We start from the raw sequence: 42,904 nt of genomic DNA on the forward strand, positions 1-42,904 counted from the left end.
TGTGTGTACTTATGAAGTATGTCTTAAGTACATTTTGATACCTTTTGAAGTAGTTTACGCTGCAAAGAATATACTATATCTAAAGCTGTACCTTTCGAAACACTTCACAGACGTATAAAGAATTCTTTTATCTTTATAAGTATGAAAATAAAAACTATTCGAAAAAGTTATACTTTATCAATACTAGTTTTTTTCATCTTATATTAAAATGAAAATACCCTTTCAAAGTATCGTAACTCCTTTCGTAAATCATGGAAGGAGTTTTTTTATTCATAAAGGTATAATAAAAAGAAAATATTTAAAATAAACCCACATATTTTCACATGACATGAAAATACTAATACTTGTTTTAGTACTTTAATTCCAAAGTATTAAAACAGGATTACTAACTGCGATACTAGGAGGATGTTACTATGAATATTCGTGAAGGATTAATTCCAACTACATTAGGTACAGCAGTTACAGCTGCGGGTTATGCTTTGAAGCAAACTCGTGGATCTAATAAGATGATTGCAAATACCGTATTTGGATTTGGCTTAGCTCACGTTGTTTTAGGTGTAATTGATCTTGTAGAACATCGTCGTTAGAAGAAAAGGCAAGCACATTTTGATGCTTGCCTTTTTAATATCGTCAGTGTGTATTATTTTTGTTTATAGATTTCTCGAGCTCTTTATTTATAGTGTTTTGAAAGTAAACTTTTGTTGTTAATCTTGCTGAAAATAGCTAAAGTCCGATAAGGTTAATGAAATTAATGTTTTGAAAGTAAACTTTTGGATAAAAGTTTACATTGGAGTTTTGAATCATTTATAGCTAATTTCCCAATAAATTTCTCAATATAGATATATATGTTATTTATGGTTTTATATAGAAGGTTAATGAAAAATATATTATTATAAAAATTAAGCTGCTGTCATTTGTTTTTCCCTTACGCTAAAGATAAGATCATACTCTCCGATCTTATCTTTTTCATTTGTAGATTCGTAATAGGGGTCACCATATCAAAAAAAGAAAATTGTACGTTTAGACACAATTTGGACACAAATTAACCGATTCCCTGTACGTTAAGGAATCGGTTATTCAATTTATCATTTTTTTATAGAGTTTTTCTCTCGTAATGGTCTTAGGTTATTGAAGCTTGCTTTTTGGTTTAAATTCCAAACATAATCACCTGTCAACGTAATATGTTCCCATCCAAGTGGAGATATATGTTGTAAATATTCTTCTGGAATGTCCATGCCTTTTGCACGTAATGCATCTACTGCACGTGATATATATACCGTATTCCATAATACGATTGCTAAAATAAGAAGTTGCAAGCCACTTGCTCTATGTAATTGATCCTCATAAGAACGATCACGAATTTCACCTAATCGGTTAAAAAATACAGCTCGAGCAAGTGCATGTTTTGCTTCACCTTTATTTAAGCCAACCTGTACACGTCTTCTAAGCTCAGGACTCTGCAACCATTCTAATGTATATAATGTTCTTTCAATCCTTCCTATCTCACGCAAAGTTACAGACAAGCTATTCTGTCTTGGATGGGCTGCAAGCTTTTTAAGAATAAGAGAAGCTGTGACTGTTCCATTACGAACAGAACTAGTTAATCGTAATAAATCATCCCAATTTTCTCTTATTTTCTTTGTATGAATTGTTCCACCGATCATAAATTCTAGATGCGGTCGATTTAAGGGCTTTTCAAACGTATAAATTTTATTTTTACTAAACGTTTTAATTCTAGGAGCAAATCGAAATCCTAACATATGACACATGGCAAAGACATGATTTACAAAGCCCGCAGCATCTGTATAATGTTCTTCAATTTCCAAATCTGTTTCATGATATAGTAGGCCATCAATAATATGTGGCGCTTCTTCTGAAGAACTAATAACTTGTACATAAAATGGGGCGTATTGATCTGAGATATGGGTATAAAAACTTAATCCTGGATCCCTACCATGCTTTGCATTTACTTGTGCTAACGGACTAGACTGACCACCAGCTCTAAAGAATTGTCCATCAGAAGATGAAGTCGAACCATCTCCCCAATGAGAAGAGAATGGATATTTATGCTGAAAATCAGTGATTGCTCCAAGTGCTTTGGAGTAATTTTCATCCCTTATATACCAATCCGATATCCAAGCTAATTGTGTATAAGATATATTTGGACATGCATCTGCCATCTTTGAAAGACCAAGATTAATTCCATCAGCCAAAATAGCTGCGAATAATACAGATTTATCCTTTGGCTCAGTTTGGGTATGAAGATGAACAAAATGTTTACTAAAATGGGTCCAGCTATCTACTTCTACCAATAGATCTGTTAATGTAATGCGGGGTAATACACTATAAATAAGTCTAGTTAGATCTTCGACCTCATCCGGAATCATTTTCTTTAAAGATGCAATTTGTATTTTATCTGCATAGATTTCAACATCTGGCAATAATTGATTTTGAATTAAATGATTTACCTTAGTGAGTTGCTCTTCCATTAACTCAAATCGTTCCTGTAAATACTGATCTATGTTGGTTGGGATTGTTAGTGGAACTTGATGTTTCTCCTTTAATTCTTTCCATTTTTCTGGAGGTAAAAGATATTCTTCAAAATCCTTATATTGTCTACTTCCTACAACCCACATGTCCCCAGAACGAAGATGATTACATAATTCCGAAAAGATACCGAACTCATAGTAATGACGATCAATACCATTTTCTTTCATTACATGCTTGAACCATTTCGATTTGAGAAAATCCATTGGAGCTGTTTCAGGGATTTTTCTTTTTCCTGTTTGGTTTATTTCTTTCAACATCTCTAGGGCTTGAAATAAAGTATGGCTCGCTTTAGAGGCTTTAAATACATACGTACTTAATAATCTAGGGGCAAACTTCCGAAAATGCCCATAATGATTGTCTAATAGATCTAAATAGTCAAATTCTGCTGGTCTGGCTAGTTCTTCAGCCTGTTCTACTGATTGTACAAATTGTTCCCATGAAATAATAGATTGTAAAGATTCAAATGGGTCTTGTTCTAATTCTTTTGCTTCAATTAAAGCCTTTCCAACTTTTGCGTATAAACGAACCTTTTCATTAATCGCTTTTCCGTCCTTTTGAAAATGTTCCTTATGTTTCTTTTCTCCACGATTAAACATTCTACCCATTAGTTTTTCAAGCATCTCTATTCCCTGATCTGTTAAAAAAGCATATATATGAATGAGAAAAGCCATAAGAGTTGCATGTCGTTTGAGCTCATGAAACCTAGATAAATGTTGATTAGAATAACGTGATCCTTCACGTGCCATCTGTAGCAATCTATTCTGATGCACTTCTCTGCCGTTCTCTAAAGGTAAATTTAATTTTTGAATAAACTCTATTCGATCCATAATCTTGTGAAAATTTTTTACAGAAACAACACCTGAAGGTTGCCGAAGCCATGATAAATACGAAAACTTGTATCCTTTTCCTACACTTAATAACTTGTCTAGTTGCTTACATTGAGAAGAAGTAAGATTTCTTGTTAATTGTTTAAAAATCTTTCTATGTGCTCGTTCACGTACAGCCCATGCTACATGTTCAATTGCATATATGGCTGGAAGAATGATTTTTCTTTTCCTCATTTCTGTAATAAGAGCCTCTACTAAAAGATGGCCTTGATCTGTTTTCATTGCCATTGGGAGAAGCCAACGTGCTAGCTCTCGATATTCTTTTAAAGTAAATGTCCGAAATCCTAATGTATTTCTGATTTTACTCAAATGTTCTCGCCGCGTTGCATCACGCCCACGTGCATAGTTCTGTATAGCTGAAGGTAAAATTCTTAGTTGTTTAGCAACTGTATGTACAATAAAATCTGGAATTGTTTCATTTGCAGATAATGGTCTCCCAGGAAAGCGTAAGTAAGCAATTTGTATGGCAAAACCTAATCGATTGGCAGCACCGCGTTGTTTATTTATAATTTGCAATTCTTCATCAGATATTGTGTAATATCGTAGAATTTCTCTCTCGTCCATATGCTCAGGAACTTCATAAAAGTATTCCCTTTGTTCTACAGTAAGAAGCTCTCTCGTTTTCAACTTCCCATTTCCCTTCGTACAGTTGTAGTATTTATTGTAGGGGTAGTTAAATATTTCAGAAATTAAAATTATTCATATTTAAGTAGATAAAATATATATAATAGAATGTGCCTAGTTAACAGTTACATATGCAACTGTCATCGCCCTCCTATGCTAAAGGGCTCCTCTTTTCATTGCATTTCTATTTTGTCCTCCTTAACATGTATTGAGGTTTTTTCATGAAATTATATGCAAACAAAAAGAAAAGCGAGCTCTTTTATCTCGCTTTTCTTATATACAAGGGATTTAATGACAGATTATTTATAGTATACAATAAATATGTACAACATATATCCATTTTACTATTTTCTCAATACCGATTTTGATACTATTACATTATATTTATTATTATATATTTACTATATGTTTTTTAGACTAAAAAACATACGGACCGAACTTTTTATGTTAATTAGACTACATGGTTGTAAGAAAGGATTGTTGGTAGAATGGTATTTACAGATTTAGAACGCTCTCTACAACAGGGGTTTCTCACTGATATTCGAGGAATTGTTCGTACGCTTCTTCAGGATATGGACTATGTTGTTGTAGAGGAAGATAGATCTTTTATTACGGATGCGTTTGTCGAGCAAGTAATGGTCTATCTAGAAAAAACACGTTTTTTTCAGAAGTGGATAGAAGTGGATTTTTCTACTGTTGAGCTAACAGAGCTATTGCAACAGATGGAACACTCTATGCGGAGAAGAAAGTCTACCTTAAGACAGCGGAACTATTTTAACAGTTTACTATATGATTTAAGTCTGCGAGAAGGTATTCCAAAGGATTATTTATGTATGAAAAAGAGACTATTGCAATTGGAGCATCTGAAGGAACAGCAGAAAAAGGAAAAACTTCAAAATTCGGTCTCTACGAAGCAAATTAAAGTATGAAAAATTTCTTGTAGGAAAACGTTTGGACGCACATTAGAAATACCAGAGAATATAAAACAGAGTGAAGTAAATGAGTTATTTAGTAAGATACATCGGAAACAATGTAAGATACAAAGAGGAAATAGGGAGAATTTTGAGGAATAATATAGTTATAAGAATATAGATACTTAGATGAAGCCCTTGCATATATAAAACATTGGCGGAACAAATAGATGATATTAGGTTATAAAAAACGTTCATCCAAAAAGGGGAAGAGATTATGCCAAAAGCTTTCTATATGGATATTGAGTATTATGAGAGACCTGCAGATATATTGCGGATACTTGGACATCCTATGCGTTTGATGATTGTTCGAGAATTAATTGCGAAAGGTCCATTAAATGTATCCGAGTTACAGAAGTTACTACGTGTTCCACAATCTACAATGTCACAGCAGTTAATAAAGTTAAAACAGTTTAAGATCGTTTCCTATGAGCGAAAAGGAAATGAGGTTTATTATATAGTGAGTGACGAAAAAGTGATTGAGAGCATGAAGAGAATAGAAGGTTTGCAACAGTGGACGTAAGAAGACCTGGAGAATATTTCTACAGATTGAGATAAACTTTTTATAGTATATATGGTTTTAAAATAATGTAAACAATTACGCGATATGTGGAATATTCTATTTGTAAAAAAAGGAGGGCATGCTTATGAAAGCAACAGGTATTGTAAGAAAAGTAGATAATTTGGGACGAATTGTAATACCAAAAGAAACAAGAAAAACTTTACAGGTGGAAACAAGCGATGCTTTAGAATTTTTTGTAGAAGAAGATGCGATTGTTCTACAAAAATATACACCTCATGGTACTTGTCCTATCACAGGAGAAATATCTTCAAGGAATGTAAAACTAGTAGGCGGAAAGCTGACGTTGAGTCCAGAGGGGCTAAAACAACTGTTAGCTGAACTAGAACAATACAAAGTAACTGTATGAGAAGAATAGGGGGAGAATTCATTGGAAACGAAATTACAATCATTTCAAAAGGATAGAGGTAAGAACATACTATTTTCACAGGAACACTTATTACAAGAAGCGTTTCAAAAGAAGAAGGATATCACGTTAATCCTGTTAAAAGGACTACATATAAAAGGAATAATAAGAGGATATGATACTTTTTCTATTTTAATAGAATATGAGGGGAAACAACAGCTTGTATATAAACATGCAATCTCCACGATTCGATTCTAAAGCCCACGGACAGGACGTTCACACATTTGCCGGTACCTGACCCCTTAGAAAAATAACTAAGGGTATAACTTTTATGTTATAATTCAATACTCAGCTAATATTTATACTATACAACGACGTCTAAACTAGAAGTAGAAAAACCCAACCCTATTCTATATAGATATGGGTTTTTCTACTTCTAGTTTATCATATAAAACCCAACATGAAGCGGAGAGAATGGTACTATGTATCCTAAGTTTTTTGATAAAATGGCCTTTTCAAAGGAGCATAAAGATTTATTAATTCAGTTGTATAATAAAGAAATTACAAGAAATGAGTATAATCGTGTATTAAACAATCTATATGAGACAAAGCATAAGGTAAATGAAAATAAGAACCCAGATAAAGTGCTGGGTTCTGCTGCAAAGTTTTTTTAACAGATAAAAACCTGGTATGATTACAGTTTACTCTTTTTTTCATAAATATTACTCCGATTTGAAATATGAAAGTAAGACTTCTAAAATGTTAGGTCTTAGAAGTCTTAGATTTTCCATATATGGGTCTTGCAATATTATCTTTCTTGTCCTTCTGTTTGATTCGCTTGGAATTCCATTTTCATCGCAATACTATCTCCCTGGAACATATTCTGATCCATATTATTATCTTCGAAGATAAACTTTATCCAGAACCAATCCATCTTACCCGCCTTTAATCCACCCGTCTCTGCCCATTTTGCAAGGAATACTTTATGAGACGTGACTTCCGGATTTTGTGATTTTAATTCTGCAAGAGTTGTTTCGTATACAGGACTTTTAGCTGGATCCCAATCCCAAAGAAATTGTACTTTAATATGTTTACCGAAATCGTCTTCCTGATTATCTCGTTTTAAATCGTTCACGGTATAATCCACTTTCATTAGAACATCTTTAATATCTAACGTACCACTATTTTTTAAATTGAATTTCTTTAAAATTTTATCCCCAGGTTTTAAATTATCTAAATTGAGAGAAGTGGTAGGCTGCATAGCAAGATCTAATGTCCCCGCGGCTAATGTGTTATTCGTCACAACTTGATCACTAAAATACGCATATGTCCCCCCACCAATTAAAGATAAACCAAGAGCGGCTGAAACCACTCCCATACCTAATTTCTTTTTCAAAGACATGTTTTATTCCTCCCTATAGTATTTTTCCCTATTAAATCAAAAACCTTTCCTCATACAGGTGTAACATAAATTTGAATTTTTTTATTGATTATAAGATACACCTATATTGAAAAAATCACAGGAATATTCTTTATGTATTAGGATCGCGTGTCCGTCGACATAAGAAACTTTATTTCCCCAATTATCAAAAAATCTTATTCTTTCTAAATAAGTTAAATAGAAAGAGCGAAGAAGTAACCGATAAAAAAGAGACTAAAAAAATATTTCGTAGTCTCCTTTTTGATTTTACTTATTGAACCATAGCAGATACGATTACAGTAAATTCAGAGGTAGCATTCTTAGGGTTAGCAATATAAAGAGATCTTTTTGATATAACACTTGTCCGATTGCCACTTAATACACCAGAGAAATGAGTAGGATCCGTTGCAGCGGACTTATCTTCCATTACATTAAAGCTAATAAAATCCGGATCTCCGCCACCTATAACCTCCCATTTCAAATATTTTGTTCCTGCAGGAAGATTCTCAGTACTAAAGTTACCACTTGAACGATTTTTCTGTCCTGGTTGTGGCTCTTTACCTGATCTTACTCTTGCAATCTCTACTGTCGCTTTTGTTTCCATATCCATTCCCCATTTCATAATAATTGTATATTTTAGTTAGGTTACTACAGCAACCTAACTAAAATATACAATTTGTAGAAAAAAATGGGTATTGAGAAATATTACGGCGTCTTTACTCATAAATTAAAGCATATATGTTTATGCCAACTAATGATGTAGCATTCCTAACATTATTAATGTACATTTCTTTATTTGGTACCACTTCAGTTCGATTTTCATGTAAAACATCACTAAAAATAAGTTCATCCATGTCCCAAAATTTATCTTCCATTACGTCAAATAGAATATCATCTAAATCGCCACCACCTGCCAATTCCCATTTTAAAAACCTTGTGCCTTCGGGTAAATTTGCAGTGCTAAATAACTGACCTGGATATATAGTTGTTACCAATTGCCTCTTTTTTATCTTCATGTTCATTAGCCCCTTTTCCAATAAGCATCATTTACTAAAATATATATTTTTTAGAGGTATTTAGGTATTGATAAAATCTACAGAATACTTATTATTGGTGAATGCGAAAACATAAAGATAGTCTAAAAAAATTACTTTATTAGGTTGAGATTTTTTAATCGTTTAAAAAGGTATACCTTTACAAACTATAGGACCCTATCTAGGAAACGTTGAAACATCAAGTTTATAAAGGTGATTCAAATCACTTTGTAAACGTTTATTTTTAATGAATACCTTTATAAACAAATATGATATAATTGTGGTAACAAATGTAAGGAGAATACAAAACGTGGCAAATATTTATGGATATATACGTGTAAGTACAAAAGATCAAAATGAACAACGTCAATTACATAAGATGATGGAACGCGGAGTGGAAGCTCGACGCATTTTTGTCGATAAAGCAAGTGGACGACATTTTGATCGCCCTCAATATCAATTATTACGAAAGATATTAAGTACAGGTGATATTGTTTACATAGATGCCTTAGATCGTATGGGCCGCAATTATGATGAGGTAATTTCAGAATGGAAGTATATAACAAGAGAATTACAAGCGGATATCGTAGTTTTAGAAAATGAAACCTTGTTTGATAGTCGGAAATTTCGTGAGATGGGTGATATGGGCCGATTAATGGAAGATCAATTTTTATCTTTGCTTTCCTATGTTGCGGATCAAGAACGTAAAAAGATTCGTCAGCGACAAGCGGAAGGTATTGCTGTAGCTAAATCTCAAGGAAAGCACTTAGGGCGTCCTCAACTTAATCTTTCAACATTAAGCCAAAAGCAACTATTTATAATAGAAGAAACTTATCCAAAATGGAAAAATAGAGAAATTACTGGGGGTGAATTTATGGAGCTATTAGAACTAAAGAAAAATACTTTTTATAAAATAATCAAAGAATATGAACAAAACACATTATAATCTAAAGAAAATAAGCCGAATGTTCCTTAAAGTAGGAAATCCGGCTTATTTTATGTCGAATTTTAATTAGTCTATACTTTCATTAAGATGTAAATGCTTCCTCTAATTCACTCACTTTTTGTGTTTATCATATTTGTTTACTAAATTTGATATTGTATCAACAATAAAGATTATAACAAAGCTTATTAATGAAAATACAATTAAATTTTTTAAAGCATTTATTAAATCCCTATCCTCAAAGAATTTAAATAAAACTGTTGGGAAGATAAATATAAACAGGAATAGGAATTTTTTTCTTAATGGTGATTTACTATTGATGATATATATTCCTCCTTTTTTACTTGTATAGTTAAATAAATAGATTAATCATTTAATTCATTATTCATTTTTAAAGATTTTTTGGCATTTGTTTTATTTATCAAGTAGATTGCTATACCGAAAAATATACTAGTAATTATATTTGAAGTCCATGAAAACGGACTATTTATGACATAACCCGATCCACTAAAAACAATAAAAAAGATTATACTTTGTAAAATTGTATTTTTTAAAAGTTTCTTTTTGTTTTTCTCTAAGTCTGTCTCTGAAGTAATATTAATGAAGTCAATGTTACTTTTAGAAATTCTAATAGTTATATATCCACAAAAAATTATAAATAGTGTTAAGCAGACAATAATATCAGTGGAAATTTCTTTCAAATATATAGTTTTTATAGTTAAGTATAAAAAATTTATTAACATAACTAAAATACCTGCTTCTGCTATATATTTTGTATATGCTTTTTCTTGATACTCATCATTTGATTTTTGACCTAAGATGATTTTTTCTATAATTGTTTTCATTTAATTTCTCCTTCCCAAAATAAATCGTTTAATGTTTTATCTAAGGCTATACAGATAGACATACAGAGTTTTAAAGATGGATTATACTCTTCTTTTTCAATTAATCCAATGGTTTGTCTACTTACATTGACTAAGTCAGCAAGTTGTTTTTGTGTTAAACCTTTTTCAATACGTGTTAATTTCATTTTCATATTCAATATAAGATTCCTCCGATGGAATATATATTTGTCCTTGTGTTATTTATATATTACATCGCTTTTTATATAAATGTCAAATGATTGTTAGTGAACATTATTTTATTGGTCGAATTATATTAAATTTTATTTTCTGTAATATAAGTAAATCCCCCTAATTATTTTTAATTAGGGGGATTTACTTATATTACTTAATCATTTAAATAGCATAATGCAGCGCCTGTTACTCCGCCACCTAGAGCACCCCATGGGCCTCCCATAGAACCAATGATAATTCCACCAGCAGCTTCAGCAGCAGCTTTTTTCCAAGTGCAGCCTCCGCCATTAATGTTTTCTAATTCTTCTTCTGATAGTTGTGTAAGGGTATTATTAATTTCTTTCATTTATATCAGTCCTTTTATTTTTTATTCTCCAAGACAAGTAATTGCGCCAGCAGCAGCTCCGATATGAGCTCCAACAAATGCGCCACCTGCTGTACCTAATCCCATTGTTGCAGCAGCACCAGCAGCACCACCTGCGAAGATACCTTTAACAACGCCTGCTCCAATTTTATTAAGGCAGCTTCCACCTGCTGAGATTTCTAGAAGCTCTTTTTCTGTAAGTTGTTCTGTCATTTCATTGATTTTCATAATGTTATTCCCCTTTGATATATAATTTTAGATTGCTTTATATGATTTAATTATTTTATACATAAATCAAAATATAACAATCGTTATATTTAAAATAACATAAATTACCTGAAAAAGGATGTAATATGCAAAATTGCATATTACATCCTTTTTTTATATATTTATATATAATTAAATTATATATACGAATGTAAAGAGAAGAGGCTGTGATTGTGTTTAAAAAAAAGTTCACTTGTATTAAACAACAGGATTTAAAAGATTGTGGGCCAGCATGTCTTGCAATGATTTCTCGTTATTATGGTTTTACTATGTCTATATCAAAAATTAGAGAAATAGCTGGTACGGATTTAGAAGGAACCAATATAAAAGGCTTAATAGAAGCTGGAGAGAAATTAGGTTTTGGAGTAAAAGGAGTAAAAGCTACAAATTTTGAAGCATTAGAAAAAATCACCTTACCTGCTATTGCACATGTAGTGATGGGAGGAGGGTTACTTCATTATGTAGTAATTTATAAAATTAAAAATAATAAAATTTATATTGCAGATCCTGAGAAAGGATTTGTCACATACTTATTAGAAGAGTTCGGTCAAATATGGACTGGCATTTTAGTTCTTATGACGCCTACTGAGAATTTCCAAAAAGGTAAGGCATTACAAAGTACACTTTCTCGTTTTTTATTTTTACTGAAACAACAAACTAATTTATTAGTACCTTTATTTTTTGCTTCTATTTTCTTTAATTTATTTGGATTATTGGGAGCCTTTTATTTTAAATTTTTAATTGATGATATTGTGACGAATCAGTTATTACAGACGCTTCATATTGTATCAATTGGAATTATTATATTGTATATCTTTAAGGTACTTCTTTCTTATTTTCGTACGCATTTGATCTTATATTTAAGCAGACGAATAGATATTCAATTAATGCTAGGCTATTATCGCCATGTTGTGGGATTACCGATAAACTTTTTTGAAACAAGAAAAATAGGAGAAATTATTTCTAGATTTATGGATGCAAGTAAAATAAGGGATGCGCTATCAACAATAACAGTGACATTAATGATTGATACAGTAATGGTGACATTAGGCGCTATTTTATTATATATACATAGTCCAGTTTTATTTGGCTTTACTTTATTATTAATACCTTTTTATATAGGTATTATTTTTGCCTTTCATAAGCCATATCAATCTATTAATAGAGAAGAAATGGAGAGTAATGCAAAGTTGAATTCTTATTTAGTAGAATCTTTAAATGGGATCGCAACTATAAAGTCTTATAACGCTGAAAAAGAAGTGTTTTTTCAAACTGAAAGTCGTTTTGTTAATTTATTAAAGCATGTATTTAAAAGAGGAATGCTATCTAATTTGCAAGTTTCTATTAAGATTGGACTTGAGTTAATTGGAGGGACAGTTATTCTTTGGATTGGTGCTATGCAAGTATTAAAAGGAAATATGACAATAGGTGAATTAATTACATATAATGCACTCTTAGCTTATTTTTTAAATCCAATTGAAAATTTAATTGGAATTCAACCTACTATGCAATCTGCATTAGTTGCTGGAGAAAGATTAAATGAGATTTTTGATTTAGATCAAGAAAAAAGTCAAAAAGAGGATAATAAGGTATCTCCTAAACAATTATCAGGTAAGATTGAATGCTCAAATGTTACATTCCGTTATGGAACACGCAAGGATGTTTTAAATAATATAAGTTTTTCTATTGAACCAGGTAGTCAAGCAGCTTTTGTAGGGGAAAGTGGTTCTGGAAAAACAACAATTTCAAAATTATTAATGCATTATTATGAATCACAACAAGGGGATATATATTATGATGATTACCACATTAAAGAGATAAATCGTACTGCACTACGAGATCGAATTGCATATGTTTCTCAAGAATCATTTTTCTTTAGTGCTTCTATTTATGAAAACTTATGTTTTGGCTTAGAACAAAAAGTTACTTTGGAAGAAGTTATACAAGTATGTAAGCAAGCTTGTGTACATGAGTTTATTAGTGAATTGCCATTACGATATGAAACTTTTTTAGAAGAAAATGCATCAAATTTATCTGGTGGACAAAGACAACGTTTAGCAATTGCACGGGCATTATTAAAGAAACCAGACATTTTAATATTAGATGAAGCGACAAGTAATTTAGATTCTACAACTGAAAAACATATTACAGATATGTTAAAAGAATTAGGTTCACAAGGAGTAACCGTGATTATGATTGCTCATAGATTGAGTACAATTCAACATGCAAGCCAAATCTTTGTAATGGAAAAAGGGAATATTATAGAGCGTGGCTCTCATGAGGAATTATTATTCTATAAAGGTGAGTATTATCGCCTTTGGAAGAATCAAACGGTTCATGTCGAACATATAGAATCGCAATCATATGTAATGGGAGATAACCAATATGAGTAAAATCTATTCTTTTGATCAATTAACGGATAGTGTGGAATTATTGGAAAGAAAGCCTCCTCGTTTTATTGCTGGATTACTCGTTTTTCTTTTGATGAGTTTATTTACTTTTTTAATCTGGGCTTATGTCAGTAGAGTAGATATTGTAAGTAAGGGAACGGCAATGATACAAGGAAAATCAGACATAAGTGTGTCTCGTACTCAAATTGTAGGTGTGGTAGATACAATCAATGTAAAGTCTGGTAACGAAGTGAAAAAAGGAGATATTTTACTCCAGTTAAAGAATCAGGAATTAACAGATAAACAAAACCAGATCGACCAAATTGTACAACATTTAGAAAAACAAAAGGGAATGTTAGAGCAATTGAAAGAGAGTATCCGGTCTCATAAATCTTCTTTTCCTGATGATGTGGATAAAAAAATAAGAGAAGAATATCAGGCTTATGATCAAAGATATCAATCTATACAAAATGAAAATGACAATGAAATAAAAAAAATAGAGAATAGCAAATTTTCAAACGAACAAGATGAAATTTTACAAGGACTAATTGCAGAAAGAGAAAATATCCAAAGGGAAATAGACACAATTGAAAAACAAAAAACAAAAGAAAATATAGTAGAAGATCAAAAACAAGTAATGAATGATAAAAAAGGGAATTTAGAATCTCAACAAAACAGTGTAGAAAAGCGTATCCAACAACGAAAAGAAGCTTTAGAGCATGAAAGAACAAAAATTGATGTTACTAAAGAAGGGAAACAAGAACAAAAGAAAGATGCTTTAAATCAATATAAAGACGAGTCTATGATTTCAGTGAATCAACGTATTCAATCCCTAGAACAAGAACTATTTATTAAAAGGCAAGAGTTAGATGGACTCCGTCATCAAAATGAAACAGCAATCATAAAGGCACAAAAAGACGGGATTGTACAATTTCCTTCTATCTTGCAACAAGGGGATTTAATTAATCCTGGCCAAGAGATTGTTTCAATTATCCCAAAAGAAGAACAAAAAAAAGTAAGAATCTTATTACCAGCTCAAGAGATAAAAGGAATAAAAAAAGGGGATAAAGTACAATATTCATTTAAGTTACAAAAAACAGATAAACAAATGGGACAAATAACATATGTATCAGCATATCCTACTTTTGATAAAGATACGAAAGGGTATATGTATGAACTAGAAGCCACAATTGATACAAAAGATTTACAAGAACTACATACAGGAATGATTGGTAGAGTATCTGTCATTACAGGAGAAGAACCGGTATGGAAATTTATTTTAAGAAAACTAGATTTTATTTCTAATTAAAAGGGTTAAAAATAGATTCATATAAGGGGACATAATTAATTATGAAAAAGTATTTTTCTATTATAAGCATGTTGATTTTATTAATGGGGGGTTTTCCTTTTTCAATTACATATGCACAAGAAAAAAACATCAATTTAAGCAATATTGAGCAAATGACTAGTACTTTCAATGATAATACTAATCTAGAAGAAAAAATCAGTTATATTAGAAATAGTGATTTGAAAAATTGGTCAGTTAAAGACATAAATCAGGCTTTAGATAAAATAGATAATTTAAATCTGAGTATAATGGAGCGCGCAAGTTTAAAGAGAGAGGTAATACGATCTTCAGGATTTTCTAATTTTGATTTTAAAGGAACAAATTCAGATGTATTAGCATTTAAGGAGTTAAAAATAGAAATTATAGAGACTGATAAGCCACTTACATTATATAGAAGAAGCAAGGCTGGTGAACCAGAATCTAAATATGGCCTTGGCTATTGGTGGGGAGATAAAGAAAGAAATATTGAAGAAACTAGAAATGAGTTAGCCGTATTAGAAGTTTGGGGGAATCCGCTCAATACACAATATACAATTAAGGTACCCAAAGGGACGAGAATACTTAAAGGATTTACAGCTTCTCAAACTCAATATCTTAAAGAAACAAGTGTAATTCAAGAATATAGAGAAGGTGGAGCTATGCAATATTGGATTAATAAGATAGATAACAGTTGGCTGCAATAAAGGAGGATAACGTGACGAAAGATCAAGAATTTATAAATTTAGCTCTAGATTGTGAGTGTATTCTAAAACAAAATATTCCGAGTAATCCTGACGATGCTAAAAGATATCATTTAATGTTAAACGAACTTACAGGATTAAGAATGACCATAAAATCAAACCAATTAAATGAAAAGTTATATTATTTATCAATTACACAGATGCTTGAAAAAGATGATCCAGAAGAAGTATTACAAGCTGTTTTAAAACTAAATACATTTTATTGTAACTACTATCAACATTTATAAAATTAGTAACCCAATAAACTTGAGCATATATTATTTATAAATAACATGGGTTATAGTGAAAGGCACTCGAAAGGGTGCCTTTTCTTTAGAAAAATTAACCTAATAAGAAAGATGGTCTTAACGTAGAGCATACGCCTTAAAATATGTCTAAATTGTGTCTAAACGTACAATTTTCTTTTTTTGATATGGTGACCCCGATTAGCTCATTCAATAAGAGAAGGAACAGTCTCAGCATCCCTTATTATGGGGAAATTAGGTTCTTATTCAAGACAAAACAGCTTAGCTACAGCCTTACGTGAAATGAGGCGAATAGAAAAAACAATCTTTATTCTTAATTACATTTCGGATGAATCTCTAAGAAGAAAAATACAAAGAGGATTGAAGAAAGGAGAAGCCATGAATGGACTGGCAAGAGCTATTATTTTTGGAAAACAAGGAGAACTTAGGGAACGAACCATGCAGCATCAATTGCAAAGAGCCAGTGCTTTAAACATAATTATCAATGCCATCAGTATTTGGAATACCTTACATCTAACAAAAGCAGTTGAATATCAAAAACGGTCAGATAGTTTTAATGAAGGGGTAGCACGCACATTTTAACGTTTTTATACTCTAAGGGATTCTCAAAACTCAATAACACAATCTGAATTGAGATTTTGATTTAAAGATGAGTTTTGAGACACTATTCAAGCTATTTTCAGCATATTTAAAGTTGAAGTTCCTTTGTCTCAAATACCTACGTTTTTGAGATTGACGATATCGCTTAGAGTAGTAAAATCAACGTTTTCTCTTGTCGAATTTTGCTTAGCGTATATTTTCGTTAAAATGTTGGCGGTACGCCAAAAACAAAGGAATAAATTAATTGTAAAATTTCATGTACCAAATTAAATATTAAAAACAATAAACAGCACAACAAGGGGATTCTCTGTGGTGTATCCAACTGATAGGGACACTATCCTCCTCCAATAAGCATAAAATCATTCAACAAACACATCTCAAAAAGTGTGTGTACTTATGAAGTATGTCTTAAGTACATTTTGATACCTTTTGAAGTAGTTTACGCTGCAAAGAATATACTATATCTAAAGCTGTACCTTTTGGGAATATGAAATTTAGGTGGATACTTAATAAAAGTTATTGTACTCGTCTCAATTACCGTTAATTAGTAAAAATGTTATTATATATTTGTAATTATCGAAATAATAAGAGAGAAGGGGTTGTTTTGGAAACCAAGCTTATGCAAACAGAGAAGAAAATTGATTCGAAATCTCTTTTAGCTTTAGGATTATTAATTATTTCTGGAATTTTATATCAATGTATCGCATTTATAGCGGGTAATATACCTGAATTATTGACAAAAATTTTTGAAGTTTCATGGAATCTTGTATTATGTGGAATTATAGGATACTATTTTTTAGGGAAAATATCTTTAGAGCAATTCAAGCATTTTAAATTTAAGACATTACTCTGGGGGGTACCTTTAACAATTATCGTTGGCATGGGTTTAGGCGCAATATATGGCTATATTTTTGAACCTCCAACTACAAATTCTGTTGCTCAAGTAATAAGTATTTCGATGATTTTAATCCGTGTACCATTTATGTTAATGGGTGAAGAATTACTATGTACTAACACAATTATCGCATTACAAAAATTAGGATTAAAATTTGGTACAGCATCGATAATATGTAGTGTTCTGTTTGCTTTGTGGCATATTCCTGCTTATGGTTTTGTACCAATACAATTATTGATAACTATAGTACCTGTTAGGTTATTACTGAATTATATATGGAAAAATTCAAAGAGCGTTTGGGTAAGTTGGATTTGCCACCTTGCTTACGACATTGTTGGATTTTTGCCAATGCTTTTTAAATAAAAAAATAACGGTACTTATTCTTATTCAGAACATGTAGGAATAGCACCACATCGCTATCAAGCTAATAAAATCAAGGATTTGAAAGTGAACAGTTCCTACATATTCATACAGGTCCAGGTAAACAACATGATCGCACTTACGGCTCTCTGTGTGTCCCAACTGTGACAGCAAATGATTTATGTATCCGAGATTTAGGTTATTTTAATTTAAAAGACCTTCAAGATATACAAAATAAAGAGGCCTACTATATCTCTCGTATCAAGTCGAATACACGTATGTATCAAAAAAATCCTAACCCTGAGTATTTTCAGGATTGAAGGAGATCGTATATGATTATTCGAGAAATGAAAAAAGAAGACAATGCAAAAGTAAAAGAAATTATACAAGATTCATTAAACCACTTGGATTAGCGCTTCCTGGAACAGGTTATTTTGCTCCTCAACTTAATGACCTACACCAATATTATAATAATCTAAAACATGCGAACTATTGGGTAGTAGGAATGGAAGGAGAAGTTTTTGGTGGAATTGGTATAGCACCGTTTAACGAACATGATAAAGTTTGCGAGTTACAAAGGCTATACTTAATTCCAAAAGCACAAGGTTTAGGGTTTTCTAAGAAACTAATGGAAACAGCTTTTTCATTTGCATCTAAACACTATGACAAGTGCTATTTAGAAACAATGCATGAATTAAAAACTGCATGTCTATTATATGAAAAATTTGGATTTATACTTTTAAATGAACCCCTACCAGGTTCCGAACACCCCACTATGAATGCATGGTATATAAAATCTTTTTAAAATTAGGTGTATTAAACGCATCTATTAAAAGGAAAGTATTGAAGGCACTTTATTTTGACACAACTACAAACATGAATTTCAACTAAGCAATCAATTGCTTCTCTTAAACTGGCTATTTAAAAGTGATGAAAAAAGTTCAAATGTAGCGATAAAAGTTTCGATAAGTCTACAAAATGTAGTGGTAAAACGAAGGAAAAACCATAAAAAATAGGCGTATCAAGTAAAGTGTTGATACGTCTTAAAACTATATTTAAAAAAAACATGTGTCGTCGTGTAGTAATAATGATATCTATTTAATTATCTTAACTTTAGTATTACAAATACTTGCTATCTTCTTTTATAAAAAATACATAATTTATTCAATTATTTTTTCGATAACAGGCATAACAGCGATTGGTGGAATAGAGTGAGTCCATCCTACGGAAAATATATTTAGTTTTTCACCTACGCTGTAGTTATCTTTACTAGTAATAGGGACACGTAAAATTTTATTCTGAGAGGCTAATTCCCACCAATTATTTTGATAAGAGAGTGCCTCCTCTTTTGTGTTAGTGTTATCTACAACTAAATAATTATCATCTGCTGAAATAACATATCCAGTGAAAGGTATCTGTATCCATACTTGTTCTTCCTTAATAGGAGTAGGGTTACTTAAAGAATCTGCCGAAGTAGGAGTTAACCCAAAAGCTAATCCACATCCTAGTGTCAGAGTGGTTACCACTGTTACTAATTTTTGTTTTTTTGAAAACATAATATAAATCCCCCTTATATTTTATCCTCACACTATCACCTTTCTATTTTTATATATAGAAAGTCTTTCTTTATCCCTAAATTTAACAATTATGTAACGGTTAATCCATTGTTTTTTCAATTGAGTATTATTTAAAGATAATATATGTTATAATTCACCAAATTAACTATTAATTGTACCTTTATCTTTTAGTGAATATCTATTTTTGAAAAGAATGATAGCATTATTTTTTGTGAAATTCTCCTATTTGCATGATTACCTAATTTTTATGTACAATAAAGGAAAGAGAGTTTCTTAGACAGGAAGAGGAAAGTCATGACCAAGTCATTAGTAAATTTACGAATTGATTTTGCTTTTAAGCAATTATTTGGGACAAGTGGTAGTGAGGATATTCTTATCACATTTTTAAATGCCATGCTAAAGGATTCATTAGAATCACCTATTATGTCACTACAATTAGAGGATCCACATTTACATCGAGAACACGAGGATGATAAATTATCAATTTTAGATGTCTCAGCCACATTAGACACAGGTACTAAAGTAAACGTAGAAATTCAGCTAAATAATAATCACGACATGATTAAACGAAGTTTGTATTACTGGGGTAAATTATATACTTCACAGTTACAAAAAGGGATGCCTTACAGCTCTCTTAGTAAAACAATTACTATTAATTTGTTAAACTTCGTACTTTTTCCCGAATATGAGGAATTTCATACAACGGGAAAGCTATGGAATGTACAAAAGCAAAAGCAGTTTAGTGATGATATAGAGATTCATGTTATAGAGCTTCCTAAATTAATGGAACAATGGCGGGAAGAGAAAGTTAATCCGTGGGAAGATTCATTTGTTCGTTGGCTGTTATTACTTCCGGCAAATGAAGATGAACACTTAACTCAAACATTGGAGGACATTGCGATGAATCAAGATCCGATTTTACAAAAAGCAATGAATAAGTGGGAGCGAATGAGTCAAGATTCGACATTCCGACAAGCCTATGAAGCGAGGGAAAAAACCCTAATGGATGAAGCTGCAAAGTTTGCTCATGCAGAGGAGCAAGGAATTAAAAAAGGTATTGAAAAGGGTATTGAAGAAGGAAAAAAGGCCGAACGTATACAATTGGTATGTGGTATGTATAAAAATGGAATGTCTGTAGAGGATATTGCGAAATTTACGAAGTTACCTATAGAAGAAATAAGAGAAATTATCCGATTATAAATAAAAAAGAACACCTACAGTATGAACTGTATCCTATAAAATGAACAGTTTAATAAAAAAGCCCTGAAAAATCAAGTACTTAAAAGATGGTTCCGATATTCAATCGGAGCCATCTTTTTTAATGTCCACTGATAACGATTATAATTATACTCCTCCATGTAATCCTTTATGTTGAGCTCAAGAGATTCAAAGGTTTAACAATCTTTGTAATCTAATTCATCTTTCATATGACCAAAAAGGATTCCATTGGTGCATTGTCTAAACAATTGCCTCTACGGGACATAGATTGTCTGATCCCCATTTCTCTTACACGTTTTTGGAATTCAGGTTGTGTATAATGAATGCCTTGGTCTGAATGTAGAAGCGCTTCAGGATGGATGACTTCTCCTAATCTCTCTTTCAAGTTATCTAAAGGTGAAAATTTCGGTATGGGGGTATCTCAAAAGCTTAGGTTGATGGCAATGGGGTAGCACCACATCGCTATCAAGCTAAAGATTTATTGCAACCCCCAGAACGAAATTTTTAGACTGTCTTGTAATAAAAAAAGTTGGCTGTCTGTGTGTAACTTCTCAATGATTTATAAAACCCTCCTACGAAACTGCCTCCTATTGTAGAATTTTCCTGTATATTGGAAAATTAAATTTGGAATGTACCTAATTTAACCATTTAGTATATAATAGTATCTAGAAAATAAAGGAAAATCAAAAAGTTTGTTTTTAATTATAGCCCTGGATATTTCTCAGTGTGTATTAGTATATTGAGTTTATAAAGGACTAATTAAATTGTAGATAGGGAGAAGATTAAATTGAAAGTGTTTAATAAACAAGTGCTTCGTTTTATTTTAGTGGGATGCACAAATACCCTGAATTATTACATATTCTATCTTTTATTAAGCCAATTAATAGGGTTAAATTATTTATCAGCACATATTATTGCTACTGTAATAGGCATAATAGGTTCTTTTTTTCTGAATACGTACTTTACTTACAAAACAAAACCGACTTTAAAGAAATTTTTACAATTCCCATTAACATATGCTGTTAATATTGCAGTTACAACTATCGGCATTTATATTTTAGTTGACTTAGTAGGTTTAAATGAAATAATTTCACCTTTCCTAGCATCACTGACTGCGATACCTTTTACATATTTATTATCGAAAAAAATATTAGTTACGAAAATCGAAAGAATAGTATAGGGAGAAATTTGCATAGGAAGCAACATTTTTATACCTAATGAAACTTGTAATGGATGAAATGGCTGCAGAATTGGAGTGAAATAATAGTGAAGACTGGTCTCTTAGAAACCAGCTTTTAAAATACTAACTAACAATGTGTTCTTAAGGGTCAATCAAAATAAACAATACAAATACCCTCTAAAATGAAAAAATGCGCTATTCTTTCTGTAGAATCATAGGAAAGGATGGCGTTTTTGTATGTCTATTTCTGTATCTGATGAACTACAACTATTTGCTCAAGAGATTCAAAGCTTTTTATCTCCAAATATCTTACGAGATCTTGCTAGAGATGTTGGTTTTGTACAACGAACCAGTAAGTATCAAGCCAAGGATTTAGTCGCTTTATGTGTATGGGTGAGCCAAAATGTCGCTACGACTTCTTTAACTCAGTTATCTAGCTGTTTGGAAGCATCAACGGAAGTGCTCATCAGTCCTGAGGGACTGAATCAACGATTTAATAAAGCGGCCGTCCAATTTTTACAACACATATTAGCTGAACTACTAAACCAAAAATTGGTCTCGTCTATGCCGATTTCTTCTCCATATACTTCTGTTTTCAAGCGTATTCGTATTTTAGACTCAACTGCATTTCAACTTCCAGATCCCTTTGCATTCATTTATCCGGGTGCAGGAGGATGCAGCCATACGGCGGGGATAAAGATCCAACTTGAGTATGATCTATTAAGTGGACAGTTCCTACATATTCATACAGGTCCAGGTAAACAACATGATCGAACCTACGGTTCTCTGTGTGCCCCAACTGTAACAGCGAATGATTTATGTATCCGAGATTTAGGTTATTTTCATTTGAAAGATCTTCAACATATACAAGATAAAAAGGCTTACTATATCTCTCGTATCAAGTCGAATACACGTATTTATCAAAAAAATCCCAATCCCGATTATTTTCAAGATGGAAGAATCAAGAAAGGTACAGAGTATATACAGATAGATATGGAGATCTTAATGAACTCTCTTCAACCAGGACAAACATGTGAAATATCCAACGCTTATGTAGGAATGACTGATAAAGTACCAACTCGTGTGATTGTTCATCGACTTACAGAAGAACAACAAAAAAAACGTCTACAAGATCAAGCTGTTCGAGAGAAAAAGAAAGGAATGAAGTATTCTTCTCGTAGTAAACGACTCAGTGGTATCAATGTATATATGACAAACACCCCTACAGATATTGTCCCGATGGGACAAGTACATGATTGGTATTCTTTACGTTGGCAAATCGAGATTTTATTTAAAACATGGAAATCTTTCTTTCATATTCATCATTGTAAAAAGATAAAACGAGAACGATTGGAATGCCATTTGTATGGACAACTGATTGCCATTCTACTCTGTTCTTCTACCATGTTTCAAATGCGGCAATTACTTCTTATGAAGAAGAAACGAGAACTGAGTGAATATAAGGCCATATATATGATTAAAGATTATTTTCTTCTTCTTTTCCAAGCTATACAGAAAGACACCCAAGAGCTATCAAAGATTTTAATTCGCCTGTTCAACCTCTTACAGCAAAACGGGAGAAAATCTCATCGATATGAGAAGAAAACAGTCTTTGATATATTAGGTGTCGTTTACAATTGTACCATGTCTGATAATCAAGCCGCTTAATTCAAAAAAGTGAAACCCGTTAGGGTTTATTTCGTATGCAAATCTTTCAATCACCTACACTTGCCCTTTAGAAAAAAGAAACAATCTCACCTAAAATTGACTTTGCATAAGCTTAGCTTGATAGTGATGGGTTAGCACCACATGCCCATCAAGCTAAGATTTTGAGACACCCCCATAATGAGAAATGTAAAGTGATAATAAAGTTATTTAAGTGTTAGTGTATAATCACTTCCAATGGAAAAAATTCTAAAATTTAATACGAGGTTAACCTTAAATAGTAACCATCAGGGTCTATAATACGGAAATCCTTCATTCCCCAAGATTGAGTTTTAAGATTAGATTCCACTGGATAATCTTTTTCTAATACATGTTGGTATAATTGTTCGATATTATCAAAAACTATGATAACCTCAACACCTTTACCTTTTGGATTAAGACCTCCTTTTTTTAAATAATGATTCTTATCAAGAATATGATCAGGAGTTAATAATAAAGTAAAATCCTCTAGTTTAACCATCGCACTAGTCTCATTCTTTTTTGAGAATGCAAAACCGAGGATTTCTTCATAAAACCTAATAGATTTTTGTAAATCTTCAACAAATAATTCCAGACGAAAGTGCATACTCATTCTCCTTCTCACTTATGATGATAATTCTTTATTCCCAGAATACCTTTCCCATTCACTCAAATACATTCTTTTTATAATCTTATGTGGATTTTTAAGCTTACTTTCATTTGAAAGATCTTCAACATATACAAGATAAAAAGGCTTACTATATCTCTCATATCAAGTCGAAAACAAATAAATTTACATATCGGAATAAAAGAAGGAATTGTAGATATTTATGCTTAAATCTTAGCACTATACTTGATAAACACTGAAGGATTTATGGTAGTTATCTCGGTATACTCGTCCTCAAATATGTATACTTTTTTATCTTCACAATTAATAAAAGCTACAATATCTTTCTCATTACATGCTTCAAAATAAGTGCCATCTACTGTTATTTTTTCAAAAGAAGAAAATGGAGAACTTGCTACTCGATATTCAAACTGCTTTATCAGTCGTTTTTCTTCCGATACATGAATGATTTTCGGATCATCATCGGGTAAATACTCTAATCCGATTTTGTTCGGCGTAACGAGAATTAATAGGTGTAATGGTTCAATTTCATTATTTATGTATCCATGTATATGATTCTTCCATCCAAATACAATTTCTCCTTTAGATGCGCGTATTGTTTTCTTATTTGAAACGTAATAGTCTAAATGACCTGACAATACAACGGCACAGTCTTCTCCAAACGGATGACTATGAGGTGGTATACCTTCTTTTGATTGAAAAATAACTTCATACACCCAATACTTTTCATCTTCTGTTTTATAAATAAGATCATTCTTTGATTGATTAATAACTGTTTTAGATAAATCGAAGACTTTCATATTAATCCTCCCAATCTCTTCATTAATTTTATGACTTTCTCTCTATTGGGTGATAAATAGACAGATTTCTTGAACCCATTTTATGGTTTCATATGGCGAAATCGATTAGTGTAATCATTGTAATACACCTTTAAGTTCAATATATCTAATTACTATTTTATCAAAAGAAACAACAAGATGAATTAATCAGAAAGATGAGTTTCAAATAAAAAACCTACTACTTTTGTAGTAGAAGTCTCACGTAATCACGATCAAACTAAAAAATTTGTATCTATAGAATTAAAAAATGCTATTCTTTTTGTAGAAATATACAGAAAGGATGGCGTTTTGATATGGAATTATCGATTTTTGATGAACTAGAATTGTTTTCTAAAGAGTTACAACGATATATGTCAACTGATGCCTTAGAGCAGTTAGCTAAAAATGTAGGATTTGTTAAACGAAAAAGTAAATACCGCGCACAAGATTTAGTGGCTCTATGTATTTGGCTAAGTCAAAGCTTATACTTCATTGACACAATTATGTAGTCGATTAGAAGCTAACACAGGCATTTCTATGAGTCCAGAAGGACTCAATCAATGTTTTAATTCTCAGGCTGTTCAGTTTTTACAACAACTCTTAGCATATTTACTTCACCAACAATTTTGTTCCTCTAGTAAGATTCCACATGCCCATCAACTTAATAAAAAGAAATGCCCCCAAAACGAAAAAATGAGCGGCTTCTCAGAATAATTATCTGTAGAGAAAGAAAATTTTAATTTAGGGGGATATGAAAATATTAGCTTGATAGCGATGTGGTGCTAACCCATATAGAATATAAATAAGTTAAACAAAAAGCCTAGTAAAAACTAAGCTTTTTGTTTAAAAAAATACCTTTTTTCACCTTAATACACTTTTAATTTCATACTATTTTATACAACAAATAATAAAAAGTTCCAATGTAAACTAATAAATATTAGTTTATAGTTTCTTGCTTCAACAAATACGTCAAAGTGAAAGTTTAGACTTTCTTGTCTAAATAGTTTAGAGATTCTTGTCCTTGTACAAAAAGGGGAAGAGGTTAACTCCCATCCATTGAAGAGTTCGTTAAATTCCTATTTAACGAACTCTTGGATACTGAAATTCTATTCCTATTATAGTGGTAGCTTATTTGATTTTTAGGTTTATAATTCATAGCTAGTTTAAGTTAAGTGACTATTTTGAGTGATCTATAAAGAATTAATCGTTTTTATATAATTATATAAAAATAAATTATACATTTTTGGGTATGGATCCCTTTAATTTACAAAAACAGGAAATATACATTTTAATTTTATTATATTTTCCCTCCGTTGCATTCATTGCAAGTGACAAATATTTTAAAAGCGTAGAAAGATCTTATTTCTACGCTTCTTTTAATAAGTAGTAGATTTAGTGTTTTTTAAAATTTGTTATATAAGATTTTACAGCTTGCAATAAGAATTCTTCCTGTTTCATACCAGCTTCCGCTGCCATTTGAACTACTTTTTGCTTAAATTCATGATCTGCATGAAAAGTTAATGGCTCTACATTACTTTTAAAGTAAATACCTTCTACATGTGGAAGAATCGTGCCAGATTTCATATGAGAATGTAAGTACTTAATCTCTTCTTGAAACTGCAATGGATCTACTTGTAATACGAAAGGTTTAATTTCTAATCTGATAGTATCTGCTGAAATACTCAATCTCATATTTGTGATACCTAGCTCCTTATAAAATAAGTTTATTAGTTTATAAGTAATGGAATTAAATAATTGAGGTTTTTTAAAGGAAAAAGTTAAATATCCTCGTTTTGTAATTACCGCTTTTTTAATGAAAGGTTCAAAGGTGTAATCATGTTGTTTATAAGTGGATAGAGGGAAAATGTCTTCGTCCTCTGTAAGAATCTTGCCGTCTGCTCCATTGATCTCTATTACCCTAGCTGTTTTTCCGTTATGTTGATGTGTTAATAATTGATATAAGTATATATCTTCATTTTGAATTTTCGTAATGAATGTTTTTCGCTCTTTTGTTTTGGTTTTTTCATAATCAAGCATAAAAATCTCTAGTTCTTCCTCATCGATAATATATACTTGTTTTCCTCTTTTTTCTACCATTGTGGCGGGTAATTTTCCAGATTTGATGTATGTAAAGATAGTAGATGGTGCAACATTAAGAATTTCAGCTACTTCTTTCGTGCTAAGGCCTTTAACCTTATTTTGATTTTGTAAACGTTCAATATCCTCTAAATAGAAAATCTTACTACCGAATTGCTTCCAGTTATCTTTATATACACATTCTATTAATCCATCTTTTTCTTTTTTTAAAATTGTTTGTACCGTTACTCCTAATAAGTCGGCTGCCTCTTTGGTCGTTACAGTAGGTTTTGTAATGAACAATAAATCTTGTGTCATGAAAGGACACCTCCATAACTATCGTTTGTTAATATTTTAGGTATGTATATATCATATCAGAATCTGATTTATATTTAAAATAAGAAATAGATTTTATTAAATATAGTATTCATTGTTATGGTTTGGAAATATTTTTCGTTCAATTTATATGTTAATGAATTATTATAGTTGTTTTTATTATAAAATCACTATGAATTTTAAGTATTTAACTGTTAAAAGATATCTATTTAATAATAAATTATTAAAAAATATAATTATAAGTAAATAGAGAAGAATGTAGCGTTCTTACAGAAAGAAAATGAATTATCATTTGTATAATTAATAGAAGTAAAATAAAATAATAATTATAGGTAATAAAGAGAATTATTTTTATAATCTTCAATAGGAAAGGTAAATTTGAAATATGGATAATAAAAGTGAAAAAGAAAATTTAACTATTATAAATAAACAAAATGAATATATAGATACATATGTAGAGAACTTAAGAGATGTCGTTCCATTTTTGCATAACGATGGTTATGTAGATAAATTGGAAGAGATGATGGAGGTTGCAGAAAAAGAGGGAAAGAGTAAATATACGTATTTAAGTGACCTGGAAGTTATTTATCATTTCGTACATTTACAAAAAGATATGGATGAGAAGAAGAATAGAAAAGAAGGTACGAAAAAGAGTTATGTGTCTGAAATCTTGTCATTTTGTCAGTGCATGGTGCAGCATGCAGAAGAATTTGAGTTGAACGGGGAAGAGGTACAGAAAAAGGATTCTTTATTGAAAATATTGCAACCTTGGCATATTCGCAAATACAATTCTTGGCTGAAACAGGTAGAGAACGGTAGGAATGGTGATACATATGCAGTCGCAACACTTGCAAAGAAAACAGTGCTCATTCGTTCTTTTCTAAAACATCTTCATGTATTTTCTTATATTGAAAAGCCTCTTTATGAAGAACTGCAGCGTGCAAATGTAAACGAGCAGGATCGGCCAAATCGGGACCTATCCTATGATGAGGTTATGAAAATTTTAGGGTTTTATAAAGAAAGAGGACATTTAGTAAACTATACAATTTTACTTGCCCTGGCAAGTACTGGTGCAAGAATTCAAGAGTTGTGCACCGCGAGAGTGAATGATTTACATTATGATGGAAAGTACTGGTTAAAGGTCACTGGAAAAGGGGATAAAGTGCGTGAACTTTTCATTTCGGAACACTTATATCAGTGTATTTGTGAAATGAGGCGGAGAAGAGGATGCCAAACGGTATTGGAAAAAAGGGATGAGAGTCCGTTATTTATAAATCAAAGAGGAAATGCTTATAATTCTAAAACACTATCGAATCAAGTAACAGATATGATAAAAAAGACAAATTTAGAATTTCTACTGTATCGTGAAAATCCAGTAACGGCGCATACATTCCGTCATGCTTTTGCAATTATGGCAGTAGAACAAGGTAATGCAGATTTATATCATTTAATGCAAACACTTGGTCATGAAAATATTCAAACGACTAAAATATATTTAGAAAAGCATATGAAGCGTAAAAATAATGTTGGATCTACTTTCGCAGATATGTTGGTTTGAATTATATATAGTTTATAAGGGTATTTAATTATATGTTTTTTACATAATTAAATATTATATATGTTCGTTTATTCGTTGTGAAGATATACAATTGGAAATCTTTACTTGCCAATGCAGATGTGTTAAAACCTAAGTTTTCGCAAATCAGAAGATGGATATTAGAAGACACAAGGGATAAATAGCAACGTTACTATTACGAAAAGGATTTTTTAAGGATTGAGCAAGTTTATTCCTATGTACATTATCATATTGAATCGAAATGGCATACAGCAAGGCGTAAAATGAAGCCACAAAAAACTATAAAAAACGTAATCCAGAACAAGCAAAATATCTCAATTATAAAACTATGGCTAGAAGTTTCATCAAGAATTTAGCCACACAAGAAGATTTAAATATGCTAAAAGAATTAATTACAGAAAAAGAGGGAAATGATTGTGTTAGAAAATAAATTAGGTATCAAAAATCAGTTGGAATTGAATCAAGTGGAAGAACGGCTTTCAAAAATGAAAATCAAAGATTTATATGATTCAGGAGAGATAAACTGCATAGAAGTTGGTACATTCAAGGGTCTTTCTGACATCACAAATACCTATATGAGGATATTTATTTCTTTGCTGGAAAGGTTCGAAAGGTTAACATAGCGAAGGGGAATTTTCGATTTGCTCCTGTTATGTATCTAAGCCATTCACTAGAACATATAAACACTATGCCACAAACAACCTTTGATGAAATCGTTGAAAAGTATGTTGAAATGAATATTGCCCACCCTTTTAGAGAAGGAAACGGTAGAGCGACTAGAATATGGTTAGATTTAATCTTTAAGAATGAAATTCAACAGGTGGTTGACTGGAATGGGATTGATAAAGAAGATTAATTACTGACAATGGAACGCAGCCCGATTAAAGATATTGAAATTAAGCATTTACTCCAAAATGCACTTGTGGATAAAATAAATAGCCGTGAAGTATTCATGAAAGGAATTGATATTAGTTACTATTATGAGGGATATACTGAATATGATATAGAGGATTTATAAATAAAAAAGGGCTAAAATAGCCCTTTTTTATTTGCGTCTTGAAGAGGATATTTCATATGAAATCGACATAAAAAGGATTCTACTAGGAATCCCCATTGTTATTTGGAACGTATCCTTTATGTTAAGATTTGTAAAAGAAGTTCATTGTTTCTGATAATTAATATTAATACGTTTTGTGTAATTAATATACGTAAATGTTTTTATATTTCATTAATGTATTCCTTTTCATCTGCATGAATTATTTATTGCAACAGGTTTCCCGTCTCAAATAAGATGTTCTAACAAAGGACAATATAAGTATCTTTATAATGATTTTTCAATATAATCAATGTGTTTATAAAAGGAACTCTGTGTTATTTTTGCTTTTTTACTAACTAATACAGCTTCAAACAAAGGACACAATTGCTACATACTAAGTGTAATTTATTACCCATTCAAAATTCTGTCTATTCAATCTTTCTAAAAATAAAAAAAGATTAAACTTATAAATATACAAGTTATAATGAGGGCGTCGAGACATAATTTATTACCTCTAGAGAAAATATCAAACCTCGTTTTAGTTTAAAAATTCTAAAGACCTTGCCAGTGATTTTCTAAAATTGGACATACTGATCTGATTACTATACGGAGGGTAGTGGATCAGAAGGGAAGTTTATTCAACTTAATAAAGAAAGCGCTATCAAATAAATTTTATTTTGAATTGGTCATTCCAATAACTTAGATTCAACTGCAATTAAAAATAATAAATTATGGGGGCGTTTATATGAACATGAATGTAGCTTCTATTAAAGAAAAAAAGATTGTTAAATACAAAAGTTGTTTTGATGTGATTGGGCCCATAATGATAGGCCCTTCAAGTTCACATACTGCAGGTGCTTTGGCTATTGGAACAGTTGCTAATAGATTATTTCAAGGTCTTCCAAAAAAAGTTGTGGTAAAGTATTATGAATCATTTGCTGAAACCCATAAAGGTCACGGAACTGATTTTGCAATTATTGCTGGTATATTAGGCTTTGCTGCCGATGACAGCAAAGTGCCAGATGCTATTAAAATAGCAGAGTCTAAAGGAATTGACATTACCTTTATTGAAAAATCGGGTAATAGTCCTGCTGGTCATCCAAATACGGCAGATGTATATGTAGAGGATGAAAGTCGAAGCATTAGAACGATGGGTATTTCGGTCGGTGGTGGGTTGATTGAAGTCAAACATGTTGAAATTGATGGATTTAGCTTAGATCTGCAGGGGCCATTGCCAGTTGTTATTGCGATTTCAGAAAGAGCTGACTTTGAATTTGTTTTACGCAGGATCTTTAAACAATATGACGTGGAAATTAACAACTTTCATAGTTTGGAAGATAAAACAAAATATTTATATGCATTCGCTTTGGATTCGCTATTGCCTGGTAATGTTCAGAAGGAATTAGGAAATTTAAGCAATATAGCTAATCTTATTATTCTTTAGTTACATTAAGGAGTGAAAAATATGTATATGGCCATAAAAGAAATTGTGGATGCAGCTAATAAAAGCCAAAAACCAATTTATGAATTAGCAATCGAACAGGAAATCAAACAAACTAAAACTTCTTATGAAGAAGTTTGGAGTAAAATGGAACGAAATTTAGCGACTATGCAACATGCAATAAATAAAAGTATCGAAGGTGACGGTGTATTTTCTCCAACCGGTTTAACCGGAGGGGATGCTGTGAAAATTAAAAACTATCGAGAAAATAGGAAAACTTTTTCTGGAGATTTGATGGTGTTAGGGATTCAAAGTGCTATCGGTGTTAATGAAGTGAATGCTGCATTAGGAGCTATTTGTGCAACTCCAACAGCAGGTGCGAGTGGAACGATTCCGGGAGTCCTATTTAGTATTAAAGATACATTGCAGTTAAGTCATGAAGATATGATTCATTTTCTATTCACTTCAGCGTTATTTGGAACGATAGTCGCAAACAACGTTTGTATTTCAGGAGCGTACGGAGGATGTCAAGCTGAAGTAGGAAGTGCCTCAGCGATGGCGGCGGCAGCTGCGGTAGAAGCTGCCGGAGGAACGCCACAGCAATCCACTGAAGCTTTTTCGACTGCATTACAAAATTTACTCGGTTTAGTTTGTGATCCGGTCGCTGGTTTGGTAGAAATTCCTTGTGTAAAGAGAAACGCCATTGGAGCGACAAATGCTTTAGCAGCAGCAGACATCGCATTAGCCGGCGTAAACAATATCATCAATGCTGACGAAGTTATTGAAGCAATGTATAGGGTTGGAAGACAGATGCCTCGTGAGTTAAGAGAGACAGGTTTGGGCGGGATCGCCGCTACACCTACAGGGATTACCATTAAAAATAAAATCTTTGGGGAGAAACAATTAAATCAATAAACAGCTATCGAGTATATTGTGAAATGTTTAACGATATGTGCTCTATTGTTCGCCTAAGGATGTCTGTATGTTGGGGGATTATCAATAAAATATACTACTATATAATTAAAATATTTTGTAAGTGGTAACAACCCCTTCAGGTTGATGCTTCGCTAATTTTTTGATTTTGATTAATTTAGAAGAGGGATATTCGTTGTGATGCACTATATAAGCAATTCATTTTTCAAGAACGGTCTATATTCCTATACCTTAAATATAGAATTAAGAATAGGACACAAGGAGGAATTATTATATGAATGGGAATACTGCAAAAAACATAGAATTTCAAGCTGATACTACTGCAGTAACAAATGAGAAATATCTAGACCCTAAAAAGTGGCATAAACAGGATACTACCTGGGCATTGAGCCTTTTTGGAACAGCAATTGGAGCAGGGGTACTCTTTTTACCGATTAATGCAGGTTCAGGTGGTTTATTATCATTGCTGTTAATTACCATACTTGCATATCCTGTTATGTATTACTCACATAGGGCGCTTGCTAAAATGATTTACGCTTCGAATTCTGCCGATGAGGGAATTACAGGTACTATAAGAGAGTATTTTGGAAATAAGGCAAGTATCATTTTTAACATTGTATATTTCGTCTCGATTTATACGATCGTGCTGATGTATTCGGTCGCACTTACAAATACCGCCAGTAGTTTTATCGTGCATCAATTGCACATGCCGGAGCCTCCAAGGGCCATTTTATCGCTTATATTAGTACTCTGTCTTATCGCTATACTAAATTTTGGTCAAGATATAACTGTAAAGATTATGAGCGTGCTAGTGTATCCTTTCATAGTTTCTCTACTTTTTATCGCAATATCTTTGATTCCACAGTGGAATACGTCAATGCTTAGTTTTTCAAGTGTTTCTACTGCCTCAACAGGAACAGGATATTTAGGGATAATATGGATGATACTTCCGATTATTGTATTCTCGTTTAATCATTCGCCTATGATTTCGTCATTTGTTATGAAGCAGAGAGCTACGTATGGAATAGAAGCTACTGATGCCAAATGTGCTCAAATACAAAAAGTTTGTTATATCATGACATTTGCTGTTGTTATGTTCTTTGTTTGGAGCAGTACCTTAAGTTTGACTCCAAATGACCTTAAGGTGGCAAAAGAACAGAACTTGTCAATCCTATCATATCTTGCTAATGAGCTTAATTCGCCAGTAATCACTATTGCAGCTCCTATCATTGCGTTTGTGGCTATTACAAAGTCTTTCCTTGGCCATTATATAGGAGCGTATGAGGTAATGCGTGACATGATTATCAAGTCCGGTAAAAAACGTGGGAAAGATATAGGAGAAAAAACAGTTAAGACAATGATTCTTACTTTTGTCGTATTAACATGCTGGTATGTTGCTTATACAAATCCAAGTATTCTTGGAATCATTGATGCCCTTAGCGGTCCGCTAGTTGCTGCTATCTTATGTATATTACCAATGTATGCGATCCATAAAGTACCAGTACTTGCTAAATACAAAGGGAAAGCGAGCAATGTATTTGTCATTATTATAGGTATCCTTACTGTCCTAGCAAGTATTAATTCATTATTCTAATCCACTATTGTTAGTGCTGATGCAAAAGTCGCGGGATATGGAAAAAAGAGGAATTATTATCGGGACTGAATTTTATAGTGTTGAACCAAAGGGGTCACGGTTTTGGACAAACTTTTCATCTTGGAGAGTTTGTCTTTTTTTTGATTATGTGCATAACTTTTTTACTAGCTATATGAAGTTCTTTGATAACTTGATATAGGAGGTGGTGGGGAGAAAATAGATTGGGAAAACCATGCCATTCGGTTCCTGCGTAAAATATCAATCGTACCAAGAGAGCGTCCAAGTGTCGGACATCTAGGGGGGACAGCCCGAAGTTACGCTCAGGTTGTTGAAAGGGCTACCTTTGTCACGGAAATGAGAAGCTTCTACTTTAAGCTTTATTAAGTGTCGAGGAGATCACTTTAAAAGTTGTGCCTTAATAATTAATTTCTCCAAAAGAGCATTCACACTTAAACAATAGTAAATAAAAACTTCATACGAACCACACATTAACTCCACTAATAGCACAAACTAAAGTTGTATAATTCAAGTAATATATTTAACGGTAAACATTCAAACATACTAATATTATGTAATAAGGAAGTTACACTACAATAGAAGAAAACAAATAAGGGAGAGAAGATACTATGACGAGATTTGTAAATCACAACGTAGAGAACACAATTTTAGAAGAGGATGTAGAGCTTTTAAAAGTTATGGCACACCCAATGCGTTTAAAACTGATCAGTGAGCTTTCTAAACATAAAACACTAAATGTAACCCAAATGACCGAAATTTTAAACATTCCACAATCAACAGTATCCCAACATTTATCTAAAATGAGAGGGAAGATTTTAAAGGGAAATCGTCAGGGTTTAGAAATTTACTACAGCATTAAAAATCCAAAAGCTGAAGAAATTATGGGGTTATTAGGCCCAATTCAATAGTTTTTATATTTCTATTCATTACCAATATCACATAATACAAGTAAAATAACCATGAAACAGATATCAAAAAGATAGAAAATGATTATTGTGCTATTTTCTTGTTGTTTAATAAATTGAAGACACCTTAAATTAAGGTGTCTTTTTAATTACACATAAAACGAAGGATTAGATTAGCCAAACGCTATAAAATCTAGGAGAGTATTAATTAAATAATATATAGATATTGAGTCAATAGAATATACTTCTTGAAAAATTCGATATTTATTCTTTTTAAGAATTATACATTTTTTTATATTTTAAAAATTAATATCGTATATTTTAGATTCTTAGTATACAATATATTACCTGAACTATATATAAGAATGGAGAGTTTTAATTGGAATTTTTAGCAAACAGTAAGGTTGGTACAAAACTAAACATATTAATACTTATATCTTGTATCTCCTGCATAGTATTATCCCTAATAGGCGGATGGGGTCTAGAAAGAGGAAAGAGTGCTTCTTCTAATATGTATGAAGATGATTTAAAATCAATCGAGTGGATAGGAACCATAGAATCTAACTTTTACCATGTTAATATGAACTTTATGGAAATAATGCTATCCAAAGATGAGAAAAGAATTAACGATTTAATAAAAGAAATGGATGGGATGCGTAAGGAAAATGATCAGTTATTAAAGCAGTATGAAGCTAAAATTATCTCTAATAAAGAAAAAGAACTATATAACACATTTCATGAAGCATTTAATGAATTAAGAACTCAGATGAAAAAAGCACAAGAATTAGGGAAATCTAATAATGAGGAAGCTTATGCCTATTATCTAAAAGAAATTGAACCTAATATGCAAAAAACAATTCAGTCAATTCGTGAACTAATTATATATAATAGTAATAATGCAGACCAGTTACAAAAAGTTAACAATAGTAGTGCTCAAAATACAATGATAATATTTGTGGTTATTTCAATTTTAGCAATTGTCATAGTTATATTTATTGGATATATTATTAAACTTACTATACGAAAACCACTTATTTTATTACAAAATGATATGGAAAAAGTAGCTGCAGGTGATTTAACAATACGTACTTCTTATAAAGCAAATAATGAGTTAGGAATCATTGTACAGTCTTTTAATAGTATGTTAGATAACCTACAACAATTAATTGCGAATGTTAAGGCGACAACACAAGAGGTGATTTCTTCTACGGAGGGTGTTTTACAAGATACAAAGCGAGCATCTAATATTTCAAATGAGGTTGTTCAGACCATTACTGAAGTAAAAGAAAAAATAGCAGGACAGGTAACTAGTATTCAAGAGAGTTCATCCTCAATGGAAGAAATAACAATTGGTGTGCAAACAGTAGCTGAATCTTCAGCAGTAGTTGCTGAGGTAGCAGTAACAACCACAGAACAAATACATACCGGCAGTGAAGTGATAAAGCACTCTATTCTTCAAATGAATAGTGTCCATGATGTTGTCGAGGAAACATCAAAAGTAATAGATAGACTTGTTACACGTACACAACAGATTGATACAGCTTTGGATGCAATTACTAATATTGCCGAGCAAACTAATCTTCTTGCTCTAAATGCTGCTATTGAAGCGGCACGTGCTGGAGAAAATGGGAAAGGGTTTGCAGTTGTTGCAGCAGAAGTGAGAGATTTAGCTGAAAAGTCTAAAGAGTCCGCGAATGAAATTAACCATTTAATTAAATCTATTCAACAAGATACTCAAGATACAGTTCAAGTCATGCAAAAAGGAGAACAAAAGGCAGCAGAAGGAAAAGAAGCGGCCCACAAAGCGGATCAAACATTCTCATCTATTATGAGAGATATTGATAAAATTACAAGTCAAATTCAAGAAGTCTCTGCAGCAACAGAAGAGATTTCCGCCGGCACAGAAGAAGTAAATGCGTCTCTTTCACTAGTGTCTGATACTGCAACACAAGTAGAAAGAGAAACAATTCAAACAGTACAATCAATTCAATCACAAGCAGTTTCAATCAAAGAAATTTCAATTCAATCCAACAGGATGAAAGAAAAGGTAGAAGCATTAACTGAATTGCTTTCGAGCTTTATTATTACGGAACAAGAAAAAAATTAATAAATGTGGATACAGTAACAATAATATATTCTTATTTTTATCAAAGTGAAAATTTTTGTAGAATAGATGGAATGTAATTAAATGAATAACGAACTAAAGTATAATATTTACGAATTACAACAATTCATTCAAAAAACTTATTCTGATATTAAAACAGCATGTGATATTGCTATTCATCAAGAAAACAATTCTAAATATCTAATTTCATTAGGATTTTTAAATAAATCATATATAACTTATTTAGAAGCTAAAAGATTCTATCGTGAAAATGAAGAACTTGCAAGTGTAGAATTTGATAATTTCTTTGATGTGTATGATAAATTAGAACACGAATTAAAACAAGTTATTTCAAGAGAAGATAAAAATCCTTCATTACTACATAGTAGACTTAGTCAGTTTCAGCAGAAAGTTGAAAATATAAATGACCTAATAAAAGTAATGCAAAATGCTCGTTAATAAATGTTTTTTTCTTTGGTATATAGAAAGTAAACATTAAAAACATTTTAGAAAGAATCTGTTTTGTAAATCCATTTTAAAAACGGTGTGCAAATTGGCTATAAATACATTTACCGATACTTTTTATGAGAGAGCACTTACTGGGAGTGCTCTCTTTTTATCATTTTAGCCAAGAAGACTCCCTAAGGTGCCTTAAATTAGTAAATCGAAGTTTTCATTTAAACCTTTAAATCTTAATATATTAATGATAATATTAAAAATGTTATAATTAGTAAAGATTTCTAATAATTAGATTGAGAGGATACAATAGTATGGGTTATAAGCTTCGTAGAATTATCCAAGTTTCTCCGGGTGTGAAAATTAACTTTACATACACTGATTCGGGAGGAAGAACCGTTCCGCCTGAATCGAGAGTAACAACTTATGTACCTGGCACCGGAATCTCGTATACACCACGAATAGCAGAGTCAAACAACTATTATAAACAACGAGGATTTCAAAGACAAAACGCTTCCTATCCCACTATGAATGAACAAGATTACAATACGATAAAAGCATTTGAGCCGGTAAGAGAAACCAATACTTACCTTGTTACTGCTTTTCGTAAGAAGGATACTCAAGTAAACTCCGTGGGTAGAAAACTAATGAAACCACTTTCCATAATTGCAGGCGTTTTTGCAGGCCTATTCTTACTTATGATGCTTGTTATACCTGCTCTATTCCTGGCAGTCATGTCTTTCCTATGCTATAAAAATATAAAAACACCATTTGCAGTTGTATGCCCAGAATGTGATGCTGAGAATCTATTCATTTTTGAAGAAGAGAAAATTGCTTGTCGTAAATGTGAGAGCACTCTTATTATACAAAAATAAAAGACGTTCATTTGAGCGTCTTTTATTTTTGTTTGGACTTTTATTTTCAAAATCATAAAATTGGATTCATTTACAAATAGATTAGAGCTCCGCTTCTTGTAGAAGGGTCTTACTTATTAGTTTTTCAAGTAATAATCACTTTAATCCAATGTTATCAATTTCTAAAATATGTTACGATTTGAACTGGGAGGGAAATATATGAAAATGATACAGGAAGATATGTATAAAGAACTAATAGATAAGAAAAGAACGGTTACTATATTTTTAAAAAGTGGTGTTCTCATACGTGGGAAAATCCTCTCAACAGATAAATTTACTGTCTTTATGATGGTTCAGGGTAAGCAACAACTAGTATTCAAACAAGCACTTTCCACAATTATTAATTAATTTTTTCTTTCAATTTGGTGATATGAGACGAAAATCCCCCTCAAAAAAAGAACAGATGACAGAATACTACTCCAACTCTTAATTAATTATAATTAAGCATCCATAAATATTCAATTCATTCGGGAATTTCTCAATGTTTTTTGTCTTATTTTATATTTTTCTTTTTTGTTGCAGTATTCTTGTTATATGAATGCTGTTTTTTTGTATTAAGAATTTCCAAAATAAAAAAGATAAGATCGGAGAGTAGGATCTTATCTTTTTCACAAGGAGAAAAAAGTTAAAAACTATCTTATTATTTATAATATTATATTTTTTAGGAAATTCCACTTGAAATCTATATTTAGTATCTATTTTTATATTGAGAAATCTTTTTGAAAAGATCTATAAATTATTTGAAAGCAAAATACTAACATAGAAGTTATGAAAAATAAGATTTAGTGTTCTTTAATTTATAAACTTGCACCCCAGTGTAAAGAAGTAAAAAAGGGGAAAACTATTGAATAATTATCGATAATTTAGGGGGGCGCCAAATGAAGCATAATAAAAAAGTAACAATTGGGGATTACGTTGAATTTTTATATCGTAAAAATCCTAATTTGCAATTAATAGGATTTGTAGTGAATGTTTTACAAAATCCAATTGTTGTAGATATCGCGCACAGAATGGATATTGAGGTAGATGATATTAGGCAAGTTGTAAAGCATGGTTATTATAATAAAGTGGTTTATAAGCAAATAAAGAATAGTGTTTCATAAAAAAGTGCTCCTATATAAATTTAGGAGCACTTTTTTATGGAGAGAATCTCCATAAAGAAATTTTTTGTCTGAGGTATACAATTTTTATATGAAAATAAGTTTGAAGATATTTGCTCATTTGTTAATTAATAATTTCTTCAATCTTTATAGCTGCTATGGATATAAAAAATTATTCATGAAAATTTGACATAATTTTATTAAAAAGAAAAATACTAATACTTGTTTTAATACTTTACTTCGAGCATTAAAACAAATTTACTAACTACGAAACAAGGAGGCATCACTGTGGACATTCGTGAAGGATTAATTCCAACAGCTTTAGGTACAGCAGTGACAGCAGCAGGTTATGCTCTTAAACAAACTCGTGGAACTAATAAAATGATTGCAAATACAGTATTTGGTTTTGGTTTAGCTCACGTCGTTTTAGGTGTAATCGATCTTGTTGAACATCGTCGTTAGAACGAAAGGCAAGCATTGATATATGCTTGCCTTTTTGATAGTGCATTTATTATTCATTTTTCAAAGTATGTTTGTATGACGTAATCATTATCAATGAAATTAAATAGTTACACTATAGGGAAATTAGAAAGTAAAACTTTGAGCATTGAATTTTATGAAATGAGATGGTGATGGAATGGAATTTTCTTCTGAAAGTAATACGTATCATGCTGGTGACATAGTCTACATTTTTTACCGAAATCCTCATACTCAAGACGTAGCTAATATACAAGCTGCAGCAGTTGTAAATAATCCTGAAAGACCTAATGAATTAGCACTATTTCTTTACGAAACGTATTATCCATTAACAAATGAGATGGCTATATATGCTACCGAAGATGAGGCAAGCCAAGCGTACACTTACTATTATGGTGATATTTCAGAGGGGATGTTGGAATGAATAAGCCATTTATGCCTAAGCTCGTATATTTTGAACCTAAAGCATTAGATTATCCTTTGGGAAAAGAGCTGTTTGAGAAATTTTCAAAGATGGATGTTGAAATTCGACATACTACTTCCCATAATCAAGTAAGAGATTTGCCAGGCGATAATGATTTTCAAAAGTATCGAGTAGCAAAATCTACGCTTGTTGTTGGTGTTAGAAAAACACTGAAATTTGATACTTCCAAGCCTTCAGCAGAGTATGCAATTCCTTTTGCAACGGGATGTATGGGACATTGTCATTATTGTTATTTACAAACAACGATGGGAAGTAAGCCTTATATACGAACGTATGTAAATGTTGAAGAAATTTTAGATGCTGCTGACAAATACATGAAAGAGCGTGCACCTGAAGTAACAAGATTTGAAGCGTCGTGTACTTCAGATATTGTAGGAATCGACTATTTAACGCACACCCTTAAACGGGCCATTGAGCATTTTGGAGAATCTGAATATGGGAAATTGAGGTTTGTTACGAAATTCCATCATGTAGATCATTTACTTGATGCTAAACATAATAAAAAAACAAGATTTCGCTTTAGTATAAACGCTGATTATGTGATTAAAAACTTTGAACCAGGAACTTCTCCCTTAGCTAAACGAATTGAGGCAGCAGGTAAAGTAGCTAGAGCCGGATACCCTCTTGGTTTCATTGTAGCACCTATTTACCTGCATGAAGGCTGGCAGGAGGGATACTATCATATGTTTGAACGTCTGAATGCTGAATTATCTCTTGATGCACGGGAGGATATTACATTTGAATTTATTCAACATCGTTTTACAAAGCCAGCTAAGAGAGTGATTGAAAAAAACTACCCGATGACAAAATTAGAATTAGATGAAGAGAAAAGAAGATATAAATGGGGGAAATATGGAATCGGAAAATACATTTATCAAAAAGAAGAAGAAGAGGATATAAAAAATCATCTGTATTCCTATATGAAACAGTTCTTTCCTAATGCGAAACTAGAATATTTTACATAAAAGAATAAAATTCATTACATCTTCAATCTAAAAAATTTACTCACTTAAAAAGTGGTATTGGTTAATAACCCATTTGAAAAACTTATATACGAAAGTCTTTTATGTAAAAATATGTTTCATTATGAGCTGAATCCCAACAGTTAAACAGAAAAATATAGCGTTGTATGAATATAAGTCCGGTATTGTACCGGGCTCATTCTTTTTAACGTTGCATCAATTCTTTTGTGAATATAATTATCTCAATTTCGCTTAAAATGTCCATATTCTCAAATTCTTTGAGTTGAAAGTTTTTTAACTATGCACATCTGTAATGTAGTCTTAGAAATTTCAGAAAATCAAATTCATATATACTTTTTGTGCACGCTGACGATGTGCATAATTCCCTAAAATTTGTTATTCTAGTTGCATACCTTATAATTTATATTCTTAATATATTATTATAAGAATATTTTTTGTGAATGGAAGGGGAGATATTATGTTAACTGAGTTACAAAAGAAGTTTTTCTCAAAATTGAGAATTCAACCAAAAGAAAATGTGGAATTTGAAGATTTGCATACAATTCTTTTACAGATGGGGCACTTATTACCGTATGAAAACATAGACGTCATGGAAGGAAACATGCAAGATTTTTCTAGAAATAATATTGAAGCAAAACTGCTTTTAAAGAATCGTGGTGGATTATGCTATGAGATTAATTCTTTATTATATTATTTTTTATGTGATTGTGGATTTAATGTGTATCAAGTAGCTGGAACTCTATATAATCCGAAAACAAGAAAATGGAACCCTGATGATGGCCATGTACTCATCGTTTTACAGCACAACAATGAAAACTATATAATAGATGCTGGTTTTGCATCGTATCTTCCTTTACAACCTGTTCCTTTTCATGGTGACAGTGTAACTTCTGTGACGGGAGAATATCGTGTTCGTAAAAAAAACACAGAGAAAGGGACTCACGTATTTGAAATGAAGAAAGGAAAAAATGGAGAAACTTCTCATTTTCTGGATTCTGATCTTACTGATACCTGGTCTATTGGTTATGCTTTTTATTTAAATGCAATTAATGAAAAAAAAGTGAATGCTATACAAAATATGGTTATAGAGCATCCGGAATCGCCAGTAAATAAGGGGAATATTATTTGTAAATTGATTGATCATGGTCATATTGCACTTACTAAACAAAGTTTTACAGAAACCCAACATGGAAATAAATCAAAAAAAGAAATAACAGAGAAACAATATTATCAAATACTTAAAGATAAATTTAATATTTTTTAGACAAATTTTATTTCTCTCCATCTCTATTTATCATTTTAGCCAAGAAGACTCCTTCCTCAAGGAGCGTGAAGGGTCACAGCCCAGTGAGTAGGTGGGAGATGAATTGGCTTTGGCTTTGAACAAGGAATGGCAGGAAGCCATCCCTTGTTCGACATACAGAAAATGTTACTCCACTACCTATCGAATGTACGTTTGGTGTATAATAGTCATATACCGAAATGGAGGTGAATCAAATAATGATGAATAAAGCCTATAAGTTTCGTATCTATCCAAATCAGGCACAAGCAATTCTAATCAATAAAACGATTGGGTGTTCTCGCTTTGTATTCAATCATCAAGCATACAAAGAGACAGGAAAAGGCTTGACCTATGGTACATGCTCTGCCAAACTACCTGCCATGAAGAAAGAGCTTGTTTGGCTAAAAGAAGTGGATAGTATTGCGATTCAGTCGTCTGTTCGCAA

At 31.7% G+C, this 42,904-nt stretch carries 41 protein-coding genes and 7 pseudogenes; 35 read left to right on the forward strand and 13 right to left on the reverse strand.

Annotation, left to right across the window (positions count from 1 at the left end):
- Positions 1–413 precede the first annotated feature (413 nt).
- Positions 414–587, forward strand: coding sequence for a hypothetical protein (locus C4S65_RS30420; RefSeq protein ID WP_001025956.1), 174 nt, complete (start codon positions 414–416; stop codon positions 585–587).
- 498 nt (positions 588–1,085) lie between these two features.
- Here the strand turns inward: C4S65_RS30420 and C4S65_RS30435 are convergent, their stop codons facing one another.
- Complete coding sequence (locus C4S65_RS30435; protein WP_103945769.1) at positions 1,086–4,064, reverse strand: Tn3 family transposase; 2,979 nt, start codon at positions 4,062–4,064, stop codon at positions 1,086–1,088.
- A gap of 485 nt (positions 4,065–4,549) precedes the next feature.
- On the opposite strand from C4S65_RS30435, the pseudogene C4S65_RS30440 reads away from it, so the two are divergent.
- From C4S65_RS30440 to C4S65_RS30460, 5 genes and pseudogenes are all read left to right on the forward strand, one after another.
- A pseudogene (locus C4S65_RS30440) lies at positions 4,550–5,134 on the forward strand (hypothetical protein).
- A 115-nt stretch (positions 5,135–5,249) separates the two neighbouring features.
- Positions 5,250–5,555, forward strand: coding sequence for a metalloregulator ArsR/SmtB family transcription factor (locus C4S65_RS30445; protein ID WP_098206994.1), 306 nt, complete (start codon positions 5,250–5,252; stop codon positions 5,553–5,555).
- 124 nt (positions 5,556–5,679) lie between these two features.
- Positions 5,680–5,961 (forward strand): AbrB/MazE/SpoVT family DNA-binding domain-containing protein, encoded by a 282-nt coding sequence (locus C4S65_RS30450; protein WP_050845507.1) that lies wholly within the window; start codon positions 5,680–5,682, stop codon positions 5,959–5,961.
- A 21-nt stretch (positions 5,962–5,982) separates the two neighbouring features.
- Complete coding sequence (hfq, locus tag C4S65_RS30455; RefSeq protein ID WP_000448532.1) at positions 5,983–6,216, forward strand: RNA chaperone Hfq; 234 nt, start codon at positions 5,983–5,985, stop codon at positions 6,214–6,216.
- 224 nt (positions 6,217–6,440) lie between these two features.
- Positions 6,441–6,632, forward strand: a complete 192-nt coding sequence (locus C4S65_RS30460) for a hypothetical protein (protein ID WP_098206993.1) — start codon at positions 6,441–6,443, stop codon at positions 6,630–6,632.
- Between the two features lie 134 nt (positions 6,633–6,766).
- Here C4S65_RS30460 and C4S65_RS30465 read toward each other — a convergent pair whose 3' ends face one another.
- From C4S65_RS30465 to C4S65_RS30475, 3 genes are all read right to left on the reverse strand, one after another.
- Positions 6,767–7,360: a TasA family protein gene (locus tag C4S65_RS30465; protein WP_000053744.1), complete on the reverse strand. Its 594-nt coding sequence runs from the start codon at positions 7,358–7,360 to the stop codon at positions 6,767–6,769.
- A gap of 289 nt (positions 7,361–7,649) precedes the next feature.
- Positions 7,650–7,982 carry a hypothetical protein gene (locus tag C4S65_RS30470; protein ID WP_000448097.1) on the reverse strand — a complete coding sequence of 111 codons (333 nt, stop codon included), beginning with the start codon at positions 7,980–7,982 and terminating at the stop codon, positions 7,650–7,652.
- A gap of 112 nt (positions 7,983–8,094) precedes the next feature.
- Positions 8,095–8,394 carry a hypothetical protein gene (locus tag C4S65_RS30475; RefSeq protein ID WP_103945770.1) on the reverse strand — a complete coding sequence of 100 codons (300 nt, stop codon included), beginning with the start codon at positions 8,392–8,394 and terminating at the stop codon, positions 8,095–8,097.
- Between the two features lie 298 nt (positions 8,395–8,692).
- On the opposite strand from C4S65_RS30475, the gene C4S65_RS30480 reads away from it, so the two are divergent.
- Positions 8,693–9,358, forward strand: coding sequence for a recombinase family protein (locus C4S65_RS30480; protein WP_103945782.1), 666 nt, complete (start codon positions 8,693–8,695; stop codon positions 9,356–9,358).
- Between the two features lie 362 nt (positions 9,359–9,720).
- On the opposite strand, the gene C4S65_RS30485 is transcribed toward C4S65_RS30480, so the two are convergent.
- From C4S65_RS30485 to C4S65_RS30500, 4 genes are all read right to left on the reverse strand, one after another.
- Positions 9,721–10,200 (reverse strand): DUF6773 family protein, encoded by a 480-nt coding sequence (locus tag C4S65_RS30485; protein WP_044796667.1) that lies wholly within the window; start codon positions 10,198–10,200, stop codon positions 9,721–9,723.
- Positions 10,197–10,397: a helix-turn-helix transcriptional regulator gene (locus tag C4S65_RS30490; protein ID WP_172796617.1), complete on the reverse strand. Its 201-nt coding sequence runs from the start codon at positions 10,395–10,397 to the stop codon at positions 10,197–10,199. Before C4S65_RS30490 ends, C4S65_RS30485 begins: the two co-directional genes overlap by 4 nt.
- Before the next feature lie 188 nt (positions 10,398–10,585).
- Positions 10,586–10,777, reverse strand: a complete 192-nt coding sequence (locus C4S65_RS30495; RefSeq protein ID WP_002204987.1) for a Blp family class II bacteriocin — start codon at positions 10,775–10,777, stop codon at positions 10,586–10,588.
- 21 nt (positions 10,778–10,798) lie between these two features.
- Entirely contained in the window at positions 10,799–11,023 is a 225-nt protein-coding gene (locus C4S65_RS30500; protein WP_002204986.1) for a hypothetical protein, read from the reverse strand.
- A gap of 212 nt (positions 11,024–11,235) precedes the next feature.
- Between C4S65_RS30500 and C4S65_RS30505 the strand changes: the two genes are divergently transcribed.
- The 8 genes and pseudogenes from C4S65_RS30505 to C4S65_RS30540 all read left to right on the forward strand — a co-directional run bounded on the left by C4S65_RS30505 (position 11,236) and on the right by C4S65_RS30540 (position 18,445).
- On the forward strand, positions 11,236–13,455 hold the full coding sequence (locus tag C4S65_RS30505) for a peptidase domain-containing ABC transporter (protein ID WP_044796669.1): 2,220 nt from the start codon (positions 11,236–11,238) through the stop codon (positions 13,453–13,455).
- On the forward strand, positions 13,448–14,761 hold the full coding sequence (locus tag C4S65_RS30510) for an HlyD family efflux transporter periplasmic adaptor subunit (RefSeq protein ID WP_103945771.1): 1,314 nt from the start codon (positions 13,448–13,450) through the stop codon (positions 14,759–14,761). Before C4S65_RS30505 ends, C4S65_RS30510 begins: the two co-directional genes overlap by 8 nt.
- A gap of 41 nt (positions 14,762–14,802) precedes the next feature.
- Positions 14,803–15,483, forward strand: a complete 681-nt coding sequence (locus C4S65_RS30515; protein ID WP_061659266.1) for a hypothetical protein — start codon at positions 14,803–14,805, stop codon at positions 15,481–15,483.
- 11 nt (positions 15,484–15,494) lie between these two features.
- On the forward strand, positions 15,495–15,767 hold the full coding sequence (locus C4S65_RS30520; RefSeq protein WP_061659267.1) for a hypothetical protein: 273 nt from the start codon (positions 15,495–15,497) through the stop codon (positions 15,765–15,767).
- 195 nt (positions 15,768–15,962) lie between these two features.
- A pseudogene (locus C4S65_RS30525) lies at positions 15,963–16,328 on the forward strand (Tn3 family transposase); the annotation flags it as partial.
- 661 nt (positions 16,329–16,989) lie between these two features.
- Positions 16,990–17,643, forward strand: a complete 654-nt coding sequence (locus tag C4S65_RS30530; protein WP_142391602.1) for a CPBP family intramembrane glutamic endopeptidase — start codon at positions 16,990–16,992, stop codon at positions 17,641–17,643.
- A gap of 89 nt (positions 17,644–17,732) precedes the next feature.
- Positions 17,733–17,957 (forward strand): annotated as a pseudogene (locus tag C4S65_RS30535) (transposase); the annotation flags it as partial.
- A 15-nt stretch (positions 17,958–17,972) separates the two neighbouring features.
- Positions 17,973–18,445: pseudogene (locus C4S65_RS30540) on the forward strand (GNAT family N-acetyltransferase).
- Positions 18,446–18,800: 355 nt separating this feature from the next.
- On the opposite strand, the gene C4S65_RS30545 reads toward C4S65_RS30540, so the two are convergent.
- Positions 18,801–19,196 (reverse strand): DUF3221 domain-containing protein, encoded by a 396-nt coding sequence (locus C4S65_RS30545; RefSeq protein ID WP_098838768.1) that lies wholly within the window; start codon positions 19,194–19,196, stop codon positions 18,801–18,803.
- 315 nt (positions 19,197–19,511) lie between these two features.
- Between C4S65_RS30545 and C4S65_RS30550 the strand changes: the two genes are divergently transcribed.
- Positions 19,512–20,417 carry an Rpn family recombination-promoting nuclease/putative transposase gene (locus tag C4S65_RS30550; protein ID WP_098838769.1) on the forward strand — a complete coding sequence of 302 codons (906 nt, stop codon included), beginning with the start codon at positions 19,512–19,514 and terminating at the stop codon, positions 20,415–20,417.
- 71 nt (positions 20,418–20,488) lie between these two features.
- On the opposite strand, the pseudogene C4S65_RS35485 reads toward C4S65_RS30550, so the two are convergent.
- A pseudogene (locus C4S65_RS35485) lies at positions 20,489–20,787 on the reverse strand (IS3 family transposase); the annotation flags it as partial.
- A 435-nt stretch (positions 20,788–21,222) separates the two neighbouring features.
- Between C4S65_RS35485 and C4S65_RS30565 the strand changes: the two are divergent.
- Positions 21,223–21,615 (forward strand): GtrA family protein, encoded by a 393-nt coding sequence (locus tag C4S65_RS30565; protein WP_088039022.1) that lies wholly within the window; start codon positions 21,223–21,225, stop codon positions 21,613–21,615.
- A gap of 237 nt (positions 21,616–21,852) precedes the next feature.
- Entirely contained in the window at positions 21,853–23,283 is a 1,431-nt protein-coding gene (locus C4S65_RS30570; RefSeq protein ID WP_098478520.1) for an IS4 family transposase, read from the forward strand.
- A 253-nt stretch (positions 23,284–23,536) separates the two neighbouring features.
- Here C4S65_RS30570 and C4S65_RS30580 read toward each other — a convergent pair whose 3' ends face one another.
- Positions 23,537–23,905, reverse strand: coding sequence for a VOC family protein (locus C4S65_RS30580; protein ID WP_103945773.1), 369 nt, complete (start codon positions 23,903–23,905; stop codon positions 23,537–23,539).
- 227 nt (positions 23,906–24,132) lie between these two features.
- Positions 24,133–24,726 carry a cupin domain-containing protein gene (locus tag C4S65_RS30585; RefSeq protein WP_103945774.1) on the reverse strand — a complete coding sequence of 198 codons (594 nt, stop codon included), beginning with the start codon at positions 24,724–24,726 and terminating at the stop codon, positions 24,133–24,135.
- Positions 24,727–25,058: 332 nt separating this feature from the next.
- Between C4S65_RS30585 and C4S65_RS30590 the strand changes: the two are divergent.
- Positions 25,059–25,389: pseudogene (locus C4S65_RS30590) on the forward strand (IS4 family transposase); the annotation flags it as partial.
- Between the two features lie 747 nt (positions 25,390–26,136).
- On the opposite strand, the gene C4S65_RS30595 reads toward C4S65_RS30590, so the two are convergent.
- On the reverse strand, positions 26,137–27,138 hold the full coding sequence (locus C4S65_RS30595) for a helix-turn-helix domain-containing protein (RefSeq protein WP_103945775.1): 1,002 nt from the start codon (positions 27,136–27,138) through the stop codon (positions 26,137–26,139).
- Between the two features lie 403 nt (positions 27,139–27,541).
- Here C4S65_RS30595 and C4S65_RS30600 point away from each other — a divergent pair, with 403 nt between their 5' ends.
- The 16 genes and pseudogenes from C4S65_RS30600 to C4S65_RS30680 form a co-directional block, all read left to right on the forward strand.
- The gene (locus C4S65_RS30600) at positions 27,542–28,714 is read left to right on the forward strand and encodes a site-specific integrase (protein WP_103945776.1); all 1,173 of its coding nucleotides are present in this window, start codon (positions 27,542–27,544) and stop codon (positions 28,712–28,714) included.
- Positions 28,715–29,145: 431 nt separating this feature from the next.
- Positions 29,146–29,750 (forward strand): annotated as a pseudogene (locus C4S65_RS30610) (Fic family protein).
- A 763-nt stretch (positions 29,751–30,513) separates the two neighbouring features.
- Complete coding sequence (gene sdaAB / locus C4S65_RS30615) at positions 30,514–31,212, forward strand: L-serine ammonia-lyase, iron-sulfur-dependent subunit beta (protein ID WP_001057001.1); 699 nt, start codon at positions 30,514–30,516, stop codon at positions 31,210–31,212.
- 21 nt (positions 31,213–31,233) lie between these two features.
- On the forward strand, positions 31,234–32,124 hold the full coding sequence (gene sdaAA, locus C4S65_RS30620) for an L-serine ammonia-lyase, iron-sulfur-dependent, subunit alpha (RefSeq protein WP_103945777.1): 891 nt from the start codon (positions 31,234–31,236) through the stop codon (positions 32,122–32,124).
- 292 nt (positions 32,125–32,416) lie between these two features.
- Positions 32,417–33,736, forward strand: coding sequence for an aromatic amino acid transport family protein (locus C4S65_RS30625; protein ID WP_103945778.1), 1,320 nt, complete (start codon positions 32,417–32,419; stop codon positions 33,734–33,736).
- A 626-nt stretch (positions 33,737–34,362) separates the two neighbouring features.
- Positions 34,363–34,662 (forward strand): metalloregulator ArsR/SmtB family transcription factor, encoded by a 300-nt coding sequence (locus tag C4S65_RS30630; protein ID WP_000196663.1) that lies wholly within the window; start codon positions 34,363–34,365, stop codon positions 34,660–34,662.
- 376 nt (positions 34,663–35,038) lie between these two features.
- Complete coding sequence (locus tag C4S65_RS30635; protein ID WP_103945779.1) at positions 35,039–36,766, forward strand: methyl-accepting chemotaxis protein; 1,728 nt, start codon at positions 35,039–35,041, stop codon at positions 36,764–36,766.
- An 81-nt stretch (positions 36,767–36,847) separates the two neighbouring features.
- Positions 36,848–37,222 (forward strand): hypothetical protein, encoded by a 375-nt coding sequence (locus C4S65_RS30640; protein ID WP_103945780.1) that lies wholly within the window; start codon positions 36,848–36,850, stop codon positions 37,220–37,222.
- A 311-nt stretch (positions 37,223–37,533) separates the two neighbouring features.
- On the forward strand, positions 37,534–38,094 hold the full coding sequence (locus tag C4S65_RS30645; RefSeq protein WP_103945781.1) for a hypothetical protein: 561 nt from the start codon (positions 37,534–37,536) through the stop codon (positions 38,092–38,094).
- 198 nt (positions 38,095–38,292) lie between these two features.
- A complete protein-coding gene (gene hfq, locus C4S65_RS30650) occupies positions 38,293–38,481 on the forward strand; it encodes an RNA chaperone Hfq (RefSeq protein WP_000782146.1) in 189 nt (62 codons plus the stop codon).
- Positions 38,482–39,011: 530 nt separating this feature from the next.
- A complete protein-coding gene (locus tag C4S65_RS30655; protein WP_000682220.1) occupies positions 39,012–39,236 on the forward strand; it encodes a DUF2187 domain-containing protein in 225 nt (74 codons plus the stop codon).
- Positions 39,237–39,521: 285 nt separating this feature from the next.
- Positions 39,522–39,695, forward strand: a complete 174-nt coding sequence (locus C4S65_RS30660; protein ID WP_000354585.1) for a hypothetical protein — start codon at positions 39,522–39,524, stop codon at positions 39,693–39,695.
- 175 nt (positions 39,696–39,870) lie between these two features.
- The gene (locus C4S65_RS30665; protein ID WP_016078448.1) at positions 39,871–40,134 is read left to right on the forward strand and encodes a transcriptional regulator SplA; all 264 of its coding nucleotides are present in this window, start codon (positions 39,871–39,873) and stop codon (positions 40,132–40,134) included.
- Complete coding sequence (gene splB, locus C4S65_RS30670; RefSeq protein WP_001039640.1) at positions 40,131–41,159, forward strand: spore photoproduct lyase; 1,029 nt, start codon at positions 40,131–40,133, stop codon at positions 41,157–41,159. The genes C4S65_RS30665 and splB overlap by 4 nt, the downstream gene beginning before the upstream one ends.
- Before the next feature lie 475 nt (positions 41,160–41,634).
- Positions 41,635–42,441, forward strand: a complete 807-nt coding sequence (locus C4S65_RS30675; protein ID WP_000954711.1) for an arylamine N-acetyltransferase — start codon at positions 41,635–41,637, stop codon at positions 42,439–42,441.
- A 236-nt stretch (positions 42,442–42,677) separates the two neighbouring features.
- A partial coding sequence (locus C4S65_RS30680) for a helix-turn-helix domain-containing protein (RefSeq protein WP_181032163.1) occupies positions 42,678–42,904 on the forward strand: 227 nt, incomplete at its 3' end.

Origin of the sequence: Bacillus sp. ok061 (genome assembly GCF_900108285.1) — a bacterium.
GTDB lineage: Bacteria > Bacillota > Bacilli > Bacillales > Bacillaceae_G > Bacillus_A > Bacillus_A thuringiensis_S.

What these genes read in the sequence shown, in the direction of transcription:
- C4S65_RS30630 (WP_000196663.1), top strand. Translation starts at nt 34,363, where the DNA reads ATGACGAGATTTGTAAATCACAACGTAGAGAACACAATTTTAGAAGAG.
- C4S65_RS30600 (WP_103945776.1), top strand. Translation starts at nt 27,542, where the DNA reads ATGGATAATAAAAGTGAAAAAGAAAATTTAACTATTATAAATAAACAA.
- sdaAA (WP_103945777.1), top strand. Translation starts at nt 31,234, where the DNA reads ATGTATATGGCCATAAAAGAAATTGTGGATGCAGCTAATAAAAGCCAA.
- C4S65_RS30655 (WP_000682220.1), top strand. Translation starts at nt 39,012, where the DNA reads ATGAAGCATAATAAAAAAGTAACAATTGGGGATTACGTTGAATTTTTA.
- C4S65_RS30420 (WP_001025956.1), top strand. Translation starts at nt 414, where the DNA reads ATGAATATTCGTGAAGGATTAATTCCAACTACATTAGGTACAGCAGTT.
- C4S65_RS30625 (WP_103945778.1), top strand. Translation starts at nt 32,417, where the DNA reads ATGAATGGGAATACTGCAAAAAACATAGAATTTCAAGCTGATACTACT.
- hfq (WP_000782146.1), top strand. Translation starts at nt 38,293, where the DNA reads ATGAAAATGATACAGGAAGATATGTATAAAGAACTAATAGATAAGAAA.
- C4S65_RS30595 (WP_103945775.1), bottom strand. Translation starts at nt 27,138, where the DNA reads ATGACACAAGATTTATTGTTCATTACAAAACCTACTGTAACGACCAAA.
- C4S65_RS30445 (WP_098206994.1), top strand. Translation starts at nt 5,250, where the DNA reads ATGCCAAAAGCTTTCTATATGGATATTGAGTATTATGAGAGACCTGCA.
- C4S65_RS30500 (WP_002204986.1), bottom strand. Translation starts at nt 11,023, where the DNA reads ATGAAAATCAATGAAATGACAGAACAACTTACAGAAAAAGAGCTTCTA.
- C4S65_RS30475 (WP_103945770.1), bottom strand. Translation starts at nt 8,394, where the DNA reads ATGAAGATAAAAAAGAGGCAATTGGTAACAACTATATATCCAGGTCAG.
- C4S65_RS30510 (WP_103945771.1), top strand. Translation starts at nt 13,448, where the DNA reads ATGAGTAAAATCTATTCTTTTGATCAATTAACGGATAGTGTGGAATTA.
- C4S65_RS30675 (WP_000954711.1), top strand. Translation starts at nt 41,635, where the DNA reads ATGTTAACTGAGTTACAAAAGAAGTTTTTCTCAAAATTGAGAATTCAA.
- C4S65_RS30495 (WP_002204987.1), bottom strand. Translation starts at nt 10,777, where the DNA reads ATGAAAGAAATTAATAATACCCTTACACAACTATCAGAAGAAGAATTA.
- C4S65_RS30570 (WP_098478520.1), top strand. Translation starts at nt 21,853, where the DNA reads ATGTCTATTTCTGTATCTGATGAACTACAACTATTTGCTCAAGAGATT.
- C4S65_RS30465 (WP_000053744.1), bottom strand. Translation starts at nt 7,360, where the DNA reads ATGTCTTTGAAAAAGAAATTAGGTATGGGAGTGGTTTCAGCCGCTCTT.
- C4S65_RS30640 (WP_103945780.1), top strand. Translation starts at nt 36,848, where the DNA reads ATGAATAACGAACTAAAGTATAATATTTACGAATTACAACAATTCATT.
- C4S65_RS30485 (WP_044796667.1), bottom strand. Translation starts at nt 10,200, where the DNA reads ATGAAAACAATTATAGAAAAAATCATCTTAGGTCAAAAATCAAATGAT.
- C4S65_RS30580 (WP_103945773.1), bottom strand. Translation starts at nt 23,905, where the DNA reads ATGCACTTTCGTCTGGAATTATTTGTTGAAGATTTACAAAAATCTATT.
- C4S65_RS30470 (WP_000448097.1), bottom strand. Translation starts at nt 7,982, where the DNA reads ATGGAAACAAAAGCGACAGTAGAGATTGCAAGAGTAAGATCAGGTAAA.
- C4S65_RS30460 (WP_098206993.1), top strand. Translation starts at nt 6,441, where the DNA reads ATGTATCCTAAGTTTTTTGATAAAATGGCCTTTTCAAAGGAGCATAAA.
- sdaAB (WP_001057001.1), top strand. Translation starts at nt 30,514, where the DNA reads ATGAACATGAATGTAGCTTCTATTAAAGAAAAAAAGATTGTTAAATAC.
- C4S65_RS30550 (WP_098838769.1), top strand. Translation starts at nt 19,512, where the DNA reads ATGACCAAGTCATTAGTAAATTTACGAATTGATTTTGCTTTTAAGCAA.
- C4S65_RS30545 (WP_098838768.1), bottom strand. Translation starts at nt 19,196, where the DNA reads ATGTTTTCAAAAAAACAAAAATTAGTAACAGTGGTAACCACTCTGACA.
- C4S65_RS30665 (WP_016078448.1), top strand. Translation starts at nt 39,871, where the DNA reads ATGGAATTTTCTTCTGAAAGTAATACGTATCATGCTGGTGACATAGTC.
- splB (WP_001039640.1), top strand. Translation starts at nt 40,131, where the DNA reads ATGAATAAGCCATTTATGCCTAAGCTCGTATATTTTGAACCTAAAGCA.
- C4S65_RS30450 (WP_050845507.1), top strand. Translation starts at nt 5,680, where the DNA reads ATGAAAGCAACAGGTATTGTAAGAAAAGTAGATAATTTGGGACGAATT.
- C4S65_RS30645 (WP_103945781.1), top strand. Translation starts at nt 37,534, where the DNA reads ATGGGTTATAAGCTTCGTAGAATTATCCAAGTTTCTCCGGGTGTGAAA.
- C4S65_RS30515 (WP_061659266.1), top strand. Translation starts at nt 14,803, where the DNA reads ATGAAAAAGTATTTTTCTATTATAAGCATGTTGATTTTATTAATGGGG.
- C4S65_RS30585 (WP_103945774.1), bottom strand. Translation starts at nt 24,726, where the DNA reads ATGAAAGTCTTCGATTTATCTAAAACAGTTATTAATCAATCAAAGAAT.